The organism is Pantoea sp. SIMBA_079, from assembly GCF_046940275.1.
Taxonomy (GTDB): Bacteria; Pseudomonadota; Gammaproteobacteria; order Enterobacterales; family Enterobacteriaceae; genus Pantoea; species Pantoea borealis.
Genome location: NZ_JAWRYR010000015.1, coordinates 1 through 57,671, shown reverse-complemented (window position 1 = coordinate 57,671; position 57,671 = coordinate 1). Strand labels below are relative to the sequence as shown.

The window sequence follows — 57,671 nt, the reverse complement described above, 5'->3', positions numbered from 1 at the left end:
AGCTGATGGCACACAGAGCATGCCTCGATGCGACGCCCCGCCTCTTTTGCATTAACGATCCGTTCTTGAACTGATTCATGGCGAAATTTTGCTGCGGCGTAAAATTCATTGCTTCGCAACATTCTGGTTTCATCACTCGCCAGTTTGCCGCGCAGCTGACTGCCAAAAAGAGAGGACCAGTCATCGCGCATGAGGCGATTAAGTGCAAACCAGGCATTGGCCTGTTCGGTTAGCACTTGCTGCTGATCTCCGGCGCTAAGCTCGTTATGATAGAAATGAACGACCCGATTGCGATGGTTCTTCACTTTATTGAAGAGTAAGGTAACATTTTTATCTAAAGGTTTATCGAGGACGTCTCCGAGGCGTGCGCAGGCCTCATCATAAGTGACCGATTGAAAATCTCCTGCGAGGTACTTTTTTCGCTCCATCCTTTTTCCGGAACAGGCCAGAGTCCAGTGTTCGTGAACAAGCGGCACCTTCATCAGGATTTCAACGGCCGTCCAGAAGCTGACGACGGAAAATTTGGCGTGTCCCGCCTGGAGCTCTTCGCGCGCCTTATTTAGAAAATCCAGCCCATTAGCAATCAAAGACTCCGTTTCCGAAGTCAGACGCTGCTCGTTATGCTCATATGATTCAAACATAGTTTTCCATTATTTGTTGTAACCGTAGGTGAGAAGCAACACCAAAGTATCACAGGCTCGGTGCGGCAAGTCTTAAAACCCGTCAAACAACTCTGAACTCAGTCCCGTTCAGCATCGATGTCCTGCTGCATGCCGTCGAGGATTTGCATGTCAATCGCCCGCGTAAACAGCTGGACCTGTTGGGCCAGTTCGGTTACATCATTGTGCCCAATGGCTAACAGCTTACCTTCTGTGTCCTTGCCGTTACGGTGCACGATGTCATGTCGGCGTTGAACAGCGGCGCCAAGGAAGGGCAGCGACGACTCCGGAAACTGTGTCAGCAGCGTGCTGCTGAATATATTCTTGGCCGTCTCAATTTTGTGCAGCGACAGGCCATCGAGGGCATCTTTGATTTCCGAATCGATGACTGACAGTTTCGAATAAAGCTCGGAAAGAGTAATTTTCTGCTTTCTGAAGGGCTCATAGCTGGCCACAAAAAGCTGTTTGACCGCAGGGCGTGAGAAAATTTCGCGCTTCAGGATATCTCCCAGATAGGCCTCCATAGCAGTAATGATGCTGGCATAGCACATCCGTTGCAGTGAGGGATTGTCTGGCTGTGAGTCCGACAGTTCCTGAATTTCTCGGACGGATGCACGATAGCCGCGGTGTGGCACGGTTTCCTCATCCTGAATCTCTTCCAAATCCAGGAAATCTTTATCTTTCCCGTCATCGTCCTCCATCATCTCAGCAACGTTGAGTTCGCAAATCGCATCATCAGGACAGGAGGCCAGAAAAGCCACAGTGAACTCATCCCAGTGCGGCCCGGGGAAATTAAATACGCCTGTTGACGGATAGTTGCGGTAGGTCGGAACGAAACTCAGCATCGCGTTAACCAGAGGATTCTCGCTGACGTCACACCACCAGGCACCGTTAAAGAAATCCCCCGTTACGGTATCGCGCCGAGTTACGACTTCCGGAAAGGCACAAATCCAGTCGCTTAATGACGTATCCCTGACAGCGCTGACAAAGCGCTGGTAAGCATCCAGATTACGAGCCCCACGGCTGAGACCTCCCTCGCTGAGCCTGTAACCATCCAGCACGTCATCCAGCATATCAATCTGCTTCTGCAGATAGCCAATCAGCTCGTTACGATGATGAGTAAAATAACGTTCGCATGCCGGCAGATCGAAGCCGGCCAGAGCCATTCTCCGGCGAATTGTGGCGGCGTTGGCACGAAAACCAATGAAGATCCCATGCGCGGGGGCATTCTCGTTGTAGGGCATGCACTCAATGACCCTGTCACTTTTCCGGAAGAACCAGCGATCGTAGTGGTCTGTAAATTCATGGACCTCAACACCGCCAATCACAATAGCTGCGTAAGCTGACATACTTTTCTTCCTTTATAAGTGCTGGGGCAGTCCGCGCAGCAGCTGCAGCGCGCCGGCGGTATCCATAGAGAACCGCACCTGATGACTGGCCGCCACATCAAGCGCGAACACTTTGGTATAGACCTCGGTTGATTCAAACTTTTCATGGCCGAGCAGCGACTGCAGCACCTTCGGCGGCACGTGGTGGTAGAGCATATGCATGGCGAAACTGTGGCGGAACGTATGGGGGGAGATCTCGATGCTGAACCGCACGCCGGCGCGCGCGGCCGCATCGATGGCGCGGTTTATCCAGTTCCGCACCGTACGGTCGGAAACGGTCCACACCGGCAGGGCGCGGCGCTCGCCGGTTTCCGGGTCAGACTCAAACTCCTCCCTGACGCTCGCAAACAGCCGGCGCATCTCGTCGACGTAGGCCGGATCGGAGAGCGGCACCACGCGGTTAGGGCTCGTGCCTTTTCTGGGGCGCCCGCTGCCGGCGCGCCGCTGCTTGGCGGTGCGGATGATCACGTGGGGTATGGCGTCGTTCAGGCGGAAGTCGCGCCGCCGCAGTGCCAGCACCTCGTTGAGCCGGCCGCCGGTATTCCATAACGTGTTGACCAGGGCGTGCTGCGTCCAGTCCGGAACGTGGTGGAGTAGACCGGTGACCTCCGGTGCCAGCAGGTAGCGGGGCAGCTCGGCGTAGGCCGCGGCCATGGTCCGCAGCGCCAGCGCGCGGCCGTAGTCGGGCTGCGCAGCCGGCAGCGCGATCGGGCCGTTCAGGATCGGTAGCGACATAAAACCTCATTTCTCAGTGACAGCGCTACGTAAAATCTAACAAGGTTTACCCCTGCCGCTTTCTCAGATTTCACGTAGCGACGCCTGCTCTTTCTCTGCTCATTTTCGCCCGTGCGGCGGCCGCAGGCCACCGGAATAATCCGCGGAGCGATCCCGCGCTATTTTCCGTTTTACAGATATATACCACAAAACGGAACAAAACAGCAGGCGGGTGACGGGGAGGGCGGATCCTGAAAGGATCCGGTTATGCCTGGATAGTGGGGCAGTCGCGGCCGGCAGACACAAGATGATGGGGTAAAGGCGGAAAACCGCCCCTCTGACGCCGCCTTTCCGGTTATAGCAGAAAGCGGAAAGCAGGTAATCAGAAGAACAAGCCGGCAAAGACTTTCAGACATTCTGCGTCGACAGTATTTAAAGTTATCGGGGTATCAATACCTGTAAGAGGTACCGGTTCAGTACAACGTAAAATAAGTTCTTAGCCTGTATGTACTGCGTAAAAAGTTTTATCTAAAACCGCGCACAATACTATTATCAGCGCAAGTTTATTTTACTAAAATAAGCAAAAAATAAGCCTTGACTATTGACAATTCCTTATTTTAGAGGTAAGATAACATTATATTCAAGAAAGGAGGCAAAGCTGCTTCCAGGACATCAGTCGGGTCCTCTGAGAATAAAGACAATAACAAAGTCAGAGATTCCGAATGGTGTGATCACGCCAGGCTCTGACGAATGTCAGAGCCTTTTCTTTGGCCTGAACAAAATACCAAGCGCAATGTATGGGTGCAACGCCCGGGGATAAGTGCGCTCATTTTAAGGATTGCAGATAAAGAGAGAGGTGAACCATGCATTAGAAATGATAGCGATTACAGAAACTTATATTTATTAAACCAACAAGGATTTCAGATGAAAACCATGTTTAGCAGTAGATTTATTTATTCCCGTTTAACCCATAACAGAGGAGAATCCCATGGGCCTATTTACATTCAACTACAACAAGATTTATTTGAACACTATTCCTGGACAGAGCGAACCCGCGCACCGCCCGCCAGAAAACAAAGGCAACAAGCAAACCTACATTGAGGTATTAATCGGGGTTGCCGTATCGTATTATGCCGATCCGTATCTGAATGGAGTAAAAGCAATGCTTGCGCAATCGCTTGAAGTATTGAGTGTTTCGCCGGGCTACGCTTCCACTGCTTCAGAGCTGTTGTGCTTTACAGTGATCTGCACGGCACCGGCGTTGATAATCAGAACATTAACTAAGCTATTGAAATAAGATAACTACAGTATCAGGGTGGCCGCCCTGATACTGTTAATAGTACCAAAGTACTGTGCAAATAACAACCATCGCCTTAAATCCCATTACAAGCAGGTTCAGTATATATTTGCCACTACTTATCTGCATAGAGGGAATTCTTTACGTTGTAGGCTGCTATTTCAGCGAGATCACCCTCAATCTTCGCTTTGATAAGCTGCATTAGATAGGGTGCATATCCTTCCGCGTTATTGTACGTTTCAAACTCCTTAACGATACCTTCAGTACGATGAAGAGTACACAACTGCTCCCTTATAACTGTTCCTGATACCTCGCTAATACTACCATCAACTGGCAACTTGAAAATATAATCATCATAAATACAAAATTCGGAGAATTTTCTCTCGTGCATTTCCGATATAATCTCTTCAGTCATTAATCTCCACGTTGAATTACTGGGCGATTTATATTGGCAGGAGGCTAACTTATCAACAATGCTCTTTGAGTGTTGAAAGCTTTTTACAACCTTCTCAATTTTTTCGAGCACCTGTCCGCTTACAGTCCATTTTTTACCAATGCTGTCGAAAGCCTCAAGAGCAGCCTTGCGCATTGGATTATCGAAGATGGTTATGACCATAATTAGCGGAGAAATCAGTCTTACTTTGGGAACTTTAAAGGTTCGTTTACGCATACTAGTCTGGTTATTAAGATGCATAGTGAACTTCGACTGAGTATTTAACACCAAGTCATGTATTTTATCCTCCCAGTCATCCCTTTGAAATAATTTATTCGGATCTGTAGGAAACATAAAAATGGCGTGCTCAAAGAAGCCAAAGTCGTGCAATAATTTCTGATAATAAGGATAAGAAGACTTCCTTGCCCTTTCATCACGTACGTTGAGCGCATTTACTGCGATTAGAAGCAGCACATCGTTTCTGATAGTGGAACGGAGCGGCGATGTATAATTTTTCTGGAAAGTAATAGGGTCAGAGCCATTGAAATCACCATTTTCGCGCACAAACTTTAGCAGGTGATACAAAACCCGCATATATCTGCTGATAATCTGATGGCCTGTCAAAAATGAAAAGCAACCTTCTAATTTTTCGTCATAAATGCTTTCATCAAAAAATGCATTTATTTCACGTTTTGCAACTTCGGAACGATAACTGCCTTCATCCCCCTTTTTAACAGGATGTCTGGAATCCAGGTAAGTGCATAACTGTTGATGGTAATTGTCATGCTGAGCCAGCAACATGGAGTAGCGGCTTTCAAAAGCCGTACGCTGGTTTGTAATTTGCGTTTCTTTTAGCGTAGCCTTACCCAGTACCTGCGTGGCTTCCATAGACTCTCGCGCTATCTCCGCGCTCTTTGCTGCTTCTTTTGCAGCCTGCCATGTTGCGTAGGCTGCCCAAAGCGTACCTGCCGCGCTGAGGAGTGCTAATGCCTGCCCCAGACACATGGCAATAATAAAAACAACACTTATCAGAATTATGGATATAAAGGGGTTGGATTTGATTGGATTAACTTTCTTAAAATTAATGTACATTGATGCTTCCTGTTTAAACCCTTGATTTTATTTCCGCTAAGAACATAGCCACTGTATCCCGCTGCCGGATGCACTACTAGTTTGCAGTGCAAAAATTAAATGCTTTATACCCTCCAAGTTGTTTGCGGAAAAAACGAGATAGCCTGCAAAACCAGAACAGACTGGAAAGGGAGGCGTAAGGGAAGGGCGACGACGGCCGGCGCGCACCCTATATCTTGTACCGTAAGCAGCTGACGGAGACACAAGATATAGCATTATCCACAGATTTTGGGGATAAGTTGGCCGATTGATGAGAATGCCGGTAAACCGCAGTGAGAGAGAAAGAGGCCAGCCGGCGCTGGATTGAGTTCATGAGAGGATAATTACGAGCATTCCGGCCTGGACGAAAATAATGCGCGCCGGTGCGTCACTGTTTTGTATGGATACCCAGCAGGCAGGCCTGGCGGAAGATCGGGCGCGTCAGCCAATGACGTTCATGGAAGGCGTCGGCCTCGCGCTGGATCTGCCGGCTGATGTGCTTTCCCCATACCGGATCGTGGCGTCCTTCTTCAATTTCCCGGCGTACGACCCCGTCACGGACTTTCATAATGAGCGCAAAGGCGGCCAGGGTGAGGGCCAGTTACATTAGCAGCCCGGCTGTGACGCCGAAACCGGAGAAGTTGGCGCCCGTGACCACGCAGAAGCCGGCCAGCTGCAGAGACACCAGGTAAACCCTGATAACCCGGCCGGAAGAGTAGTTAATGACGGTAAAGCCCGGGACTTCTCTTTCAGTCAGTGACGTGCGGTAGCCCATAATTTTCTCTCTGTTGACTTATTCCGACAGCTTATGTCGCCGCAGCGTTTTCCGGCATTCCAGAAAATAATCTAGGCATACGACTCTTTAATGCTCAGCGTCATACCAAGCCTCATTACGCTGCTAAAGCCAGTAAACAGTAAAGCAGGTTTGAAAACTTCCGATCTCCTAACCAGCAAAATTGGCAAGCTTTGCCGAACCGCAAGGGGATGCTTTTCGGACCTAGAGTGTAGAATCTGATGGCAAACAACATGAGTGGGCTTTATGTCTTCATCTTTCTCAGCCTTATGGGCGAATTTCTAAAAGGAAAAACACTGGCACTTAGGCTGTAAGTTCCTGCAGGATTGCCCCCTAGGATTATCATTACAGGTTCCGGACACTGATAATTTAGATTTGCTGCAATGCTCTTCATGGACTCGAAATCATCGCTACTTGGTTCCGGCAATCCTCTAGGGTGAAAATGCCATTCGCCAATGTAATATTTCCCGGTTTTCCAGCGCTTTTGAAGTAAAGATCTAAGCCCTTTGGTACCTCGCTGGAAAGTCGTCCGGTCGGCGAGCGAATCAGCAGGTCTAGCTGTGGCCTCAAAGACTATGGCCGTCGAACCGTCCTCGCTATAGTGACCTATCAGAATACCCCCAGTTTCATTCAAACCTGCGTTAATGCATTCTGCGACGATTTGCTGAAGAGATGACGAACAAAGCGTGACCGTGTACGGTGCAGCCGCGTTTGAAAAGGTCACATCTTTAATAATCATGCGTTTTCCGCTCAACAGTTCCATCAGGCATCTGCTTAAAATATTCATAGATTCTCCCAGGCGTACTAACTACCCTGCAAATGAATTTTGTGGCCACAGCTGCCCAAAGTTGAACATCATCTGCTCGGGCTGGAAAAACTGGATGCCAGCAACCGATCCCTTCTATTCTTGCCTCCCCCAAATCGATTTCAGGCGAAGCAGACTCCTCGAAGCGGCTTAAAGCATCTATTGCCGGGAACGCCGTTTCACTTGCTGCATATGCAAATAAGCCTTCTGCCCGCCAAGTCATGGCCAGGCTTATGAATATCTTTTCGCTTTGCCAGTCAAATACCGATAAAGCTTTAAGTACGCTATCATCTCCGGTGCAATCAATTATGACGTCATACTGACGCAGGGAGGATTTCGTTAACTCGCTATCTGGAGGAAAAGCACAGCTGTATGAACATGAATCTGCGTCAGGTAAAATTCGATTCAGATGCTCGACTAAGGCGGCTGCTTTGTTATGTCCTACAGATGTCATGGTCAGGGCGTGACGGCTAAGGTTTCCGGTCTGTAATAAGTCTGAGTCAAGGATCCCCAGCCTGATAACACCTATGCGCATAAGGTTTTCAGCAATAAGGCTGCCTAGTGAACCAGCACCAATTATTAACACCTTTCTACTACGTATTTCGTCAGCCGCTTCACCACGTGTTCTAAGCTGGTCAGTAGCCCAGTTTTGCGTTCGTACCCATGAGATGGGATCCTGAGATGTCGCCTGTTCACAATCCCAGATACGATGGTTACGTTCCAAAGCGCGGAATCCGGGACGGGTCGTTATTTTTTTACAGAGGCCCTTTAATTGCAACGCCAGCCAGTGGATCCGCGTTGGAGCGTTTCCAATCCTGTCTTCCAGCGGGAATCCTAGCAAAAGTAAGTTGGGATGCCGTCGCTTATAGCGGCCTCTGACCGAACGGCCAATATCCGCAAAGAAGTTAGGCAGCGATAGGCCACAGTGTTCATACCAATTACTCAACTCTTCCCAAGTCCGCGGCGCCTGCCAGGGAGCCAAAACGGGCAGGGATGGTAAAATAGTCCAGATAGCGTTTATTACTTTGGTACTTTTACGCATGAAAGGAGACCATTTCATTGTCCGGATAAGCTTTTCCTTTCTATCGAAAAACTCCCGCAAAAAAAGCGTTCCTCTCGCGCCGGGCAATCCACTGCTGCTTGCAAATCCCCATTCGCCGGTCTGCGATTTCCAAAACGGCAGGTCATCAATACGCTCGTTAAAACCGATAACAGTAAACGGTGACTGACCCGGGAAGGCAGGTAACTCAAGCGCATCTCCAGGCTTGGCTAGTCCGTCCTGCGAGGCAGCGTCAACCCATAACAGTAGCCTGCTAAGCCGCCAACGGACTCTGGCAAGTAACCCATCCGGCTCAAACCCCCATTGATTACGGCCAAATACAGCAGGTGTGTTCTCAAGACAAGGATTGCCGGTGGTCCATTCGTTTGGAGATTTTCCTGTGAAATTGTAGCTTTGATGCGGAAAAGTCGCCGATATACCTTCAAATTTATCAGGGTAAAACTCAATTCTTATGTGGCCTCCTTCATGCCAGAGCACCAGATGCCAGACACTATTGTCTGGCATGAAAAGGGATGGTTGCACGGACAGCTTTATGGTGAGCTTAAGCGACCATTTTTGGTCCTCAGAAAGTATCCAGCCACTACCTATCTGAATCCTTGGCTCATGATTCATCAGGATGAAGACATCCTTGAGTTCAGCAGGCACTTGTTGAACAACTCTACTCAAGCGAAACGTCCGGTTTTCTGAGGGTCTGCTGGTTTACTTGGCGGAGTAAACCCACCATTGCGATCGCCACCCTGCGGACCGGGTAATGGAAACTTCGAGCCGAACAGCTTGCGCCATAGCTCGGCACTCTCCTTTGCATCCTCCGAAGCCAGTGCGCTGCGAGCAATTTCAGCCGCAACCTCTAGGCCTTCATAAAAATCACAGAAGTCGCGAGCGGATAATCGCGCCAATACGTCATGTTCTTCTACACCATGGTCAGAAAGCCACGGCTTACTTTTATGATTATAAATGTCTTTCCAGCGTACTAGAAAAGTATCCATCAACTGAACCAAGCCTGTTGCCATCGAATTGGTGCCATCATCCAGAGCATTGCCTATCAGATGTTCCAGCGGATATCCTTTAGGATATTTGGGCAAGTTTTCACTATTTTGCTGACGCCACCATTTTACCGCCCTAACAATATTTATGTAATGGCCGTTGCATAAGCGGTTTTTCTCAGCGGTCCATCTTATCTGAGCAAGGGGGTGAGTCCGGCCCCATTCATTCTTTTCCCTATCAGGGAGCACTAACGGGTGCGCTTTCCATTCTGATGCAGGAGCGTCTTGAACCGGGGACGAATTATTTTGGAACCAGCTGCTTGTAACCGGTGACCAGCTTTTGTTCAGGCGCCAATCAGATTGCTCTTCCAGCGAGTTTACCGTCAGAACCGATTCTGAGCGGTAGAGTTGCTCAAGCCGGTTTTTTTCTTCACCAGATGCCGGAATTGCAGTAATAACCAGATCCAGTTCGACATAAGCGAGGGTAATACCAAAAGATCGTCCCTGAGTTACCCACTTGCCCGGATAATGTTTTTCTAGAAAGGGAACAAACAAATCCATTGCCTCTTTTGGAGCTGTCTTCATATGGTCAAGATTGGTCACTACAACAATATCGACATCCGGGCGTTTATCACCTAACGGACGTATGGCGGTTGAACGCCGAATACTGCCCTGCAGAAATGTTGACACAACGATATCCTGGAGCGGCTCGTAATTCTTAAGGCGATCACGCAACGTCTTTGCACCACTTTTCCAGTCTTCCTTCTGCGTAGCAGTTGGCCTAATATGCGTTAAAAATTCATTAAACTGTGAATTAAGTTCCATCGTGATTAAACCTTAAATGAAGGAAGGTATGAGCCATCTCGCTGGCGTTGGAAGTCAAATTCGTAAAATACACAGGCTCCCATGTAGTCAGTTTGCTGACCGATAAAGAAATTAACGGCATTGGGCGCTGCGCTAAAAATATGCACTTTTGCACCAAACTTGACCCGGGCTTCACCAAATTCGCGAGCAATAAATTCAGCTATGGCTGACGCATGTGTGCCGCTAGTGACCGCCTGAAAACCACATCCTGACTCTGGAGTGAAATGTAAAATACGACCAGTTTCAGGCAGGTTAGTATCGATATATTCACGAGCATCATGCAGGGCATTTCTTGTGAGGCTGATAACTATAGCGATGTCACAGCCTTCACCAAGCTGTTCTACATTCAAAATTGTAGGTCTGATTTCACCACCGTCATTAACATTCCACACAGACGACCCTGCCTTCCCTTTTTGTACCAACTCGACTTTGATGTTCGATTTAGTACCGAAGCATTTGCCAGCAAGCATCGCAATCGATGTATGCGCATCAAGGAAAAGTCGGATTCTGTTTCCGCTTTCGGCTTGCCTGATTTTCATGAGAAACGCAGTAACAACAGGCTGTATTGATGAGCCCCACTCCTCACCTAGAGCAGGAAATCGGCCTTCGAAATATCGAAGTAATGAGAGGGTATATTTAGGAGAGGCATCTAACGCTTCGAATGGACCATCTCTGAACGAGCGGAGCGCCACAGCTCTGTACTCATCTGGAGGTGTTGACAGTAATAATTGTTCTGCTGCGCACATATCTTCAAACTGGGCACGATTGAACTGATATTTGCCCTGTCCTTTTAGCGTTCTTATGAGTCCGTCGTAGCGAAAATCGGAGTTTGTTTCACAGGGTACCATTCCGACAAATTTGAATTGCAGATTAGCGACTTCACGTAGACGCTCAAGTGAGAAAGAAGGTGCTTCGATTCTAAATCCATTCAGAACTTCATAAAGCTGCTCATCGCAAGTCAGCCCCAAATGTTCACGCCACAGTTTGCGAACTTTTCCCATCTCACTGTTATCGGTTTTACCTACACCAAGTTTGTTGAGATCAAGAGATCCGTCGGTATTCCTGTGAATCTTACTCAGCTCATCGCCATCTCTTATAGTGTCGGTTGTAACAAGGATAAAGGCCGAATTTGGGGCGGCTACTTCTTTGGCATCTCTAAGACGCTGAAGCAAGGATGTGGATTTAGCATTGATAAATTCCGGATCGATGAGATCTCTGAATCCAAACCTTCCAGCTGACACCACATGGAATTTGATCTGAAAATATTCAGCAGCAATCCGTTCTGAGCCATATCCCGGCTTTGGAGGGTCATATTTTGTGACTACATCATCAAATGCCTTTGGCGCATCTGCTTCATATGAAACTTCGATAACATCTGAGCGGGTTCTGTCTTTTAAAAAAGAAGCATGATACCAGAATAAGCGAGCCTGATAATCGTGCCCTTGCCAGCCTGCCACAACTGCTTGCGCCATGAGATTCGTCCTAAAATATGTAGTAATTTGAAACTATCATTTTGGACGATATTGATCAAGCAGACAGAGAGCAGGTGGGAATATGCAGAATTTCTTATTATGATAATCAACACTAACTTTATGAATTTAAATGTTTATTCTCCGTTTCTAGCATTTGGTAACGGCTGAATGTCTTGGCTAAGAATCAAAAGCGTAGCCGACGCAAAGGTTTAGCTTTGCTTGTTCTAATAAAGATCCCTAGAGTTACCATAGAAGTCTTCAAATTAAGAAGGTTACAGTCGCTTTCAGAATGTTGTGACACCACGCCCAGCGTTTATTTGGCTATGACATTAGTCAAATAATATAGGAATATAAAATATGTTAATGTCCGCTTCTGGCACAAAGCGGACATTGACTCAAAACTGAATAGCCAGCTTACAGCTGTTTTACCGGCTTACTCTTCCTCTGAAAACTTTGGCTCCCTGAGCAGCTCGCTGAGCTCGTCAAGCAGTTGTCGCAGGGCAACTTTACCGTCAGGCTTGCCCAGCGTTTTTACATCATATGAAAGCTGCGCTGCACGGGCTGCAATCTCATATAGACGTTTGTCCTGCCATGCATTGCCCATCATCATTACGTTCAGGCTTATCTGAACGCTTGCCATAGAGTCATACTCATCTCCATCAGTGAACAGGCTTTCCAGTTCGCTGCGCGCGTCATCGTTCATACGACTGAAATCCTGCTCCCGGTACCAGACTACGGACTGCTTTACTACGATGGCCATCATCCGGTTAAATTCTGCTTCTTCGTTCTCAGTCATACATTCTCAGAGGTCTTAATCAAAAAGCCTGCAGGCAGCAGAGCTGCTGAGCATGGGCTTAAAGGGGTATTGTAGTTCAGCCAGTCCGTCCAGGATACCGGATCAGGTACTGAGGCAGGCGAGCAGTGCGCAGCCTGCCCCTGAATGCCGCTTACGCGGCATGGAGGCGCCAGAAACGGTTAAGGACGGCTCTTTATGTTAGCTGGCGCCGTTCGCCCGGCGTAGCCGGTTACAGGCCTTATGGTGGCAAAAGTCCAACCCCTCCCTGTCTGACGCCGTTTAAGCAGCGGCCTGTCAGGTGCGCATTAGTATGATGGTCGTAGACGAAAGATAGAGACCGCGGGCCTCAGACTTATAGCCACTCCTGATTTTAAGTACAACATCCATTTTTAAAGCGACTCTGTTCCGGCCCTTTGGGCCGGGGCGGCGGCGCTTTTCAGGGTGGATTTCGCTTGATGCCAATGTGCGTTTGGATTTTGGTATTTCACTCTCCTGTCTCGGACTCTTTGGTTCTTTTTGCCCGCTGAAGGCGGGAGCTGCTTCAGATGCGAAGCATCCGCTGTACCGGCGCGGACTGTGTCCGCTGCAAGGTCAGGCATTATCAGCCTGTCCACAGGACGGGCGCTGAATAGGTTTTATGTTTAAAGGTAAGTAATAACAGTCTTTTAAAAGAATAAAGATCAGGTTTTTAAAAGATACATCGTGGTTTACAAAAATCCCGGATAGCGGTTAATCGTGGTACCGGTCAGTAGTTAAGAAATACACCCTCTCGTAGTTAATGTGGATAACTGAAAATCCGCTATTCAGCCGGCATTGGTTTCGCAAAAACGTGATCGAATAGTGGTTTCAGACAGGCCTGAAATGGTTACAGCCGTGAGTAACCGGGCAAAAGATAATCAGAGGGGAGTATTACAGGCGTGCGGGAGCCTCCGGCGGCGGCCGGATACCTAAAAGTTGGTGAGAATAATGTTTTAAGCCGCCTCGCGGGCAGCAGTTATCCGGCGCAGCTGCGCCGGCAGGTAAATATTCAGCCTGGTAAGGTCAGGCTGCAGCGGTAAAGTCGTCATCCAGTCGTGAGTAGCGTCCTCGGGACAGCTTCATGCGTTCTGTTACCCGATGTTCTATCTCTGCCCTCACTGCGTCCAGAGTCCCGCAGAAACGCCCGCTGGCGATTTCTTTTGTGATCTGGGTCCGGACCAGAAGCTCAATATCTTTACGCGTACGAGGCGCGTCTTTACGCGCACGATGACGCTTCATGCCATGCTCGCGACGTGTTTTCTGATAAGAGCGGAAGCGTTCGCGAACGAATGACCAGGCAGCATTGATCAGCTCATCTTCATCAGCCCGCGCCTCGCCTTTTTTCTCACGCCGGGTATTTTCCCACTCAACCCGGCTGCGTCTTGCAGCGGCTACAGCCTCTTCAGACACGTCCAGTACCTGCCACATCAGTGGCGTAAAGGTGATATCAGTAGGGATATTGCAGCCAATTTCTTTGTCGTACTCGGTGTTATAGGTAATGAGCTTCAGCTGTTCAAGGGTCTGGCATGCGCCTGTAAAGCGGGTGATCGAGAGTCGCTTTTTCTCTGTGGCCAGCCCGCTGCGGATGCTCATTGTGGTAAGCGATGCGCCTACCCTGTTGGCCAGCGGATTGAAGTAGTGGCACAGCGCCTGGAGAGTGGCCTCAAGAGCACGCAGACGAAGCATCGGCGGACGGCGCTTGCGCTCGCCGCGGGCAATAGCCATGGCAATGAGCGTCTGAAATTCTGTGCGCTGAGTGAAACCGGCCGCCTTCTCGCGGATTTTTTCGCAGAATGGCAGGGTCTTTTTACCTTTTTCAGGGGTAAATTCCGGATTTGGATTTTTTACCTGACGGTAAATGGATGTATTTTGAGGATTCTGACTAAACACACCTTCCTGCGCTTATGTTGCACAGAAGGAGTACGCACAGAATGTATTGCAGTTTTCCGGGCATAAAACTATACTCCCCGCATAGAGCAACAGCTTCTATGCAGTTTCTAGAGCCCCGTTAGTCTTCTCCGTGTCGCCAAACTCAGGAAGATTATCGGGGTTTTCTTTTTTCTGGCTCTTGGTAGTTCACCGGAACCAGTTCCCTGCCACCTTACGGCGTGGCTCACCAGAATTCTTACGCTTGCAATCTATCACTTCAGCAGGCTTCCGACAAGAAAGTAATGTACTTACTCTTTATCGGTATGACTGAACGCTTTCTGCAGCAGCCGTTCAATGTACTCTGCCTGCGTTATACCTTCTTTCTCACACTCGACCAGAAGCCTGTCCTTAATCGGATTACGCACAAAAACTTTGAGTTCCTTATGCGTCAGTTTCTTTCTGGCCACCGCGGCTTGCTGCTTTTCAGCATCGCTAAGAGGGTTACCTTTACGGTAAGGGCGTTTAGCCCCTGCTGAGGAAGTGACTGCGTTGACGGACTGCGACATCTCTGCCTCCTCGTTCAAATTCAGTACGAATTTTGCTGAGGATACTACAGAAACAGGCAATCGGCGACTTAACTTTATGCAGAGGTGTGAGCTGCGTTGGCGCGCAGTTCACACGGTCGTAACGGGGTGTTGCGGCTAGTAGGATGACGTCCAGTCTGTTCCTTCATCCCATCGGGACTGCCAGTGCGTCAGGTAAACCTGCGCCAGCGATGGCACATCCCGTATAACGAGCACGTTTTCCGAGTTGGACTCTGCCGCGCTGCGTGAAAAGTTAAATGAGCCTGTTTCTGTATTTCTGCCGTCAGTGATAATCACTTTATCGTGCATTATTTTGTATTTGCCGTTCACGCGAAGAGGAATGCCCGCGTTCACAATCACGTTCATGGCCGCAATGCTGGCCTTATTGCGGTTACCGTTCTGATCTATCACTATTCTGACGTCCACACCCCGGCGCCTGGCATTAACCAGAGACTTAACCACTTCCGGCGACGTGAAGCTGTAGCCCATGAGGCGAATACTTTCGTGCGCGCTATCCAGCGTACGCAGTACCAGCTGCTGTGCGCTGCCTTCCGGTGAAAAGCCGGCGTCAATAGATGCGGCGGCCATGGTCGCGCCTGCAGAAAAAATTGATGCCGCGAATAAACCGGCTGTAAGTAATGTTTTTTTCATGTTGTTTCCGTTCGGGAAAAGGTATTAAGCGGGGCGGTTTCAGGACATCGGGCTCTCAGAACGCCGGGCGCGCTCAGTTTCAAGAGCCCACTGCCAGCCCGCAGAATTGCTCTGCAGGGCCAGATTATGAATGCTTGCAGCGGCGGCCTGGCAGACAGGACTCAGATCAGCTCTGCTGTCATAGTGCCAGCCGGCAAAACGGAAGCCTGCCATGGCAGTAACAGCGCATACAGTCTCGGGATCCTGACCTCTTATCCGATTCAGCGCAGCGCTGGCCAGCAGCTCTCCTTCAATAGAGGCAAGCCGGTACAGATGCAGGTAACTGTGCCTGAACAGGTTATTCATGGTTAACTCCGGAAATATGGCGAGGCGGAAGGCGTCCGGATAAAAGCAGCAATACCGGCTTAACCGCGGTGACTCTGTTCTTCAGACTTGTCGCGGGTAATTTCAACGTGGCTGAGCATGGCCAGATCAATTGCTTCTCGTGACGCCTCCAGAGAACGGGGAGTCTGCATCCGGACAGTGTAACCTTTGCCTCTTGCCGGCAGGCACTCCAGCACCATGCGCCACAGAATCGCAGAGCGCACTGCTGCTGAAGGCGGGCGACGCCAGATACAGGCGCATTCCATATCGAATTCACCCACGGTTGCCAGCGCTGAGTCTGTCAGGATCAGTCCGCTGGTATCGTGCGGGCCGGGTTCTGCATCGAGCACGCGCAGGATTTGCTGAACACGATCGGCGCGCACAAAGCTACGACGTTGATGAAAAGGCATGGTTGCGAGAAGAGCGCGCTCTGAAGGCGCAGACACCTCCATAAAACGGTTAATACGCACGTCCGCTAGCGAGAACTTATCGGCATCGTCAATGTACAGTGAGCTGTTACGAAGCACTTTGCCCTGAAAAAGCGTTATCTGCTCACCTTCCTGCAGCGCCTGTACTTCCTCGACTTCAACTTTTTTCTTCTCGCTGACCTGCAACCGGGTATCGTCATTCCAGCCACCCATCATGCCGCTGTTTGCCACCACAGAGCCCAGGTGAGCACGGTATTCTGTGCCGGCCATCAGCTGCAGCATCTCCAGCGTGTCCTTCGGATCCATGATTTTGCCGGTGATACGAATGCCCATATTTGCAATAAGCGTCCAGACGGCATCTCCTGCCGCTGTTTTAAGGCGTTGTACCTCCTGCCCTGCCAGTAACAGACAAAATCCCAGAGAACGGATCTGCGTGGCCAGCTCGCCGATTTTTTCACTGTAGCCGGCTCCCACTTCGTCAATAATCCACAGGAACGGGAAGCGGTCCTTAAACTTCCGGACTTTCATATTCTCCTGCGGGCGCCCTTCCAGCTTTTCTCCAAGGTCCTGACTCAGGATCATGGCCGTCTGCGACTGATAAAGGCGTCCGAGCGTGGAACCTTCTGACGCGGAAAGCTCCAGCGCCGGCACGAGAACTATCATGATGCGGTCGTTATGAACCACGTCACGTAAATCAATATCGCCGGCGTCGCGCGGAAAAACGTGGCCATAGGTATCGTTAAAGAGCGTCAGCATGCGCGTGAACTGCTGCATCAGGTATCCATGCTGCCGGTTTGCTTCCGGATCCCATTCAGACGGCGTGGTCACTTTCTCCATATCAAAGCCGGAAAGCGTGCTCAGATAGTTTTCCAGGGCAAAACGTATTTCTTCATGCCACTGCTCCTCGACTGCCTGAACATACAGGCCGGCAATTTTACGCAGCGGCAGATGAGTCTGGATGGTGCGCTGAGACATTACTGTTCCCTCGCGCCGGCACTTATAAACCAGTGCGAATACCAGCGCCTGGTTCATAGCCTTCGCTTTTTCCTGCCAGTCTCCTCCGCTGCTGCCAGCTTTAGGCAGCATTGAGTCCATCAGGTTGATAATGTAGGTTTCCTGCGCCAGTCCGAAGATACTGGTTGTATTGGTCTGCGGCCGGACCTTCACATTGTCCAGCAGCTCCTGTGCGCGGGATCGCCCGCCGGTGATAAAGTTTATGATGCGCAGATCGTCTTCCCGGCCAAAGCGGCGGGCCATCGACATAATGGCCAGCGCCACGTCATTCTGTGCCTTATGGTCAGAAAAAATGACGCCTTTACCCCAGCACAGCGCGTTCAGTACCCAGCCCAGCAGTGTCTCTGTTTTACCTGCACCGGTGGTACCGAACATCAGCACGTGCCGCGTCAGGTCATCCATGGATAGCCACAGCTCCCGGCCCGCGTCTTTACCGCGCAGGTAACCGGCATAAAGGATCCCTGCAGCGCGACTGGTGTGAATACGCATAGTCGTGACCGGCAGAAAGCCCAGCACTTTAGCCGGCACTTTTCTCTCGGTAGACGGATCGTCCCGGTTCATATCAGTGGGCATGCGCATAGGCATTTTCCAGCGGCTGGCTGGCGCCACAATCAGAGACCAGAAAAACAGTACCGGTACGCTCAGCAGCAGCGTAACCGGCCACAATACGCCCGCACCGGCAAAGGCCGCCATCGCTACTACAAGCGTACTGCCTTCGCTGAGCGTATCAGTAAGCCATGAGCGTCCGACGTGACGGCTGACGCGGTCATTGTCTATGGCCGGTTTATTGTCCATCGGCATTTCCCTCGCTCAGAAAGGCTTCAAGTGCCGCCGGCGAACTCAGTACGGCCTGAGACACATAGCGCCCGTCATCCGAAATGGTCCACGGCGTACCGGGCAGCATATAGCGCCTGAATGCCACCTCATTGACGCCAATCGCCCCCCGGGCCAGCTCGGCTTTTTCAGCATCTGCTGCCGGCAGCTCAGGCTGATGACTGCCTGGTACCGACATACCGGCATCAGCGGAAAAAAGCTGCTTCCAGGCTGCAGCACGCTCTGCTTCCGGCATCATCATTACAGGAGTGAGCGCCTGCAGAGACTGGCTTTTACCTTCTATAGTCACGGGAAAAATCACAACGTTTACTTTGCCCGCTGCCGTTTCAAAATGGCGTTCCATCCGGCGGCAGTTTGCGCAGGAAGGATCGGCAAAAACATACAGCGTCCGGGCATGACCTTCTGACAGCGGTACTGTGAAAATGCTGCGTGATGCCGCTGCCCTCAGATTGCCAGGCAGAACAGTGCGCACGGCAGCGGGCAGGCTCCAGCCGTCAGCCGGCTCAGGAGCGGCTTTAACCGGGGCTGCAGGCAATATTTCAGCTGCGGCTGCTTGTGCGGGAGCGCGATGAACAACCTGCTGCTTATCGAGTGAAAAAGTGGGTTCACTGTAATCAGAGGTTGTATGTTCGATCGCGGCTACAGAGCTGATGGCCAGCTGATATCCGCATACTGCTGCAGAACCGATTATGAGAAGAACACCTGCGCATGTCAGGCCCAGACGCCTGATACGCTTTTGGGAAGCGCTTTTACGTAATACGTTTGTAATGCATTCCAGCAGGTGCGGGGCATCTTCTCCCTGGTACAGTGGAGCAGCCCCGTTCTGTGCATACAGACCATTATTTTGTACGGCAAACCACGGCAGATAAGCCACAGGAAAAGTAAACAGCGCTTCTGAAGCGCATCCGGTATAGCTTTCTCCGCCTCTGCCCCAGCCCTCCTCTGCAATAAAACGACGTGCAGACAGCAGGCCCTGGCTGACTTCAGCCACGAAGGTGCCTTTGGTGTAAGAAATGCTCATCGTTATGTCCTTATATCAGCGCGCCGGCGCTGTCAGAAAGTTCGTCGTCGCCCTGTCCGGGCATATAAAGGGAGTCAGGAAACACTGATTCCCGTTCGCGCTTTTGCCGGGGCTGTCGCTGAGAGCGGGGATACACGAGATCCAGCGCTTCAAGTTCCAGCTGCAGGCCGTTTATAGCCTCGTCCGTCATCAGCGGCGGGCGCGGCAGCTTCATTCTTGCCGCTTTCACTTCAGCGCGCGCCTGCGCGATTACGCCCGCGCCTTCAACAAATACTTTGGCAGTGTCTGCCGTGTGCAGCCCGTACCAGAGCGTGCGATCGCAGCCCTTCAGCCAGCGAAATCTTGCCGGCGGCAGGTGCAGGTCACGGCCATACAAGCCTGTCAGGGCCGACCGGACAGTACCGTGAGTGGCCATCCACTCATTGACGCCCGGGCTCGTCAGAACACGTTCAACATGACGCTCTGCTATGCGCCAGTCTGGGGTGCTGCGAAAAACAGGGCCCCTTAACACACGCTTTGTCATGCAGGACTGATTCAGTGCATCAAGCAGTGCGGAAGCTGCTTTGCGATCGCCGGCAAATACCTGCAGCCCGAAAACCGTCAGCAAGGCGCGTTCATGCGGCTGCCAGTGAGCCGGGGAAGTGATAGCCGGGCCGGTCTGTGCATCAAACAACGCTCGTGCTGCCTCACGATCGAGAACACGGCGCCTAATTAAACCGTGTTTTTCAGCAAACTCTTCCGGTGCCTCCGCCCATGCCTGCTGCGGCGTACTGTCATTCAGTAATCCGTCTTTTTTGCCGGCGGCCATAGCCGGAATGACTGATGGCGCAAACGTCATCATGATGCGAGGCAGAGAATGAATATTGACGGTTCTGCGACTGCGAAGCCCCAGCCCGGGATGACGGGCCAGCAACCAGCCTGTAACAGTAAGAAGGGGAAGAAGCGGCACAAAGAGGATGCCGGCGGTGTGGTTCATCACATCCCGCCATTCACCGGGTTCAATGAATTCCGCGTTGTTTCCGGTAGCGGCCAGCAGATTGATGCGTTCTGCAGCGTAACGGTGAATCGAGGGAAAATCAGAGAGGCGCCAGAGCCAGTAAAGTACCCAGCAACTCCAGCGAACAAAATCGCTGAAAAAGAGCCAGCACAGCACTGCAGCCATCAAAAAGGTAACGGCTATCGCCGCCTGCTCGTGACTGCCGGCAGCGTTAGGATTCTGAGAGTACATGAAGGCATTTCCGGATTGAGTAGGCGAAAGCTCCGCCTGACTGCAGAAAAGAAAACACCGGCTCGGGGCCGGTGTCAGGGGAACAGCATCAGAGTGTCGGGAAGGGATCAGGCAACGGCCTGCGGCACCATGACTTTATGCTCAAACTCGATGAACTTGCTCTGCCGGGCAACATGAAGAGGCCACGGTTCATCAGGACAGGGTTCACTGTAAGCCTTATGGCTCATTGCACCCAGAGTATTATAGAGGTTACTAACGACTGCAGGCGGTGCTGTAATGCTCAGCATTGGCAAGTCAGGGTCCAGGATATAAATGCGGAGCGCGCTTCCCTCAAGCTCTACGTTAGTCCATGCGCCCATGTTCAGGCCGACTACGTCAATGACGCCTTTTTTAAGCATATGAACATACAGAATAGTTCCGCGCTTTGTATCTATACCAAGATACTTCCCTTTAGACGCACTGAATATTTCATGATTCGCCTGTGGACTGAACCGTGAATCGCTTTTAAGCAGGCTGGATATTTTATGCAGCTTCTTATCCCTTGCTTTAATGCTGATATAACGGAAACTCAAAGGCAATATGATAAACATCCAGAGCATAGCCAGCAGAAAATAGTCTGACGTATATAAATAGCTTTCAGCAGAAGTGCTAAAAACGACAAATAAAGTAATTGCCGCAAAAAAAATCGCACATGGCAGAAAAACCCGATAGTAAGCTGACCGGATTAATAACCAGATCAGGCTAACATCGTTTCCACATCTAACATTCTTATTCATGGCATCCTCCTGCCAGATTTACCCTGATTAAATTATACCCCTAAATATATAAGAATCCAGGTATAATTATTTAATTCCGTCTTCAGATATCGGAGCCTGACGATTAGGCATGCTCTTTAATCCAGGGGTCTGACGTGATCCGCTGCCTGCTGCAGCAAACATTCCTTTGACGTCATCTACCATACCGCCCATGACGCCCGCCATACCTGCGCCGCCTAAGAAAGTGATGACGTAATCTGCAAGTGTTGCCTGTAGCCCGAATACACGGGAGACGCCAAAAGTAGCAATGCGCGCATACATCATGAGCCATCCTACTAATTTAACAATTCCCATAATGGAATCAGCATTAGCATTAGCAATCGCCGTACCGAACAATAAATTCAGTAATGTCCCGCCAGCCATTACTGCTATTGACGCAAAAAAGAAGCCTAACACCATAAGAGAAGGCCTGAGCATCATATCAATCAGGAAAATATAGCCGTAAGCGCTGCGACTCCCTTTATCTTCTTCCGCACCAAGATGCGTGGCGGACCACATCGGGCCCGCAGCACACCCGACCATAACACTGACAATCCAGTTAAACGCTCCGACCATCCAGTAAAGAAATGGAATTGCCGGCAAAAAGACGGCCAGCGAAAAGCCGATTGCAAATAACAGCAACATTAAAAAATAGAATGGAGGTGACAGCATGCCAAGAATATCTTTTGCTGTTCCTGCAGGATTCTGCGTTAGCTCACCGAGCTTCCCAAGCAAAGAATGATCCGCAGCAGCAGCAATCCCATAAGCGCTGATATATGCGGTAAGTGCTATTTCAGTTGCGCCTAATGTGTAATCGCCGACAGTTTGCATTTTTATTAGTGGATTTACCTGATTAGAGAAATCAGAGTTATTACCTTTTGCACTTGTCGCCAAAAAGTTTGTCAGCCTTTGTACCGGGCTTTGCAGGAAGCCTACAAAAATAGCTTTTGGATCTGTTTTACTGGCCGCTGAACTGTCATCTTTTGCACTTTGCGTACCTAATGGAGGTGTGTAAGGGCTGTTCTGCGTCTGCGAGTGATAAGCGGTGATGACCTGCTGATACAAATCCCCCGTACCCGTTTCACCGTGCAAACTGGCTCCTGAGGTCACTGGCGCTGCATTCGCGACTGAATTAGTTTTACTGTTTGCCGTGGCGAAAGTGTTGTACCACGCACCCAGGGATATCCAGCCGTAAGTCTTAAGCTGAGAGGTAAGCTGTCCCTGAAGCGCATCTTTGTAGTTGAGCTTATTCAGCGCGTTGTTGACCGTGGTTTCATACGCCGCTGCGGCTCGCTGAATAGTGGTTTCTGCATCAGCCATACTACCCGTGTCACGATCACGCCGGCTGAGGTATGCATCCACGTAGGCCTGTGCCGCTGCGTCCAGGGTAGACTGCATTGTGTCCAGCGCAGTTCGTTCGGCGTCTGTCACGCTATCAGTATTCACTGAGGAGCCAAACATGCTTTCCATCACGCCTTTAGCCGGTTCAGGAATACGGGCTGTACCACAAATTGCGCTGCCATTGCCGGTAGAATAATTACCGTTGCTTCCCGTCGTCTGCATCAGAGCCGTTCTGGCCTGTCCGTCCTGATAAAGCCCGGTAAGTTCACGGTTTGTAGCGTATTTGCACAGGTTCATTTCAAACACAGCACGGGCAGCCGAGCGGGTTGGCGGCGCGGCAGGCTGCACGACCAGCGACATTCCGCTGCTTATCATATCTGCTGCCTTATCCGTCAGCAGGTTTGCGCCTCCGATGCCCATCGTGGAGGCGGCCCACAGCATTGTAAGCTGCGAAAGCGACCAGCCAGATGCGGTGGGGATCAGCGTGATAAAACCTGCGAAACTCATAACCGGATGTAGCATTGAGCGCCCTGCGCTGAATACTTTGCCGTCCTGCCCGCCCTTGAAAAGGGTTTTAAGCGTAACGATCAAAAACCACGCCAGCGCCACAGAGCACAGTACGCCGTTCAGCAGCGCAAACAGCGAGCCGATAAGCGTTGGCTGGCCGGGCTGGAAAGGAGTCAGCACGACGTCACCAAATATCATCACGAGCGCCTGCCGGGAGAGATCGCCCGATTTCTGCGCCGCGTCGCTAATGGTCTGATAGTCCACGCCGGCGGCAAGCGTCGGGCAGGAAGCAGCGCACAGCAATGCTGCCGCCTGAATTTTTTTCAGTAGCTTCATGATTTACCTGTAGGTCAGGGATACTGACCGATTCAGAAGGGTATCGATGCCGGCAGGGCGGCGGAGATGCGTCTTGTCAGAGTGATTATGTTACGTAGCGCCATACGTGCTTTGGCACGCGGTCAAAAAGTTTGCCGCTGACCAGCTCAGCCTTACGATGATCATACGCCTGCGTCATCGCATCACATTCTTTAGGGTCACCGTTATAGCTCAGGTGATCAAATATCTTTTCCAGCGTGTCAGGTGAGCTGCAGCGGCGAAATTTCATCAGCCATTCAGTACGGGTCATTATTTCATCCTTGGTTAATGTGCGGTGGCGGGTGATTAGCAGATTACTGCAGCCTCAGAACAGTCCGGCGCTCAGCACCTGGCGGCACCAGCGCGACTCACTCAGATAGTCTTTAAAACTGCCCTTTTCTGACGCTGAAACCCGCTTTTCAGCAAGCTGCCAGAGCCGGTAGCTTGCTGCCAGCGCCTGAACAAAGCTGGTTGCTGACATCATGAAAAGTACCAGAAATACGCAGCCAATACGAAGCCACCCTGTACCGCTAATCCCGCCGCTGGCCGCAACCAGCAGACACATGGCCAGCATGCCAACTGCAGGCAGACAGGTCAGCCACATCAGGGACCACCATAACCAGCGGTTAATACGAAAATTACGCGCCAGCATTTCAGCGGAAAGCCCGCAATCTGCTACAGCCTGTGACCAGTCTGCCGGGCGATAATCGCCTGCCTTGTGCCCTGACGTCACTACCCGCAGACGCTCCCAGAGACGGGAAGCGCTGTTGCCGGTATATCTTGCCATATTTTTAATTTCTGCCGCCGGCGTAAAGAAATTCAGGGCAATCCAGCCGGCACGCTTCGTTGTAAAGCGCGCTTTTTTAACCTCCGGGGTTGGCGCTGTCTGTTTCTGATCGGTCATATCATCTTTCCTTACCGGTATTGAAACCTGACTTCAGGAAACGCGATGCAGCACCCCGGATTATCCGTGCGCTGCCATCATCTCTGTCAGGACTATTTGGTGGTTACGCCCGCGCTGAGCTGAGCTGACTGCGCCTGCAGCTGCGGTGCATACTGTTCTTTTGCCGCCAGTGCGAGCTGCTGGCCACTGATGATATTGGCCTGCCGCAACTCATTCTTGATCCCCATGGCCAGCCAGTTTGCGAGACTTTGCTGACGCGCCATCTCACGCAGCAGGTTATCGCCATCCATACCCTGCAGATCCTTAACCCACTCGGTATTGGCATAGCGGCGCCCTACCTCAAAGGCTTCAAACTCACGTTCACTCATGGCGCCGGTTTGCTTCGCCTGGTCAGAGGCGGTCTGCTGAAAATAAGCATCTGCTGACGGCGCCTGTCTCGCCTCAGTCAGCGCTTCTCGCGTTGCATCCTGCGGCTGGCTCGCCGCCACCATGTCGAGCTGTGGCTGCATCGCTGCGCTCTGCATCGCGTTGTACTGCGTCAGCAGGCCCTGATATTCCTGCCCGGTTGCAGTCTGAATTTCGCCTTTACCCGGCGCGCGGCCTGCATCAAGCTTCGCTGAATTATTCACGTAAGCCATTGCCGCATCAGTCTGCGCCTGCGTAAACGTCAGTTCCGGATCTTTACCCCGCTCTCCGGCTCCGTCGTACAGCGAGCGTACTTCAGTATCGCCTCCCGGAAGCGAAGAAACTCCGGGGCACAGGCTTGTGCCGCCGTATAGCGCGGCTTCCTCTTTGGTGCAGTAGTTCGCATGTACCAGCGCGCTGCGGTAGCCTCCCTGCCGGGGAGCAACGGGAAGACTTGCCAGCGTATCCCGCACCACCCGATTTGAAACGCCACTCCCGCCCGCAAGTTTCGATGCTGCTGAGCGGGTTGCCTGGCTGACCTGCGCTGCTGAGCCTGATGCCGATTCCGTACAGATACTGTCGGGTACGGTATAAGCGGTACGGGCTTTTTCCAGCCGGTCTGCCTGACGGTTAAAATTATCTGCCTCACGTTGCGTGCGTGCAGCTTCGGTAATGGCCGTCGTGATTTTGTCGCCTGACTGCACTACAGCCGTACCGGTTTCCGTTTCAGCAGACAGGATCTCATCGAGCGTGGCCTGCATCGTTTTCAGCTGAGGTGCGATAATCTGCTCTACCGGCACGCTCGACATTACTTCAGCCGGATAGGCCATTGCTTTCGGTGCCATGGCCGTCAGCACGCATGCAGCAAGCAACGTGCGACCTGCCGGCCACCGTTTGTGTGTCTTCATCAAGTCTCTCCTGACTCAGAGGTTGTAACCCTGCTTACTGATAAGTTCATCTGCCAGCGTACGAATCACGCTCTCGCCCTGCGCCTCACCCGCTACGCGACGACGATGCTCAATTACCTTTGCAGCTGAACCGGTCGGGAAGGAGCCGCCAAGAATGCGACGTGCCGTTTCGGCACCAACGTCTTTTTCAATCATCCTACGTAATGACATATCCTCCGGTGTGGTGCTGTGTCCCCACAGCTCCTGCGGACCGATTGTATTTTTCATAATGTGCGCGATGGTGCTGCCGCCTTTGATACGAAAAACACCGAGGAACGGCACGCCGCTCCCATCAGCAGAGGGGCCACTCCCCATCCGGATGAACCGGTCCAGTGTGACGTCCGGGATCTGAAAACGCGCTTTCAGCGCTACGCGATCCTCGGGGTCCACCGCCACCATGTACACCGAGTTAGCTGACTGGCGCAGCGCTTCGGGCATATCACGGAAATACTGCGAAGACAGAACGGTACGCACGCCAAACTTACGCTGTTCACGATCGGCGGTTTCCAGCATCGGGAAAATAAACGGCGCGTCTTTCGCGTTATGCAGCTCGTCGTACTGCCGGGTTTTGACTTCCTGATCCAGCTGCTCCACGCGGGCGCGGTGCAATGAATGCCAACGTCGATGTAATGCACTGAACAGCTCATCCTGGTACTGCGGCAACACAAAATCGCCGCCGCCAATATGGCCGGCAAACAGATACATGATGCCGGTCTGCAGATGCCCCGATTTTGACTTACCGCCCGCTACGTACTGCAAATCCACCGTGATTACGCGCGCGCGCGGACTGATCATGAAGCGGGTCCGCCCGGCAAACATCCGGTACTGCCCGCAGGCATCAGCAAAGCACCGGGCCATGTAATTAATCAGCAGCTCATCGCTTCCGTCACGACGGACTGTGCCAAAGTTACTTTTGAAATCGTTGCTGCCCAGCAGCGGAGCCATATCAGAGAGTTCAGGAACAGCCTGAAACTGCGCGCGCTGCGCAGCTTCAGTCTTACCGGCCTCCTGCAAAAGATCGCGGACTTCATACCAGGTACATTCCTGCTCATATTCCGGATGTTTCTGCCATATCTCTGCCGCCTCAAGCGCAGCATCAACTTCGGCAACCAGTCCGGGCTCATACCGCCGGGGCTGCTCGCGCGCTATATCAAATGCCTCTTTGATCAGGCGTCTGATGATGCCTGGCGTATCGCGGCTGTTCGGCGGCGTGCCGGTTGAGGGATCAATACAAAGCGCAGTCAGGATGTTTTCCATAAACTCGGCTTCGTAGCTCAGTGGTGCAGTCAGTCCCAGCTGAATATCTAACAGGTTGCGGCAATACTCCGGCTCGTTACGCAGGATAATGCTCAGCACCTCGTCCTGACGATCGGGCGCCAGTGCGGCCCTGAGCATAGAAATAGCGCCCAGCGAGCTGAAGCCTTTATCAATACCGACATAGAACGGAAGCTGCTGCTGAGCGCGCGCAGCCAGAATCAGTGTCATACGGTTGATGAGCACTGACTTTCCGCCGCCGGACTCACCGGCAACAATCGTGGTCATTTTTGTCTGCTTTGAAGAGGCGAGACCGACCGGCGTAATTTTTCCATCCGGCGTCTGATACAGCGCATCCCCGTCTTCATTCCAGGGCGAGGCCGGGCGCGTCAGCGGCATCAGGTTCAGCGCCTCAGAGAGAGGCGGATACATGAGGCAGGGACCGGGTGACGCCGACGAAGCCGTAAGTGTGGCCACCCAGGCTCTGACCGGATCGCCGAAAGTTTGCGTAACGCCGCACACTCCCCATGAATCCAGCGCCTGACCAAAAAGAGTCAGATTGCGCGTAACTTCTTCCGGCGTTTTCCCCCAGGTGCAGGCAGTGATCGTCATAACGCAGACAGGCTCAGTGTGTTCGCGCTCAGCAAGCTGGTTTACGGATTCGCTGATAGCTTTCAGCCCCGGCACCCATTCGGTAAAGCCCAGCACGGTCTGCTTACCTGCCAGACGACGCATACCACCGGGCATCAGATCCTGACGAATACGAAACGGCACGCTGCGCGGAATAAGTTCACGCAGATGCGCAAAGCTCTGCGGGTTCTGAGGTCCGAGATTAACGGCAATTGTTCCGTGCCAGACGCCATTGATTCTGAGCAGGTTATCGCGTATTTCCTGAACGCCTGCCCCCATAACCTGCATCTTCAGCCATGGCGCAAGCAATGGAGTGATGTCTTCACCCTGACGCACACCATGAGGTACAACGCGATCGTCCGGCAGCAGCGGCTGCCAGTGTTCGCCAGTGCCTTCAGGATCGGTCTGCGCACGCAGCACATGCCCGGCTTCATGAGCGTCCATACGTCTCAGCAGTACGCCTTTTCCTGCATCCCCAAACGCCCGCTCAGCCTGCGAAAGAAAGGCGTCATGACGAATTTTCTGACCGGCAAGATGCGCTGTTACCGGATTTTGTCCAAGCGCCGCAGGCGGGCTCTCATCCATCAGGATTTTCAGGCGGGCGTTTTCATCGCGTAGTTCATGCCCGGACAGTACGCCCCGGCCGGTATAGCAGACAAGCCAGGTGCGCTCCCGGTTAACCCACGGCGCCAGAGTATTTGCCTGCTCGTCCAGCAGATACGATAGGTTGAGGCCGGTTCGCTTAAGCGACCGATACTGAGGGGCGAGAAGCCGCCGGACTTCATCTTTGCCGCCGGCCGGATCGCATTCATGCACGATACTGATTTTTTGGCCGGGATGACGATACAGAGACGTCAGCGTCTCTGTCATGCGTTCAAGCCGCCCTTCCCATGAGTCAAGATGTTCAGCGGGCAGCGATTCATCGGACTCACGATAGCTGCCGGCAACTTCAAACACGGTAACGTAGTCGCCGCGATCGGTAACCATGATATAAGGCGCGCTGAGCTCCGGATGCCGGATGCGATCGTCATCCGTCAGCCTGATAACGGTCTCAAGGTCACAATAATCGGGCAAATCGCGTGACACGGCAAAGCGCGTCACGGCGGTGATCACTTCTTCAATCCAGCTGATGAAGCGGTTTGGCATACAGATCACTCCGGATATAAGTAGTCCATGCCGGGGTGCTGACCGCGTTTTCGGCGGTACGGCCCAGCGGGAGAAGCAGGGTAAGGTCGTCCAGCATGTCAGGCGGCAGGATCAGCACGCAGCCTTCCAGACGCTGCTGCATGACTGTCCGCCTGTCGGGAGGTAGCTGCCGCATCGCGGCGGCAAACTCGCCGGCGCGGGAGGTCTTCCACATTTTTTCAACTTCACGCGTGTGGCGAAAAAGCCAGTTCCAGACTCTTCGGGATTCTTTACGCAGGCTTTTACTCTCGCTTCGCAACCCGATAAGCGCGCGGCGCTCAAGATTGATAATGTCGGCGGCCGGCGCATCCGGCAGCCAGGCCAGATGCCCGTGCGCAGCAGTAGGACTGTCCAGATTCAGGGTCAGCCAGCAGAGCGTACACAGCACTGCATCTTCAGGACGCCCTTTCCACAACCGCTGCGGACGGGTTGTGCAGCCACAGCAGGTACGACCGGAAGCAACGCCAACAGGTAGCGGTGGGGTGTCCTCACCGCTGATGTCCGGCAATAGTTGAAGCAGCCCTGATGCCGGCGCGTGATGAGCAGTCATTGAGTACTCCTGAAAAGATGGCGGTCAAAAAACAGAACAGCAGTTGTACGGTCAGCCGGCTTTCGCTGGCTGACCCATGAACGGTTCGGCGCTTTAACCTACAGATACCGGCGTCATACCCATCTGCTTCTGACCACGGCTGATTATCTGGGGAACAGCGATTAACAGCAGGCTGCCCATGAAGCCGAGGGCAATCATCCACGGCTTCACCTGCGGGTTATTTTTCATCGACTTAAGCGCCGTAATGGTCCCAATAATGCCGATAACACCAATAAAGGTGGCTATGTTCAGCGCACTTTTCGTGCCGCTCGTAGCACCTTCAGAGATGCTGTTAGCTATGTCGGCTAAATCCCCGTCAGCCATGGCCATCGGTGAGATAAAGGCAAGCCAGGCGCTTAGCCCGCGAAAGGCATACCGGCGAAGATTTTCAGACAGCATCAGGCCGCGCGCGTACACCGCGCTGAAAAGACGGTTAATCATGATTTTTTTCCTTAAGAATATGGCCGAAAGGCCTTTGAATTCGTCCGTGAAGGACGCGAGAGTCAGGGCCTGCTTTTAATGCAGACCGATTGATTTCTGAATAGCATCGAGCAGATAGGGGCTGCAGACGAAACAGATCCCGATAGCAAACTTTATGGTGCCCGAGCTGACGTCATTTCCAGCTGTCAGGCCGGTATGACCATCCTTTTTTGAACGTCGCCATAGCATGATGCCAGCCATAACGAACCACACTCCGAACATACGCAGCAGCGTCAGTATGGCGTTAGCTGCCACTGCGCCCTGCCCGAACGTGCCGGTGTCCACGTAACGGATAGCATCAAATGATGCCTCCCAGCCGAGCTGCCTTGCGCCAGCCTTAATAATCTGCTCCAGACCGACCAGGCAGGCGGCAAGGAGGATCATACCGACGGCATTACCGCCGCTGGCTACCTGTCCGGGAGCCTTACGGGCAAGCCATGACTGCCGGGCAAGGTATCCTGCAATACCCGCAACCCCCAGAAAGACACTTAGCGTCAGCGCAAGCCGGATACCGGCACTCTGCAGCCCGGAGGCCAGGTTAGACAGCATCGTGATACCGTCTACTGAACCACCCATATATCTCCTTAGCGCAGTATGCCGGCGCTGGTTATCACGCTTCTTTCTGACGCGTTTATGTCACGGACAGTAACGCTGCCAAGCGTGTCGCCAGACTGAACGGCCCACGTCCGGCCCTGCCAGCTGACCCACGCCATGCCATCCTGCACGCTTTCAAGTTTCATGCCTGAAAGCGCTGAACGTTTAACGCCTTTACCTGCTGAGACGTGGCCGCCGGCAGACGATGCCTGACGGGAATTCAGCGCGGTCAGCTGATTCAACTGACGGCTGTTCTCTGACGCCATACTGTCAAGGCGCTGATTCAGGCTGGCAAGCGCAGCACTCTGCGCCCGCACAGTTTCCGACAGGCGGGTTATGGCCTCCCTGTTCGCTGCTTCAAAAGCCTGCCCGTCGCGGATGATTTTCACCACTTCGTCCGGCACCATGCTGGCGGTACCGCTGACGCTCTCTGCCGGCAGGCTGAGGCCTCCGGTTTGCGGCACAGCTGCAGGCGATATCGCTGCCGGCTGCACTTCGCTGATTGCCGGCGGTGCAGTTGCCGGCTGCATCTCACTGAAACCGGCATCGCTACCAAATGCGAGCTGGCCGGGGTCAGGTGCGGATGTGGCGGGCCAGAACAGGTACCAGGCTGTAATGCCCAGCACCAGTGCGCCGCCGGCAAGCCAGGGCAGAGATTGTCCGAAGAATAAGGGCCGCGTCAGCAGGCTTTCTTTTTTGAGCAACGGGGGCGTCTCCCTGGCGGCCGGGGTATCACTGGCCGGTACTGTCTGAAATTCACTCACGGATATCTCCTGTGTTTCTCTGCCGGGCGCTGCGGATGCGTGCCTGCGTTTCCTCGCGCAGTTCTGCTGCAGTCGGAGCCGGGTTACTGTGCCAGCCAGCCTGGGGTGCTGTATTTCTGTTTACGGATGCAGAAGGACTGCCAGGCAGCTCCTCAGCGTCGGTGCTGTAAACGCCGCTCATAAACTGAATGGCGACAATTGCACCGTGATTTACTGTAACTGTGCGATCCGGCATCCGGGCTGCATCACTGGTCAGCACGTTGGCAGCCTGTTCGGCTGTGCCACCCACGATGACGCCTGCGACTGCAGAACCATCTGGCGCAGAGGGTCGCGCGGTAACACTGTTAAATCCGTTGCTCAGCACCTGCGTATTTGACTGAGCATAAAGCTCACCGGTAGCGCCTATTCCCTTGAGAAGGGCAGGCAGTAAGATACGGCGTCCGTAATGATGATCGACGTCGGAGGCAATATTGGCCACGAGCGTTTTATCATCCAGACCGTAGGCATCAATTTTGTAAGCCTGTCCGCGTAGCGTCATCGTCGTAAAGTGAATGATGACGCCATCGCCTGAAAGCTTGCCGCCTTCGGGCGCCTTGAGCACTGCACCCGCATACGGCCCGGTTCTGATACATCCAAGCACTGGCGTCGCGCCGTTGTCTGAATTCACCCCGGTGCAGATTTCTCCCGGCCCGCGCCAGTAAGGGGCGACCACGACTGAAGGGGGCACAGCATTAAGCGTCTCCTGCCGGCTGCGCGCGGCGGCCAGCTGCATTTCACTGCCAGGCAATGAATCGCGCCAGGCGCTCCAGCCCCCGTCCTTACCTCCCAGCAGCTGTGCTGCAGGCAGATCAGCGTTTTCAGGCTTCTTCTGCATGGCACTCAGCAGCGTGGTGAGCCCTTTCTGCCGGGCTTCAGCAATCGCTTTCATCTGCTCCTGCGTCCGGCCGCCTCTGTTATTTTGAGGCGGCGGCGCCCCGGTAGTTTTATCTGTCGCCGGCGGCTTCTTCTCTTCTTCAGGTTTAATGACATCCTGTTCAAGCGGTACGCTGGCGATAAAGGTCTGATTGCTGCCAGAGGCCAGGTGCGCGCCCCGTGAGTTATTTTCACGGATCAGATCGCGATAGGCCTGCTGCTCCTCAGCATTCTTTTGCGTCGTTGAGCCGAGGTTGTTCATATTAATGCTGGATGGTGCCGGCGGCGGAGCCGCAAGCCACGTCCAGAGAAGGTAGCCACCGCCTATCAGCGCGAAGAGCCCGCCTGCCACCATCATCATCATCAGGCGGACGCTGCGTCCGCCGGTTTCACTCTGATCGCTCATGGTTACTCCAGGGCAATGCTGAGGGCTTCAGTGCGCCCGTCTACAGAAAACGCTACGCGTGGCGTCAGCGGCAGCTTCCAGAGATGAGTGCCATCAGCAGAGGACAGCGTGGTATCAAACTCATCGCGGATATCAGCACGCGAGCGGATATACAAATCATCGCCCTGCTGCCAGACCGCGGTATCCGGCACGCTGCCGCTGGTTTTAAGACGCTTTGCACCGGAAGGCGGCACGCCATCCAGAAACGCCTGCAGCACATCATCATGCAGTCCGATTCGTGAAGCTGTCGGTGCGTCAGCCACTGCGGCCGGACCACGACGGGGAATGCGCAAATCAAGTCGCGCATCTACCGTCCAGGTCTTTTTCACTGTGTCCGCTTCACCACTCATGACGCTTATCTGCAGCGGAACGGACAGCCCTTTCAGGCCCACGGTCACGAGCGTGCTTACGAAATCGCGTTTGGCCGTGATGATCATGAAAGGCGTACCGGGCTCCCACTTAACGACAATGTCGGGAGAGCCACTGTGTGGCTCACCAAGCAGCTCCCATGGAGCGCCAGTACTGTCAATAAAGCTCACCGTTGCAGGCCAGTTCACTGCAGTACGAACCAGCGGCAGGCTGGCGCCCGGCTGCAGACTGACGGTCTGCGCAGTAATGCGCGGGACCGCAGTAATACCGGGAGTTGCCAGCGCCCGGTCCTGTTCGGCCTGCTGTGCCCGCAGCCGCCGGACTTCGTCCGCCGTCAGTGGCGCAATTGCTGCCTCAGCCTGATCATATTCGACAGATGCAGGTGCCGGCAGCGCCTGACCGGGCAGCGGACCCGCCGCACCGGCGCCGGTTATGGCATCTGCCGGAGCTGCAATCGCGCTGCCGCATAGCGCCAGCCATAAGGCCAGCGTGCGAAAGTTACTCATAGGTTATTACCCTGCGTTGTTGGTGATAGTCTGAGTGACCTCAAGGCCTCGCGGCTTCAGGCGAACGTCCGTCTGCTGAATGCGCAGCGTGAAGATATAGCGCAGCGGCGGGCTGCTGCTGTTCTGCCCCTGCAGGCGCATCGTGACCGGATACTGAAACTCCCATGTATACCGTCCACCAATAACGCCACGGCGCGCTATTACGCCCGGCTCAACGGTATTTGTGAGATTCATTCGCTTATCTTTAACCAGCGCCAGAATGTTCGATCCCGTCGTCAGTGCCTGGTTGTAGCCGGCAAACCCCTCTTCAGAAAATCCCGGAGAGGACGCTGTCATCTGTTCCCTGTAATGCACAAAATCAAGCGTGAAAGCCTGACTGATGATGTCAGCCCCAAACTGACGCACGTCACTTTCTTTCCAGACTGGCTTTTCCGTCGGGTAAAAAGGCGTAATGCGTCCGTTTTCGGTGGCAACATACTCACGCGGCACGTTCATGTATGCCCAGATAAGCACGCAGGTTGCTGTTGCAAGGATCAGGTTGCCCAGCAGGCTAACTAACAGCGCTTTCAGGCAGCTGCGTGCAAACCCGGCGCCAAGCGTGCGCTCGTGCTGGGCATGCACTGAGTGTTCATAAGCTTCCGGGTTTTCCAGCGGCTGCACAGCGGCCTGCGCCAGCGCCGGATCAGGATGTTGCATGTGTTACTCCTTACATGCCGTAGGACTGCCACGGATCTATGTCGTCGGGCAGATAGCTGTTGATTTTGTCGGTCATGGCGCTGCAGACCTTTTCTGACGCTTTGTTCATGATGTCCTGCAGGCTGGGAAGATGCGGCATGCTGACCGACACGTCCCGTATACCTGAAAGACAGTTCTGCATCTGATCTGACATCTGGCTTTCACGCTCAGACCAGGCATCGCTTGCCTTTTTGGCTGCGTTATATCCTGCCTCACTGCCGGCCTTTGCCGCCCTGGCGGCCCGGCAGCCGGCTGCGTCAGCGGTGAAGGATGTCAGACAGAAAAAGACCGCCACCAGGGCGGTCTGTATGTTTTTCATGTGAGTACTCCGGTCAGATAGTTGCTTATGCCGGGCGGTTGATTGTTGCCGGCGTGGCCTGTAGTGCTGCTGCCGGCTGCTCCTTTGGGTAAACAGGTTCAGCCTTATAGCGCTCGTCATAGCCCAGCCGTGCATGCAGCGCCGGCGGAATGCTGGCTGGTTCCTGCAGCTTTGCAATCCGGACTTTTTCGTCACCTGTCACGCGGAAGGCAACGTGTTCGCGCGGTATCGGTTTACCGTCAGAACGATTAACGCCGTTGCCGCTGCCAACGGGTTTCGCACCCTCAGGCGTCAGGATGTTGATTACCATTTTTGGCGCGTCTTTACTGTCTGGCATGCTTGCCAGGACATGCTGATATGTGTCTCCCTGACGCAGAACGCCCTGCAGATACTGGCCATCCCCCTGTACCAGGTACAGATCCGGCTTCCCGTCAGCTCCCCATGCGCTCATCACTGCTTTGCCGGCGTGCTGATTATGGTCGGGGCGCAGGGCTGACAACGCATCACCTGCGCTGCTGCTGCCCTGACCGTCAGGCCTGAACCAGTAAAGGCCGTCCGCGGGTTTAGGCGGCGCACTGAGGGCAATGTTAAGCTGGCTGGCTACAGCATGCTGGATCTGCGTGTAACGATTTGCGCTGAACGCTGAAAGCTTCAGCATTTCATCGCCTCCGGTCTGAACGCGTGTACCACGCACTGAGGTAAGTGCCCACTGATTTCGATTGGTCTGTACAGGCTCATAATCACCGGTAAAATTGCCGTCCCTGTCTTTTGAAGGCTTGTTTACCGTAACGGGCTGCTGCCCCATCCATTGCAGTGTCACCATCTGTCCGTCGCGCAGGCGGGTGTCGCGTATTAATCCAGCAAGCTCTTTGCCCCAGAAAGTCTGCGATCCTTCGCGGGTACGTAATGTAATAAACACGCTTTCCTGATTACCCTGTTCAAACCGGAAAGGCGCCTGCCCGTGTGCTGTCACCTTACCAGTAACAGGTTCTCGCGCTTTTTCAGCCGGGGTGTGAATATCCGGCCGGATAGTGGACTGCGCCGGCGAGGATATCGTGGCATCTGATACCGGTGTAGCTGGCATGGTTTTACTGTTCACTGAAGAAACAGGAGCTGACACCGGCACAGCCGGCGTTTCCGGGCTGGCAGCTGTTACAGGTTGCGCTACCGGAGTCGCAGGCGGTACCGGGCTGGCAGCGGCGGTTACGGGTGCTGCGACCGGCTCCCCCCTGACCATATCCGGGACTGCTGCAGGCTGCCCGGCTAACCGCTTAGCCTCCTCAAGTGCAAGCTGCTGGCTTGGGTTTTTCATGCTGACCTGCAGCCCGTTATTTACAATGACGTTTATGGCAAACGCCTTGAATTCATCGCTGCCGGTGAGTTCAATTTTGCCATGGTAGAACTTTGCTGCATTTAACAGAGCGGCCAGAACCTTTTCTTCATCAGCACTGGCTCCTTCCGCCATGACCAGGCGGTTTCCGCGGTCAGTAAACGCAGGCGTATTGTCCAGACTGTAGATAACGCTCTTACCATCAGAGTGTCGTTCATGAGACAGCCGGCTCAGCAATTTATCCTGATCGATACGCGAAGCATTTTGTGCAGGCGCATCTTCAGGTTGTGGCGCCACACGTTGCGCCCCGACGAGGATAGCGTTTTCCTCACCGAAAGCAGCCGGGCCCGGCTGCGCTGGCTCAGCAAGAGGTACATTTTCAAGCGGAACTGTATCTGCTGATGCAGCCGGCTGTTCTTCTGCATTGACTATCAGTTCAGCGTCAGGCGTGACGTCAGCTTCAGCAACTGAGGTTTGTGTGATTTCTGACGCCTGTTCCTCAGCAGCAGAAGCATCTGAAAAGGTATCTGATGCTCCTGACATATCTGACTCAGGCGTTTCCAACGCACTCGCAGCTATGGGAGCCGAACTTACAGGTGAGGCGGGAGGTGCCGGAGAGTCAGTATCGGTATCAGACGCAGCAGAAGTATCTGATATTACGGCAACCGGCTCTGAATGAGATGTTTTATCTGGCACATCACTGACAGAGTTTTCCGGCAGTGCTGTTATTGCGGGGGCTGCATTAGCTGGCGCACGCTCAGGCATCACATCAGCTGTTGCTGAGCCTCTTTTCTGCAAAGCTTCAGATGCCGGTATGCTCTGAACCAGACCAGACGGTTCAGGTACAGTTGGCCCGGGCTGGGCTTCAGCCTGCTGCGCTTTCAGAATCCGATAAACGCTGGTCTGCCCGATGCCGAGTTCTTTGGCGATTTGCGACGCCTTTAACCCTTCTTCGCTTAACTTCAGAATCGCATCGGTGTGTTCTAAAGCCGCGCCCGGACGACGTGTTGCTGGTTTGGATTTTTCAGTGTTTTCTGGTGCTGGAGAGGCGTCGTCAGGTTTGGCCATGGCCGGGTCCTTGTAATTAAGGCTGATAAGAGCTTCATTGATTTGCGGAAGGAGACTGGCACGTAATGCGTCTATGCCACGGGATTGATGCAGGTCATTAAAATCTTTCAGGCCGGCGTCTATTTCATCAGCATGCAAGTCAGGAATGATAACGGCGCCACCTACTGCCACAGCGGACCGCTGAGCAGATAAAAGGCCTTTATTTTTTTCATTAGCGTGATCGAGATCAGCCATAAACAAATGCGGGCTGTCAGGGAAATGCGCCTTCAGGATCTCACCAACGGCTGCCATATTTCCTGCATCAACTGTCATAACTACAGGCCGTCCGGTAACCATATAAAGGCTGCGGGCAGTCGCATAACCCTCGGCGTAGAGCACTGGCTCACCATTAACCAGCGGGCCTCCTTCTACGCGAAAATGTCCGGACTTTGGGGCGTCAGCGAACAAATATTTTTTTCCGGCCGGCGGTATATATTGCAGCGTCCGGAATTCACCGTCTGCGTTATAAAGCGGAATGGCCAGCGCGCCATTATTGGTTAGCCTGAGATCCTCTGCTGCCGTAACACCTTTGCGAACCAGGTAAGCATGCCCGGGATCGGCTTCGGCCATTATTGAAATTAACCCGTACGCTTTTGCGGTCTGACGTGCATACACAGCAGCCTGCTCGCGTGCCGTATCGTCCTGACTTTGTCGCATCACTGCACGAATATGTATGCGCGCTAACGGGTCAACTTTTCCCGGGCTGCCGCTGGCTTTCCACTTTGTAATATCCTGATCGTTATCTGCGCGGTGATAATTGATAAACCAGCCACCGGGCTTGTAACCGGTCGTAAAACCCTTGTAGACACCATCAAGATTCCCTTTCTTACCTTCAACGACAGGCACCCGATGTTTCCTGCCGTCCATGACCGGCAAATCATCCAGTATCAGTCCGGCGCTGGTCAGTGCATCGAGAAACTCAGACTGCGGGTCGCCGCCACCACTGCTCCGGATGCTGCGATCGGGCAGCCATGCGTTCAGCCGGCTCAGGTCGGCACCGGGTCGCGCATACCAGAGCTGCGCCTCGTTATCCCATGCAATTGCGTTCCGGCCATCAGGATGTTTGCCAGCATCAGCTTTTGCTGCATCCCGCTGATCCGGCAGCACAGCCAGCCACACCGGATAATCTGCGGTTTTCATAGTGTCTCCTTACGTTTGTCGGAGTAGTGGTTACTCGCCGTCTGTAAAGCGGCGATACCACCACGGGCGCCCGCTCAGACTTTTACCGCGGGCAAGGCGGGTGAGACGTGTCAGCATTTCAGTCACGCCCCAGCCAAACATTTTCAGCAGGCGAAAGATCGCGATCACGCCGGTCACGACATACAGCGTTTCCATGCAGGGAAAGCGAAACCAGAAGAGATAAAGCAGAAAGAGCCAGGCAGGCACGCCGGCAAAACTCAGTGAAAGACCAGCCCGGCGCCAGAACCCGGGAGGATAGTCATTTTTATGACGCCGGCTCATCACGCGCCCTCAAATTCACGACGCTGCCGGGGCGACATCACCGTGTTAAGTTCCGCGGCATCAATGCGGCCTTCAGCGCAGAGACGCCAGGCCTGATCCACGATGCGGCGCTTTTCAGCCCGGATAATGTTGTTCACGTGGGCACCCCACTGTGACCAGGGCATTTCTCCGAGTACCTCGCGCAGCGCATGATCAATTACGATGTATTCCCGCACCGCAGTACGCTTCCCGTCAGTCGTACGCAGTAGTGTCTGAACCACGACATACTGCAGTACACCCAGCAGAGACCAGGCCATAGCGTCCCGGCTTTCATGCGGAAACTCCATCAGCAGGCGCGCAAACACCTCACCTGGCGAATCAATATGTGTGGTAGTCAGACAAAGATGGCCAAGCTGTCCGGCGCGGATGCCAGCATCAATGGTCTCGCGGTCACGCATCTCACCCACGCCCATGACCGACGGCGCACGCCGCAGGTCAGCACGAATGCCGGTAGCAAAGTCCGGAATATCCTCGCCAACCTGCGACTGTAGCGGCGGCAGGATGTCCCCCGGCCGGCCGAGGATGAATTCAATCGGATCCTCTTTTGTGGTGACTTTACGATGGGGATAGTTATCAAGGCAGTATCGATAGGTTGAGGCAAGCGCGGTGCTTTTACCCGAGCCGGTTATGCCGCCCCAGATGGCGAGCCCTTTTTCCGGCAGGATATTCTCCATCAGTTCCGACTCAAGATTCATTCCCGTAAGCGGAGGGATGTCGGTCGGGATCACCCGCATGGTCCAGCCAATTGTTTTCTGACGCCCCGCCGTTCCCTGCAGCAGATTAACGCGAAAGCGAATACGTTCACCGCGCTTAAGGCCCCAGCGATTATTTGAATCTCCGTCGAGCTGCAGTGCCCTGTCGTTTGACTCGCCGCCGCGAATCTTGGGGCGCAGTTCAGGTGAAAATATTTCATCCATAAGCTTAGCCATGGTGTCATCTGGCACCACAAACGGGCTGGCGCGAATCAGGCGCCCGAAGCGCCCGACCACAAAGTGATTGTCTCCCTGCAGGTGAATATCGCTTACATTATTTCGCGCGCACCAGACCATGAAACTGCGGAACGTATCGGCGTCAAGACCGGCGCCGAAATCAAAGGGAATAAGTTCTGATGCCATTAGCGTTTCTCCGTATTAATAACTGGCTTCCACTTAGCTTTGTCGGTCACAAAACCGGCTCGTGAGTCAAGACGTCGTTCACGGTCGCCGGTCGTAAGTTTGTTACGATCGCCTGTTACCGTCTGCTGACGCTCAGTAACAACCGGCGCTGTGACAAGGTTCTGCCGGCGCAGCAGCAGATAGGTAAGCATGCCGTTGTAATCGCGAGTAAGCCGGTTAACGTTAGCCTCAAGCGTTTCGTCAGCACTTTGCCGACCTTCTGCCCAGCCTTCGTTAACGGCAGCCTGCCAGATATCGCGCTGTACACCGTTTTCAGGCACGAGACCGCCAGCTGGTTCATCCGGGGGAACCGTGCTCAGGCCTGCCATAAGCCAGCCGCGCCAGGTTGGCGGGTTACTGACGAAACGTTCTGGCTGGATAATTTCGTAAACGCGGCTTGCCGTACGTATCTGGTCGGCCGTGACGTGTGCCACATCAGTTGCCTCGGTAATGACCGGCGGAAGCCAGCCGCGGCTACTGATAAGCGGCCGGAAGTCATAGGTTGCGTCAAGCTGCTTTGCCCGCGCGTCCAGATCGCGCCGCAGCTCCCATGCCCGCTGCGCCTTACCTCCACGAAAGCCGGTTGTGCGGCCGCCCTCAGTGAGCATCTGCCGGCGATTATCAGAGACATCTGCCGTGTCCCGCTTTTTGGGTGACAGGTAAGCCTCAGGCCCCGGCGGCGGTGTGCCGTCCGGGCCGGCTGTTACCGGTGGAGAGGAGTGCAGCCCGGCACAACCCGCAAGCAGCGCAGGGAGTAGCAGAGCGCTGAGTCGCAGTCTCATCTTTTTCCTCCGTGCGCAGGACGCACCTGCGGATCATTAATCGCCGGCATAAACTGCAGCAGCATCTGTCCCGGGTAGGACGTTAGTGAGGCGCGCCAGGCGGTCTGCATTTCAACTATGCGCAGCAGGTTGGCGTAGGTAATGTTCTGTACCTCTATATCCACCGGCAGCGGCAGGCGAACGCCGGCATAGCTGAATGCCTGCCCGCGTGCCTGGGCAAGGCTGCGCAGCAGCTCAACGGCATCGCCGTTCCAGCTGAGCGTCACGCGATCGCTGTCTGCACGGATAGTACTTACCGGCAGCGGCGTCTCTGCTTTCAGTGCGTCTTCTGCCCACAGCTGCTGCATCTGCAGGGCCGGTTTTGAAGGCTGAATCAGCGTTTGCGTATGTGTGGCAGATGTCTGCAGCTGAGCGCCTGGCTGACAGCCACACAGCAGCGCCGGCAGCGCGGTTAGGATGATTTTTTTCATGGATTCTCCGGGAAGTCCGGTATTCAGATAAGAGGAGGGAATATCGATACAGCTCAACGGGTAGCGAGCCAGACCGCCCAGACTTTGCGCGCATACACCATGCGCCGGGCCTGATTACTTTCAGCAAATCCGGCGTTATAGCTTCCCAGGCATTGCCATGTCAGGCCGCATACCTGCAGATGCTGCGCCAGTATCCAAGCGCCGGTCTGAACGTTCAGACAGGGTTGCGTCAGCAAATCGCGTTCGTCGCTGATAACTCTGAGCGCCCTGAGCTTTGCCAGATGCGTAGAGTTGATCTGCATCAGGCCAAAATCGCGGCTGGTAATGTGTCCCTGCCGGTCGCGGTTATATCCAACCGCGTGCGGGTCCATGCCGCTTTCTACCTGTGCAATCGCGCGCAGAAGTTGCGGTGAAACGTGATACCGCTCGCCGGCCTCGCGAAAACAGTAAGCCTGAGCGGAGGCACACAGAAACAGCGTGCCCGTCAGGACGTATAACGCGAGCCGGGCGGCAATGGCTGCCCGCTTAAACGCTGGCTTTCTCATCATTCAGTTTCCTGTGAGTTCGATATAGCGCGTGTAAACCTTACGTGCATATCGCATACGAAAGGCCTCATTTGCGTTTTTAAAACCTGCGTTATAAGCCCCGACAGAAGTCCAGTTGACGCCGTTCTGGGCAATGTTTTTTGCCAGTATCCAGGCACCGACGTGAATGTTCTGACAGGCATTGCTCAGTAAAACGTCACGAGTGATACCCATCGGGCGCAAAACCGGGAGCCATGAGGTATTAATCTGCATCATGCCAAGGTCCTCACTGAGGATCCGTCCGCCTTTCTTGTTGTATCCGATGGCGCCCGGATTAAGCCCGCTTTCTACTTCTGCGATGGCATGCAGCAGACGCCAGTCAACGCTGAAGCGCGCGCCGGCGTCATGAAAGCAGCGGGCAATATCAGGGGGAGCTTTTGCAGCGTGCGTCACCAGCGCAGTACTCAGTAAAAGCGCTCCAGTTACCAGTTTCTGCATAGCGTCACCATCATGAACACGGGATAAAGCACGGTTATGAACGGCACGCCGCGGATAAATCGCCCGACAATAGCCGTAAAGAACAGGCTGGCCAGAAACGAGAGGCCCGCCCACTCCGGGGTCAGCCATGCGCCCAGCGCTGGCAGAACATAAAGATCACCTGACGCCAGCGCCGGCGGCTGCGCTCGCAGCCATGTGATCACATTGAGAAGCACTGCCGGCAGCAACATAGCTGCAGCGCCAGCGAAAATTATCAGAGCGTCAGCCTCTCCCGGCAAAAGCGCCCCGAGGGCCGCCCAGGACAACATGAAGATAAGCGGATCGGGAACCCACTGCGTTATCCAGTCGATATAAGCGGCACAGGCCAGCAGCAGCACAAAGCCGCAGAATGCCGGCTCGCGCGTCAGCAGCCAGGCCGGTATCACGCCACCCAGCAGAAGCGTCGCTGCCAGAAAGGGACGCACACGGGCTATCTGCGGCGTTTCGGATGACTCAGCGGCAGCAAGCCTTGCGCTTTCATAAAGCACGGGAAGGCTGAAGGCGAGCATCAGAGAAATAAGAAGAACGGCGGGGATAATCAGAAGCATGCTACCTCACGTAGACCACGTAACCGGCCGGAATAAAACCAGGCCGTGTCAGCCTTCCGGAGGGAGTATTGATGCCCGCAGCATCCGATAACCCAAAGTGCGCGCTGTTCTCTGTTTTTTGCATCAGCTGAGAGTAAAAACCGGGCGAAGACGGCGCGAAAACGTAGCCGGTGCCACTGCTGATACGCAGCTGAATGCTGCTGTTACGGGTAAGCCAGGAAGGCAGAGACACTTTTGAGGCAGCGTCACCGTCCGCAGGTGCACTGACAGCCCAGAGGTTATTAAATGCGGCTACGTAATTTAGAAACTGGCCTGCCTGCTGCGCTTGGATAACTTGATTGATATTATCGTTATGTGATTTGTTAATAAATGACGATAAGATACCAGCAACAGTAGTTAATACTGCGGCAAAAAATATTGAAGCTTTCATTATTCACCTGCAGATAGAATTGATTTCAAAAAGACAGGGTTAGCCAATAGCCTCATGCTTTATAAAGCAGGAGGCGTATTATTTAGCGTTAAATTAAAACATACTGCGATGATTAGTTACATAAATCGATACGGGCTGCTTTTTTCCTTCGGGATAAGGATAGCGGCTTTTCGATGAATCGCCATGACAACCATGCCAAAATCAACGACATAAATATAGACATCAACATTCTAAAATACCCATCTTCAATACCAAGAGCTTCAAAACGCTTACCTATCCCATTATTCATTAATGTATGAATTAAATACAAAGAGAAAGAGATATCTCCAAGAGCAATAAGAAATTTTGGTACATATTTACCAATAAATTTCTCCGCCATCACTATAGTCAACAGTATTAAGGCATAAACCCAGCCAGACTTCAGCACCCCATGCCCAATAAACTTACCTTGGCTAAAGAGAGAAATAGCCAAGATCAGGCTAATGATGAACATAATTGTCATGAATTTCGGAGAGATATGTTGTAAATAAGGCAGCGCTAAGCCTATAAGCATACCTATTATAAACAACCATATCATTGGATTCGTAATCAAACCAAGCCAGGCTGAATTTAAAGCATACCCACTTGAGTTAAGCGTAACATCATAACCAAGTACTAAAGGAATAAATATAAGGGACATAAAAAACAAGATGGCAGCAAAAAACCAACGCTTACTGAACAATAGAGATACCGAAATAAACACATAGAACAATACTTCGTAGTTTAATGTCCATCTGATGCCGTACATACCGCTATCATCTACATAGAAAGGACCATGAGTAGGATATATAGGCATAAAAAGCAAAGCGCTAATTAAGTTTTCAGTTCTATCCGTGTAATGAAACGTGCTCATGGCCCCGCTAAGGAAAAAAGTAATAAGCAGGATTATATAATAAGCAGGCAGTATTCTCAGGGCTCGCCTTTTGATAAAAGAAATTGCACCATTAAGACCATTAGGAACCCTGGATGCGCTAAGTGTTATAACAAATCCACTTATTAGAAAGAATAGATCGACACCTGTCCCTCCCCACCGGAAAAGAGTATCACCTAGCCCTGGATTAACAACGTTGATGTTCCAGCGAAAGTGAAAAAGCACTACGCTTAGAGCGGCTATTCCTCGAAGTGCCTGAACACCTCTAAATCCTTGATTATTCATATTGGAAATTTTTATCACAGTCTGACATAAACAGAGGGCAGAATAGTACAGGTAATGTCATTGTCTTGAACAGACTGCAGTGGCAACAAAGCACGTACCATGACGCTGATTATTAGGAGTAATGATGATAAAACTGTTACTAGCGGGATCAGGGTATGCCTGGTCAGGTGAATTATGGTTACTGCCATCGCCATACTTTGTCAGGATGTATCCGCCAGATATAAGCTTCGATCCCGAGGGGCATATTGCCCTTTCAGCCGTGCTGTCCAAGCAAGTACCGCTGCTGCGTACAATCAAGGTATCAATTGGTGTACTCTGCAGCTTCCATATACCTCGCTGACATGATAAGACAGCACCTGAAGAATCGCGGCTGACTTCTCCCCAAGTATCGCATTTTGTCCCCACTGTATTAACCTGATTAAGCTTTATAACACCGCCTACCACAGCATCATGAGCTGCACGCAGCGTGCCATTAGCCAAAATGTCTTTACTTGAAGTTATGTTGCCGGTTGCGGTAATTGTTCCCCGTGAAGTCACTGACTGTGTAGCCGTGACGCGTGCGCTGTTCACGTCGGCTGAAGCATTCAGGGTCTGTCCGCTGACCGTTCTGGCATTCGTGACGTCGTTACTCCCCATATTGAGTGCTGTGCCCATCGTGTTGAGTTCCGGATGTCCGGCTACGCTGTGACGATAGAGATAGTCATTAACCAGGGCGCCGTTAGAGTAAAAGCCGGCAATCACAACGTGGGCGTCACCGGGATTAAACCCGCCAAATGCTGAAAGATTTTCCTGCCAGCTTCCAAGGGCTCCTTTAGCAATGCTGTTTTCAATGTAGCCACCTTCAGCACCGATGTGAGTGGCAAGCTTGCGCGCCTCACTCATAGAAAGCGTTGAGCCGCCAGTCAGAAAGGTCATCGTATGAAATTTACCTGCTGCCGGCTGGAATATCAGTGTCCGGTAGGCCGCCGTATATGCATTAACAGGCGAGTAGCCTGCGGGCAGATAACCGGCTGAGATAAGCATCGGAACAGTAAGCGTGTAGCCTGCCGTCGCGCTGCTCCCGGCCGCGATTGTGGATTGCTGATCGGCGATAAAGCGGTTTACCGCCTTCTGCACAGTGTTTGCCTGTCCGGCGGCCACATTCATCCGGTATTCCTCAGCAGCCCACGTCATGAGGGGCACCAGGATGGTCACGATAGCGAACGTGATAACTGCCCACGCTATAGTTGCATCGGTGATTTGCGCAATTCCCCGCTTCATCTTCTTCACGGTTAATCCTTAAAGTCGTAGGTAATGGAGGCAAGCTGTTCCTTCAGGTTGTACTGGCCGCCGGTAATACGGGCCCGGATGGTCGCTGCCTGAGAGGTGTTGCGCAGGTTGAAGCCGGTAATATCTATCTGACGCCTATTACCTGTCGGGTTAAACCGCATTGTCTGGTGAGCCAGCACGTAGAGCGTATTTGCGATGTTGGCTTTTGCTGATGGACTCACCTCTTCGCAGAACATGACATACCGCTCCAGCGCCTCAGTCACAGAGGCTGCATGAATGGTTGAGATAACAAACATGCTGAGAGAGGCTTTCAGTACTTCGTGCGCCGTTGCGCTGTCGCGAATTTCTCCCAGCAGAAACGCTGAAGCGCCCATGCGATATGCCTTACGGGTGGCGTTCGCATATCCCTCGCCCTCCTGCACCTCAAGCTGAATACAGCGTCCGTTACCATGACGTCCCTGCAGCAGCGTTTCTGCAGGATCTTCAATGGCCACGCCAAGACTGCCGGTCATGCTCAGCCGATGACTGAGCACCGTTGCGGCCGTGGTTGTTTTGCCTGCTCCCATCTCACCTGCTATCAAAAACAACCCTGTAGCGCCGGGAAGCTCAACGGATTTGCGAAGCGGCGTACTGAAAGGAATATCAACAAAGTTCGGAATGGCTCCGGGCGTCTGGCGCAGCACCATTCCGGTGTGGCCGAAAAGATCATGAGACAGCGTGGCCCGATATAAGCGGCCATCATAAAAGCAGGAAAATTCATTACGCCCCGTTTCCTGATACCTGTTTTCACACAGGGCTTGCAGCTTTCTGACATCCGCAACAAGGGCTTCAGAAACGGGAGTCAGAAAGCTGCTCCCGCCAACCAACCCTTTGATTTCGGCATAATCTTCACCAAGATAAAGGTCGATAAAATCAGCGTCTTTAAGCGCAGTAGGTTGCATAAACAGTCCGGGGAAGGCCGCCGGAAGCCGGCGGCGTAGCATTATGAGCGGGTGGTAAATGTCAGGGTGTTATCGCCATCCACGCACGCGGTTGCAGCGTTGGCAGCGGTCACTTCGGTCGTGAACGAGGTGTTGTTGATTTTGGTTGATGCCAGATCAGCAGTGCCAATGCTTCGGGCGACTTTAATGCAGTCGCGCTGCGGCAGGCCGCTGTCAGTGACGACGAATCCGACACCGTTGCCCTTAACAGTCAGCTGGCCCCCGGACTTGTTATAGATGAGTCCGTTTGTGATGGTGTAACTTTTTGAGATGCTGCCACCTTTGACCAGAGCGGGCACGTAATCATCGGTGCCGTAACCGCTTGACGCACGCAGGTTTCGCGTCTCATTCATAACGGTTGTGACCAGTGTGACCTCAGTAGTGCTGTTCAGATAGAAGTAGGCCAGTGCTGCAGCAGCAACCACAGAGCTGATAACCACAATCATGATGCCAAGCGAACTGATTGCGTCAGTGATGTTCGCGATACCCTTTTTTAACTTCTTCATTAAATCACCCTTCAGGAGATGTACGGACAGATGCCGTGCGGGCCGGGCCTGCACAGCTGTTTAGGAATAAAACGGATGAAGCGGGAAGAACTGCTTTAGCCAAAGAAAAAGGCTTTCTGAATGAGGCTGAACATGATCAGCATGAGTGAAGCGACTACAACGCCGCAGAGCAGCATGCTGGCAATACGCATACGCTCTCCGGTTTGCTCAACGCTTTTGACCGTGCTTTCAAGCCATGTATCGGCAAAACGTTTCAGCGAACCCTCACTGTTTTTAGTTTCAAACAGGCTTTGCAGTTTAATAATGGCGCGATCGCCAGGAAACTCGAAGCCGGTAGAATCCAGCGCCTGCCCGAGATTTTTTTCACCTGCCGCAATAGCCTGCTCCAGTGCATCCAGCCGCTCATACAGCCAGGCTGAGCGGGTAGACTGCTTCATGTTGGCCACAGCACGCTCCATGGGGATTTTTGCGGCTTCCATTGCGTTCACATTCATAATGAACGCGGCGCCATGAATGCGCTGATAAACCGACCAGGGCGGAAACCTGTCCAGAAAGAAGCGCAGCGGCCCTGTGAGCCGGGGAAGCGAGTAAACGACCAGGGAAACCACGCCTCCGGCAAACAGCAGGAGCATCAGCCACCAGTCTTTAAGCAGCAGATAGAAGTAGTACACTGCAGTCTGCATGCCATTCCACTGACTGAGCGGCACTGCCTGAAGAATGACGGGTACCAGCATCAGGCAGAACATCACGATAACGCTGACGGTCAGCAGCATCAGGTATCCGGTCTGACCGATTGTGGCTTTTACCGCCCCGGTAAGACGTCCCGTTCCCTGCGCAATGCTTATCGCATTAAGAAAGCCGTTCTCCGGACGCCCTGCCAGGTCGCAGGACTCAATAATGCTGAGTTCCTGATCCGGTATCCACTCACGCAGCGAGTCCCCCAGATTAAACCCGGCGCCCAGATTTTCGGCACATTCACTCAATATCTGTGCAATGGCATCCCCGGGGTTTTTTCCGCGGCGGCTGTAGTTATCAATAAGTTTCTGATAAGCCTCTGCAGCTGAGCGGCCGTCCAACAGGTACTGACGGAAATCGTCATAAATTTCCATTCGGTCTTTTGCGCTGAACGTTGCCTGATACAGCGCGCGGGCGAATCGGTTCATGACTCATGACCCTCCCTCAGTCTTGCATCGCGATCAAGATTGCAGATGCGCCTGTGAGCCCAGACAGGATCGACGTGGCCGGCATCAATCAGCCGCAGCAGGTTCTGACAAAGCGTTCTGCCACCCTGATTTATCCAGTCCAGATAGGCGGCCATTTTGCCTTCACGGCTGTAGAGGCGCATAAACCGGTTGTCCGTTTCGATAACCTCAAATACTCCGGTTCGGCCATTTATGCCCGTGTTTGCGCAGCAATTGCAGCCCGCTTTTCTGCGCAGGAAAACCTTTAACGTCTGTGCATGCGTTTCGACCATATCCCGCATCATCGGGCTGACATCATCCCGTCCCTCCTCCCAGGGAACTTTGCAGTTTCCGCAGAGCAGTGGAACCAGTCTCAGACCAATCAGCCCGGAAACAATGGTTGGATCAAATAACAAATCTTCATCCACACCGAAGCGACGCAGACGCTGAATAATGTCAGCGGGCGAATTGTTATGAATGGTTGTCATAACAGGCGCGCCGGTCATGATGGCCTCAATCACGCCGTTTGCGGCTCCGGCGTCACGTACCTCCCCGTTGTAGATACGATCCGGATCCATGCGCAACAGGTTACGCAGCGCCTCCGCATGAGTCTGCTGACCCAGCGGGGTCTGAAATACGCCATCGATAGGAGATTCAATCGGGTCCTCAAGCGAAATGATATTTTCGCCCGGATCCTCCTGAGCCATAAACTCAGCTGAAACCTGACATATCGTTGACTTACCGTGTCCGGTCGGACCGCTGAAAAATGTGCCGCCGGTGCTGCTCAGCACGCGCTGCAGCGCCTGCTCCTCTTCACTGTTCATGCCGAGGTCTTTAAATTTCAGGCTTTCCTTACGGCGGCTTACGAGGCGCAGCGCAACGGCCAGCCTGTTCTGACCGCCCGGACGACTGGCGAAGCGGATAGTACTCAGCCCGAAGTTATTAACGAACTCCTCACGCACGCGAGCGTCGCATGGTTCGGTCAGGCTCAGCGTTGTTTTACTGCGTTCTTCACACATGGAGTTATAAAGCGCGTTGGCAACCCGTAGCCCCCATTCCGGCGCTTCATTTCTTATCTGACGCAGGTTGCCGTCAATCCGGTAAAGTACGCGTGTGTACTGCCTTTCAATACGAATGTGAATATCAGACCCGCGCAGTTCGACCGCTTTTTCTATCAGGGCGAGAATCACGTTCTGGGCAGCACTGATTTTTTCCAGGCTTTCACCCGAATTGCTGAACTGCTGTGATATTTTTTCCAGCCTTTCTCTGTCGCACCACGTGACTTTTGAATCTTTAAGCTGCGTACGGATATGATCGCGCAGCTCAAACAGCTCTGTGTTTTGGTCCAGCTCACTAAGCGCAAAAAGCACGTGCGCCTGCGTATCATCATGCCGCAAAAGACGGATGCTTTTGAGTAGATCTGGCGAGAAATGCCTGCCTTCAGCATGCGGTATCGGCACCAGCGTATGCGTGGCTTCGGTAATAACCATTTTGACGTTCTGCCTTAGTTAAGGGTGAACTGGCGGCCATCCTGAGTGCGCTTCATAACAACGCCGCGCATAGAGACCGAAATCACAACAAAGCCGCCGCTGACGCTGTCACCCGGCTTTACCTGAGTAGTACTGCCATCAGGCAGCTGCAGCGTTGCCATCGTACCGGCTACTTTCTCCAGTGCCGGCAGTGAGCTGGCAGCTGAAGCCGCGGGCATTGCGTCGCCGGCGGCAGCAGAAGGTGCTGCTGACTGAGTAATAGTGTCTGACTGACCTGCTGCCATTTTGGATTTATTAAAGGCGGCCTGAGCGTCATAAAACACACGGCCACTCTGCAGGCGATCGAGATCGCCCACAGTCCTGACGATGTCTTCCGCATGCACAAGACCACAGCCCAGCATCAGAACCAGAGCTGCGTATTTAGCGTTTTCCATACAGGGATCCTGAAATTTTGTATCGAACAGAGCCGTCAGAAGTATTAACGGCCAGAGTTATCTCAGAGAGGCGAATGCCCGTGTAAGCAGCACCAGCGAAAATGTCTCGCGGAGGAACGTCAGTTTCCGCTGAAAACTGATACTCCTGCCACTGCTGCAGCGGCAGGGTCTCACCTTCGCTGTTTGTCTTGACGTCATTAATAGGCACGGCTGTCACAGCGAGATCGACATTCAGCGCCTGAAATCGAGAAATCAGCCCCATAAGCCTTTCATCTGCCGCGATCATCGGGTCATCGCCTTCCGGTCGAAGCGTATGCGGCAAAGAGAAAGTGGTCTGACTGCTGTCTGCAAAGCTGAATACCGGCGTGACGCCAAAGAGCTTCTTAACTGCGTCCACGTAACCGGACGTGGTGGCAGCTGAATTAGTCCGCCTTATCGACTGCACGCTGACATCCTGCCGCGTGCAGACGATGACCGTAGACATCCAGCCATTGATAGAGATAGGTACTCTGCTGATAACGTCCTGACACTGCTGGATAAACGTTGCAACTGACGCCTGCTCAGTCCATGGATGGCGGAAGCTGTCCAGCGCCGCTTTGTACCGGGCCTCTTTATTGAGTTTTTGCTGCCGCAGCATTTCACGCTGCAATGCTACGCGTTCAGCAGCCTGCCGCTCGTGTTCAACATGCTGCCACCAGGCCATGCCACACAGCGCCAGCGTAAATATCACGCCGGCCGCGATCAGCTGTTCCCGGGTCATTCCCATCGTCAGCGGCTTAAGACGAAATGCCTTGTTCAGATTTTTGGGTATCAGAACAGCCTGCAAATCAAGCGCGTCGGTAACGTCCGGAATACTCAGATCCCCGTATACCGGTACGTTCAGTTCGCCTTTGCTGCCTCGCAACTCCTCACGCAGATCAATAATGGTTTGCCGCAGCTCCTCCCGGGTGAAAACCTTATCTGACTTGACGTGTATACCGCCGCGTTCGGTCTTACCGACGAGGGTGTATTGCGGTACGCCAGTCGGGCTTTCACCCAGCGTTATCACTGCAATGCAGCACCCTTTCAGCAGTGAAGCCAGCGTGACCGTCAGCGAGTAAGAGCCGCGAAGACGTAGCCGCGTTTTAGGTGCAAAACCGGCCTGTATGCTATCGCTTCGGCGAACGGCAACCAGGTCCAGCCCTTTTGCCTTCCCGACGCGGCGGATCTCTTTCATATAATCGCGCTGCGTCTTAATGGTCTGCCAGGTCAGCCCTGTCACGAAGCGGCGCTGATTAATAGTGAGCACCCGGATATTTTCATCGGCATGCGCGGATGGGGGTTGCCTGCTTTTTTTCTTCATGACGTTTACCGGATATAAGGCGTGACGGTAATAACGAACGATTGCCGCGTTTTGTCACCTGACCGCTGACCGCCGGTAATCAGGTTATCCGGCGAGAACATACCTTGCTTGCTGCCGCTGGAGACGTTCTGTTCTAGGCCACTGATCACGACGGTCTGTCCGGGTTTAAGCCATACGCGCTGCGGCACTGAACGGGAGTCAACTTCCGGCGCCTCAAGCTTTTCAGTGTCTGAGGTGATCTCACGTAGCCGAATCAGGCTTGAGATATTCAGGAACATATTCAGCATCATGCGATCCCCGCCATCGAGGATTTTAGGGAAGATGGTAATGTTGGTACCGGTCGTCACGGAACCCGGGGTCAGCGTCTGGGAGGGCAGCGCGCTGTTTCCGGTCTGATAAACCGTTGTGGATACGCTTTTGAGATACGATATCTGTCGGCCAACTACCACTGACGCGCTGGCCATATTCGTAGTCATCAGCGGGATAGTACGGACATCCGCCACGTTCGCCTGCTTTGACAGGGCGTCAAAAAGAAATGATGAACCGGCAAACTGTCGCGCACTACCCGTAGCTGTATCCAGTACAGAGAAGCTGATGGCGCCCGCATCCGCCACAGTGCCCGCAGGGCCGGCCAGGTTAATGCCGTATTTCCCGGCGAGCGTCTTATAGACCACGTTCCAGTCAATCCCTACCGCATCGCTCGTATCTGTATTTACGGTGTAGATAACGACTTTAAGGTTTACCTGTTTACTCAGGGCCTTATTTTCAGAAGTCAGATACTCACCAATGCGTCGTACAACTTCCGGTACGTCAGTGATCACGACCGTTCCGGTTGTTTTGTTCATGTCCAGACGACCGACGCCAGGTGTCAGCATGCTTTCGGCTGTAGATTTCAGATCGTCATACAGGTTATTTCCCATAGATACGTCTGACTTAAGGCTTGTCCCGCTTTCACCTGAAACGCCGCCGGAGTTTCCGCCTGAACCTGAACCGCCTGAACCACCTCCGCCGTCAGAGCTGCTGCTGTTAGATACGCCGCTGACTACGGAGCCTGTCAGAGCATATTTAGCGTCAGAAGGCTCAATATCAAAACGCGCCGTCTGAAGGTAGAAGAACGTCACCATGCCGTCCTCATACTTCCAGGAGATCCCGAGCCGGGCTGTCACGATGTCGAGCAGACCGCCCAGATTTCCGTTGTAGGTGATGCCTGAAAAAGTGCGCGATACGCCGGCAGAAGGTGCAGCTGCTGCAGCGGTTCCGCCGCCAAAAGATTCCAGCGGCCGCATTTCATCTGAAGCCGACAGCGCCGGAGACGGAACGCTGGTCAGCCGCTGAGTAGGTGATCCGCTTTCCGGACCACGCCCGCCCAGCACTGCTGCAGCATCAGGTGTTACCCGCGTCCGGATATGGCACACCGTTGCGATATCCTGACTGAACTGCCAGATATCCTGAGGCGATTTTGCCCGATAAGGCATGTTGCAGTTTACGATCTCACGGGGAGCGTCATATTTGGCAACCGGTAACGGAACAGGATTCACAAACTGGCTGTTCTGAAACTGCACCACAGGCCGGTTGTCAGCCGCTTGCCTGATAAGGGATGACGCTTCGTCAGCGGTCTGACCTGCATTGCGATTGACGTCATTAATACGTTCAAGCGCACACCCCTGCAGCAGCGTGCTGCAGATGAGCACACTGAGTGTGGTTTTTTTTAGCATGATTAATCCTGTTGCGGATGCGGGGAAGATAAGCCCGGAGGAACATCGCTGACGACGATAAGGCACTGCGGCCGGTAGCCGCTGACGAACAGTGGCACCTGTGCTCTGTGCCAGAGGCTGAACAGTTGAGTTGTTGCGTCCTCAAAGCTTGAAGCATTGAAGGTCAGGGTAACGTCAATAGGATAGTCAGTGGCCGAATCCCATTTCACAGACCATCTTGGCCTGCCTGGCGGGCAAGCCTCCTGTGACGCCCACTGTTCAAACCCCTGTCTGAGTGAAGCGCCCCGCTCAATTTTCCATACCCGGATCACAGGCTTAGGCCGTGCCGTAATAACAGGGCTGGCTGCCACGGCAGCTGAATCTTTTGCCGGCATATTCCCTCTGAAGGGATTACGCCCGGAAGTGGGTACCGGCGTAGCTGTAACCGTACCCGGTGCTGCGATTTTGGTTGCTGCCGGTTTCTGCGAAGCTGCGGCAAGGGCTGAATGCACGGCCTGCGCTCGCTGAACCGGCTCAACCGTGAGGATGTTATCCCTGGTGTTTAGCGTGGCCTTCAGACTGCGGGAAGCCAGCATTTTGTCAGCGACATACTGCCAGCGATCGTTACCGGTCCAGCTCCATAGCTCAGGAGTGTCCGGCCGGACGGCAGGATCAAAGTTAATACGTGTTCCTGACGGTACAATCTTCTTTAACGCCGCACGCAGCGTCGGTTCGGCGCCGTTCTGTGCAATAAAGCCGCCAGCAGGCCCGGCGCCTGTTAATGCTGGAGAATTTTTAGCAACGCCTGTTTTCAGCAGCGGCTGAGAAGTTACGCTGCTTCCGGTAAGCGCCGATCCTGCAGGTCTGGATGCTGAAGAAGCCGGGCGCTGCGCAGAGGGGCTGCTCTGATGAATGCGATACTGCATTGCGCTGATATCGGCTGCGCTACGTAAAAGCATGCCGTCTACCACGCTGCCCGACGGCGGCCCCGTAATAACCGCATGCTGCGTGCAGCCGGTCAGAAGCAGGACCGGAAACAGCCCTGCCCGTTCATTAAGTGACATAGAGATGACTCCGGATAGCTCATGGCCGGCACTGTCAGCGCGGTGGCCTGAAGCTCTCCGGCATTGACTGTGCGAAGTAGCGGAAAACCGCCATACAGAAAGGGTGTTGCGACGCCGGGTGCCTCCCGGTGCTCTGGCCAGACTGAAAGACGCCAGAGCGGCGATATTTAGACTTACAGCATCGGTTAAAAATTACCTTCCCGACGTCAGTCTGACCGCGTGCGCTGGCCGCAGGTCCGCCGCAACGAAAAGCGTACGAGCCGGACAGGGCGGATACGCTTTGCAATGATGCGGGAGTAAGCGGCTGTCTTTTAAATTCAGTAGAGAGGATAGGTACTACCCATCGCACAGAGTGGATTCGGGAGCAGGCTGCCTGTAGCACTGTCCGTGTCGGCCTGAGGATGTTTTGAGAGATGCAAACGAACTGGATTCAGGATTACTGGCTGATCATGTGCGCTGGCATAACACCGGAGCGCATTGAGGAGTGGCATGCAGCCTGCTGACGCTCAAACCAGAAATGAACGGGAGCCGCTACCGGACAGACCAGCCCGAAGCGCAGCGCTGTGCGAAAGTTGATGCTGCTGCGCTGTGCCCGTTCAACCTGTTCCGCCAGAATAGAACGAAAAGCCTCAGGCGTTGCGCTTCCTTTTGCTTCACGGCAGTCAGTGCAGACTGCAGCAAGTCCGCCGCTTACATATTCTTCACCAATCGCTTCTGCATGCCAGCCACGATCGGGTAACTCATTGCCGCAATATGCGCAGCAGCCGTTAAACTGCTGCCGCAGCGCTTCGCGTTTGTTTTTAGATAGACGCATATCTGCTCCCTGTAACAGCCCGTCTTCGCGGGCACCCGCAGTAAAAGTAATTCCGGGCTGACCCACTCATCTGAGTGGGCCCGCACAGATTTCTCTATGTCACTTTGCGTTATGTGGATTAAAACCGTCAGGGCTGCCCGTTCGCGACTGCATGATGCAGTGTTAACCTTCTCCAGCGGCAAGTTGAGCCCGACGGAACGCCCCGGGGCCTGCATGGATACGTCGATTTTGTACGTAGGGGTATAACGGTAACGCACCACAATTCCGACTTTGCACTGTCCCGGACAGAAAAGTGAGTCAAACAGTCGCTCCTTTTACTGCCCCGCCTCCCGGCGGGTTCCCCTGATGTGTGGCAGGCCGTGACGGAGCCTCCGGACATCTTCCGCGCACCGGTAATGCATGCCGGCAAGAGAGGACCTTGAGATCAGGGTAATAACGGGCACGTTGTTAAAGAGCGGATGACTAAATTCGGGCAAACGAAAGCCCTGCGCAGAAGCGCATAAATCGTAAAATTTGAGCTGGAATAAGACTTAGAAAAATTACTCGGCTTTTTCGATGTTCTGAGCCGTAAAACGAATACCCGGTGTAGCCAGATCGCTATAAATATCCAGATGGTCAGTCAGGCGTAAAGTTGCCTCTTTTGTTTTGCTACGACCGGAACGTTTAGCAGCCTGAGTGAGTTTATCTGACAGCTCAGTATCGAGGTTCAAAAGGATTGAACGACCTTTTTTTTTAATGTCAGAAGTCATTAAGCATTCCAGAGATTTTTGTATGGATTGTGTAAGCAATACCGCTATTTAATAGGATTTATCCTACTCCTGTAAACTACCTGCCACAGGTAGTAGATTGTTTGAGGATTAAACATATACAAAAAATAAGTACTAAAAAACAATGAGTTGATAGCCGAAAATTAAATTTAACACCCCCGACAGGGGGTGTTAAAAACACTAAAATAAATAACTCAAAGACTAAGTTTTACTGGTTTTTTTTCTTATGACTTCCTAAAGTCAAATTTATGATTAGCCTCGCCAGAGTAACCTGACGCAGGGAGTGCTCTGTTTCTACTTTAAGCCTGGCCATGGCCATTTCTAACGCTTTAATAACTTCATCTGCACTTTTTCTCGTCAGGGCAGAGATTCTGGCCATGTCATACCCGGAACAATAAAACAGCACGATGCTTACCAGTTTCGCCGGCAGCTCGGGGAGTAAAGATTCAAAATGACGCGTGTCAGAGAGTAATAAATCAAAATCATCAGCGCGCACCTTATCAGAGCACTTAGGGTTCGAGATGGGTAATGAAAGGTCAATAAACAGGCGACTGAGAAATACAACTTTCAGCGACTGCAGGCCAGAAATAGACAGTCTCTTTTGAGCAGCTTCGAGCGATTTCTTGATTGTTTCCGACGAAACGCCACGCAGTTCGCCGATCTCACGATAGGTAGCCCCCGTGGAGTACAGGCATGCGTCAGTAACCTGCAGCAGGGTCAGGGTAGGAAATAACTTGTAAACAGATTCAAAATGAATAGGATCCAAGGCAGCCATGGCAGCCTCCTCTACAGGTTGTAATGGTTAGCTGGTTGTACAGGGGTCCAGCCTGTGCAATCAGCGACTAAGTACTTCAGTTTGAGTTATGTCTTCGCTATTACTCTCCTTACGGTCGTGGTAAATCTCTGTTATTCCGCACCGGCGCCTCTTCAGGTTCGTAACGGTCATAGCGCGGTACGGGATCCTGAGCAACGGAACCTTTACTGTACTGCTCACGGAACCAGGACTCGGTCACGGCAATACGCGCCTGCTGAGTGCTGTCACCCACTTCAAAACGATGAACGGCATTATTTGCATTCAGTACCGCGCCGCTGTCGAGTAAACGCATTACGGCGGCCTCGTCGCCTTTGATAACGGCATTCTCGCCCGATCGCTGCGCTGTGACTGCTGCGGCAAGCCACCAGGTTTCCTGATCGGCTTCGTTGCGGGGATACACTTCAACTCTGTCACCGCGATCGGCGACCTCAGTTATACCGTTGCGCTGATACTCAATGCTGCCGTCTTTATTCAGCCTGACGTCATGTACAGGACTTCTGACAATCGGTGCGTCATCGCCCGGACCCACATGAACAATTGCGTCCGGCGCAGGGTGATTCTGCTGTGCTTTACGTGCAGCACGTTTTTCACGATAGGCCCAACCCCGCATCTGACTGATTGCGGCGACGTCGCCGTTAAGCGCCTCCTGTTCAACCCACGACTTCCAGGTAAGAGGACGCGCCTGTCCGGTTTCTTTCAGCGCCTGCCGTTCTTCACGCAGCTGCAGTCTCAGCTCTGCTGCTGCCTTCATCTTCTCAAACTCAGCAACCCGATACATCAGCCTGCGCATCAGTGGATCCCGGACGGTCTGGCGCACGTTCGCCTTCGTAGCCACGCAGTGAGCGGATATCTGGCGGAAGCGTTCGCCCGCGCGCAGGTCGGGTCTTTCCCAGCCGGCGCGATAGGCATCATAGCGGGCGCGCAGGATGTCGCGGGCAACGGCTCTCGCCTCTCGACGTTCGCGGCGTGCCTCTTCGTCACGCACGTGCAGCTGCGGCAGATAAAATTTATCAACCATGAGCATACCGGCCTCATGATTTTCCGGATCGGATGCGGGCGGTGCGGGCAGGAAACTGCCGTGCTTTGCTTCCATCGCCTGCAGACTGATAGCCGGATGAATGTCTGACGCTTTCACGCTGATGCTGTCGGGATTGAGCAGATCGAAAACGGCGAGGCCGCCGTTCTGTTCCCGCACGCCAAGCCCGCGGGTATACATGACATTGTGAAGCAGCGGCCAGCTGAGGCTGCCCTCTTCGGACAGGTCGCTGATCATCTGACGCGTCTCGCGAACGGCGTAGCCGTGAAGGCTTTCCTTATCGGA

At 53.2% G+C, this 57,671-nt stretch carries 56 protein-coding genes and 1 pseudogene (1 of these 57 running past the window's edge); 2 read left to right on the top strand and 55 right to left on the bottom strand.

The genetic code is table 11. The features are described from left to right. The 3 genes from SB719_RS16625 to SB719_RS16615 form a co-directional block, all read right to left on the bottom strand. A protein-coding gene (locus SB719_RS16625) for a hsdR (protein ID WP_412159473.1) crosses the window boundary here: on the bottom strand, positions 1–641 show its 5' portion. 436 nt of this gene lie to the left of the window's left edge; 641 of the gene's 1,077 nt are visible here — the first part of the coding sequence; its start codon is at positions 639–641; its stop codon lies off the left edge, out of view. A 98-nt stretch (positions 642–739) separates the two neighbouring features. Beyond that, positions 740–2,008: a HEPN/Toprim-associated domain-containing protein gene (locus tag SB719_RS16620; protein WP_412159472.1), complete on the bottom strand. Its 1,269-nt coding sequence runs from the start codon at positions 2,006–2,008 to the stop codon at positions 740–742. Positions 2,009–2,020: 12 nt separating this feature from the next. Next, positions 2,021–2,782: a site-specific integrase gene (locus SB719_RS16615; protein WP_412159471.1), complete on the bottom strand. Its 762-nt coding sequence runs from the start codon at positions 2,780–2,782 to the stop codon at positions 2,021–2,023. 967 nt (positions 2,783–3,749) lie between these two features. Between SB719_RS16615 and SB719_RS16610 the strand changes: the two genes are divergently transcribed. Beyond that, positions 3,750–4,058, top strand: coding sequence for a hypothetical protein (locus SB719_RS16610; RefSeq protein ID WP_412159470.1), 309 nt, complete (start codon positions 3,750–3,752; stop codon positions 4,056–4,058). Between the two features lie 115 nt (positions 4,059–4,173). On the opposite strand, the gene SB719_RS16605 is transcribed toward SB719_RS16610, so the two are convergent. Continuing rightward, entirely contained in the window at positions 4,174–5,583 is a 1,410-nt protein-coding gene (locus SB719_RS16605) for a putative phage abortive infection protein (protein ID WP_412159469.1), read from the bottom strand. Between the two features lie 391 nt (positions 5,584–5,974). Here SB719_RS16605 and SB719_RS16600 point away from each other — a divergent pair, with 391 nt between their 5' ends. After that, entirely contained in the window at positions 5,975–6,211 is a 237-nt protein-coding gene (locus tag SB719_RS16600; protein ID WP_412159468.1) for a hypothetical protein, read from the top strand. Here SB719_RS16600 and SB719_RS16595 read toward each other — a convergent pair. The 51 genes and pseudogenes from SB719_RS16595 to SB719_RS16345 all read right to left on the bottom strand — a co-directional run. Beyond that, a complete protein-coding gene (locus SB719_RS16595) occupies positions 6,203–6,376 on the bottom strand; it encodes a hypothetical protein (protein WP_412159467.1) in 174 nt (57 codons plus the stop codon). The two genes, SB719_RS16600 and SB719_RS16595, sit on opposite strands and share 9 nt — an antisense overlap. A 262-nt stretch (positions 6,377–6,638) precedes the next feature. Beyond that, positions 6,639–7,133 (bottom strand): Mov34/MPN/PAD-1 family protein, encoded by a 495-nt coding sequence (locus SB719_RS16590; protein ID WP_412159466.1) that lies wholly within the window; start codon positions 7,131–7,133, stop codon positions 6,639–6,641. Continuing rightward, on the bottom strand, positions 7,123–8,925 hold the full coding sequence (locus SB719_RS16585; RefSeq protein ID WP_412159465.1) for a ThiF family adenylyltransferase: 1,803 nt from the start codon (positions 8,923–8,925) through the stop codon (positions 7,123–7,125). Before SB719_RS16585 ends, SB719_RS16590 begins: the two co-directional genes overlap by 11 nt. Further along, entirely contained in the window at positions 8,922–10,067 is a 1,146-nt protein-coding gene (locus SB719_RS16580; RefSeq protein WP_412159464.1) for an SMODS domain-containing nucleotidyltransferase, read from the bottom strand. Before SB719_RS16580 ends, SB719_RS16585 begins: the two co-directional genes overlap by 4 nt. A 5-nt stretch (positions 10,068–10,072) precedes the next feature. After that, positions 10,073–11,578, bottom strand: a complete 1,506-nt coding sequence (locus SB719_RS16575; protein ID WP_071997467.1) for an SAVED domain-containing protein — start codon at positions 11,576–11,578, stop codon at positions 10,073–10,075. Positions 11,579–12,011: 433 nt separating this feature from the next. Further along, positions 12,012–12,374 (bottom strand): hypothetical protein, encoded by a 363-nt coding sequence (locus SB719_RS16570; protein WP_412159463.1) that lies wholly within the window; start codon positions 12,372–12,374, stop codon positions 12,012–12,014. Positions 12,375–13,415: 1,041 nt separating this feature from the next. Continuing rightward, positions 13,416–14,282 carry a plasmid replication initiator RepA gene (repA, locus tag SB719_RS16565; RefSeq protein WP_412159462.1) on the bottom strand — a complete coding sequence of 289 codons (867 nt, stop codon included), beginning with the start codon at positions 14,280–14,282 and terminating at the stop codon, positions 13,416–13,418. Beyond that, positions 14,275–14,346 (bottom strand): RepA leader peptide Tap, encoded by a 72-nt coding sequence (tap, locus tag SB719_RS16560; RefSeq protein WP_187493811.1) that lies wholly within the window; start codon positions 14,344–14,346, stop codon positions 14,275–14,277. The genes repA and tap overlap by 8 nt, the downstream gene beginning before the upstream one ends. 223 nt (positions 14,347–14,569) lie before the next feature. Further along, the gene (locus tag SB719_RS16555; RefSeq protein WP_412159461.1) at positions 14,570–14,827 is read right to left on the bottom strand and encodes a replication regulatory protein RepA; all 258 of its coding nucleotides are present in this window, start codon (positions 14,825–14,827) and stop codon (positions 14,570–14,572) included. A 135-nt stretch (positions 14,828–14,962) separates the two neighbouring features. Further along, positions 14,963–15,433 carry a phospholipase D family protein gene (locus SB719_RS16550; RefSeq protein WP_412159460.1) on the bottom strand — a complete coding sequence of 157 codons (471 nt, stop codon included), beginning with the start codon at positions 15,431–15,433 and terminating at the stop codon, positions 14,963–14,965. Positions 15,434–15,535: 102 nt separating this feature from the next. Beyond that, complete coding sequence (locus SB719_RS16545) at positions 15,536–15,841, bottom strand: hypothetical protein (RefSeq protein ID WP_412159459.1); 306 nt, start codon at positions 15,839–15,841, stop codon at positions 15,536–15,538. A 59-nt stretch (positions 15,842–15,900) separates the two neighbouring features. Continuing rightward, positions 15,901–18,096: an F-type conjugative transfer protein TrbC gene (gene trbC, locus SB719_RS16540; RefSeq protein ID WP_412159458.1), complete on the bottom strand. Its 2,196-nt coding sequence runs from the start codon at positions 18,094–18,096 to the stop codon at positions 15,901–15,903. Next, positions 18,086–19,156 carry a conjugal transfer protein gene (locus SB719_RS16535; RefSeq protein WP_412159457.1) on the bottom strand — a complete coding sequence of 357 codons (1,071 nt, stop codon included), beginning with the start codon at positions 19,154–19,156 and terminating at the stop codon, positions 18,086–18,088. Before SB719_RS16535 ends, trbC begins: the two co-directional genes overlap by 11 nt. 10 nt (positions 19,157–19,166) lie before the next feature. Next, positions 19,167–20,384: a conjugal transfer protein gene (locus tag SB719_RS16530; RefSeq protein WP_412159456.1), complete on the bottom strand. Its 1,218-nt coding sequence runs from the start codon at positions 20,382–20,384 to the stop codon at positions 19,167–19,169. 107 nt (positions 20,385–20,491) lie between these two features. Next, positions 20,492–21,160: a plasmid IncI1-type surface exclusion protein ExcA gene (excA, locus tag SB719_RS16525; RefSeq protein ID WP_412159455.1), complete on the bottom strand. Its 669-nt coding sequence runs from the start codon at positions 21,158–21,160 to the stop codon at positions 20,492–20,494. A 66-nt stretch (positions 21,161–21,226) separates the two neighbouring features. After that, positions 21,227–23,362, bottom strand: coding sequence for a DotA/TraY family protein (locus SB719_RS16520; RefSeq protein ID WP_412159454.1), 2,136 nt, complete (start codon positions 23,360–23,362; stop codon positions 21,227–21,229). Positions 23,363–23,447: 85 nt separating this feature from the next. After that, positions 23,448–23,651, bottom strand: a complete 204-nt coding sequence (locus tag SB719_RS16515) for an Hha/YmoA family nucleoid-associated regulatory protein (RefSeq protein ID WP_412159453.1) — start codon at positions 23,649–23,651, stop codon at positions 23,448–23,450. 54 nt (positions 23,652–23,705) lie between these two features. Next, complete coding sequence (gene traX, locus SB719_RS16510) at positions 23,706–24,284, bottom strand: conjugal transfer protein TraX (RefSeq protein WP_412159452.1); 579 nt, start codon at positions 24,282–24,284, stop codon at positions 23,706–23,708. 92 nt (positions 24,285–24,376) lie between these two features. Then, positions 24,377–25,597, bottom strand: a complete 1,221-nt coding sequence (gene traW / locus SB719_RS16505; protein ID WP_412159451.1) for a conjugal transfer protein TraW — start codon at positions 25,595–25,597, stop codon at positions 24,377–24,379. Between the two features lie 15 nt (positions 25,598–25,612). Next, positions 25,613–28,666 (bottom strand): ATP-binding protein, encoded by a 3,054-nt coding sequence (locus SB719_RS16500; RefSeq protein WP_412159450.1) that lies wholly within the window; start codon positions 28,664–28,666, stop codon positions 25,613–25,615. Then, a complete protein-coding gene (locus tag SB719_RS16495; protein ID WP_412159449.1) occupies positions 28,638–29,255 on the bottom strand; it encodes a conjugal transfer protein in 618 nt (205 codons plus the stop codon). Before SB719_RS16495 ends, SB719_RS16500 begins: the two co-directional genes overlap by 29 nt. Positions 29,256–29,348: 93 nt before the next feature. Continuing rightward, on the bottom strand, positions 29,349–29,735 hold the full coding sequence (locus tag SB719_RS16490) for a DUF6750 family protein (RefSeq protein WP_412159448.1): 387 nt from the start codon (positions 29,733–29,735) through the stop codon (positions 29,349–29,351). 75 nt (positions 29,736–29,810) lie between these two features. After that, positions 29,811–30,350, bottom strand: a complete 540-nt coding sequence (gene traQ, locus SB719_RS16485; protein ID WP_412159447.1) for a conjugal transfer protein TraQ — start codon at positions 30,348–30,350, stop codon at positions 29,811–29,813. A gap of 8 nt (positions 30,351–30,358) precedes the next feature. Then, positions 30,359–31,132, bottom strand: coding sequence for a conjugal transfer protein TraP (gene traP, locus SB719_RS16480; RefSeq protein ID WP_412159446.1), 774 nt, complete (start codon positions 31,130–31,132; stop codon positions 30,359–30,361). Continuing rightward, entirely contained in the window at positions 31,125–32,450 is a 1,326-nt protein-coding gene (gene traO / locus SB719_RS16475; protein WP_412159445.1) for a conjugal transfer protein TraO, read from the bottom strand. The genes traP and traO overlap by 8 nt, the downstream gene beginning before the upstream one ends. A gap of 2 nt (positions 32,451–32,452) precedes the next feature. Then, on the bottom strand, positions 32,453–33,364 hold the full coding sequence (locus SB719_RS16470; protein ID WP_412159444.1) for a DotH/IcmK family type IV secretion protein: 912 nt from the start codon (positions 33,362–33,364) through the stop codon (positions 32,453–32,455). 6 nt (positions 33,365–33,370) lie between these two features. Next, the gene (locus tag SB719_RS16465) at positions 33,371–34,060 is read right to left on the bottom strand and encodes a DotI/IcmL/TraM family protein (protein ID WP_412159443.1); all 690 of its coding nucleotides are present in this window, start codon (positions 34,058–34,060) and stop codon (positions 33,371–33,373) included. Positions 34,061–34,070: 10 nt separating this feature from the next. Further along, complete coding sequence (locus SB719_RS16460; protein ID WP_412159442.1) at positions 34,071–34,418, bottom strand: conjugal transfer protein; 348 nt, start codon at positions 34,416–34,418, stop codon at positions 34,071–34,073. A gap of 25 nt (positions 34,419–34,443) precedes the next feature. Further along, positions 34,444–37,995 carry an LPD7 domain-containing protein gene (locus SB719_RS16455; protein ID WP_412159441.1) on the bottom strand — a complete coding sequence of 1,184 codons (3,552 nt, stop codon included), beginning with the start codon at positions 37,993–37,995 and terminating at the stop codon, positions 34,444–34,446. A 30-nt stretch (positions 37,996–38,025) separates the two neighbouring features. Further along, entirely contained in the window at positions 38,026–38,316 is a 291-nt protein-coding gene (locus SB719_RS16450) for a conjugal transfer protein (protein ID WP_412159440.1), read from the bottom strand. Beyond that, positions 38,316–39,470 (bottom strand): plasmid transfer ATPase TraJ, encoded by a 1,155-nt coding sequence (gene traJ, locus SB719_RS16445; protein ID WP_412159439.1) that lies wholly within the window; start codon positions 39,468–39,470, stop codon positions 38,316–38,318. Before traJ ends, SB719_RS16450 begins: the two co-directional genes overlap by 1 nt. Further along, complete coding sequence (locus SB719_RS16440) at positions 39,470–40,291, bottom strand: type IV secretory system conjugative DNA transfer family protein (RefSeq protein WP_412159438.1); 822 nt, start codon at positions 40,289–40,291, stop codon at positions 39,470–39,472. Before SB719_RS16440 ends, traJ begins: the two co-directional genes overlap by 1 nt. After that, positions 40,288–40,761 (bottom strand): DotD/TraH family lipoprotein, encoded by a 474-nt coding sequence (locus SB719_RS16435; RefSeq protein WP_412159437.1) that lies wholly within the window; start codon positions 40,759–40,761, stop codon positions 40,288–40,290. Before SB719_RS16435 ends, SB719_RS16440 begins: the two co-directional genes overlap by 4 nt. Positions 40,762–40,814: 53 nt before the next feature. Further along, positions 40,815–41,309, bottom strand: a complete 495-nt coding sequence (locus SB719_RS16430; protein ID WP_412159436.1) for a lytic transglycosylase domain-containing protein — start codon at positions 41,307–41,309, stop codon at positions 40,815–40,817. Continuing rightward, on the bottom strand, positions 41,310–41,783 hold the full coding sequence (locus SB719_RS16425) for a lytic transglycosylase domain-containing protein (RefSeq protein ID WP_412159435.1): 474 nt from the start codon (positions 41,781–41,783) through the stop codon (positions 41,310–41,312). After that, a complete protein-coding gene (locus SB719_RS16420; RefSeq protein ID WP_412159434.1) occupies positions 41,768–42,370 on the bottom strand; it encodes a prepilin peptidase in 603 nt (200 codons plus the stop codon). The genes SB719_RS16425 and SB719_RS16420 overlap by 16 nt, the downstream gene beginning before the upstream one ends. A 1-nt stretch (position 42,371) precedes the next feature. Further along, the gene (gene pilM, locus SB719_RS16415) at positions 42,372–42,800 is read right to left on the bottom strand and encodes a type IV pilus biogenesis protein PilM (RefSeq protein ID WP_412159433.1); all 429 of its coding nucleotides are present in this window, start codon (positions 42,798–42,800) and stop codon (positions 42,372–42,374) included. 112 nt (positions 42,801–42,912) lie between these two features. Further along, positions 42,913–43,995: an acyltransferase family protein gene (locus SB719_RS16410; protein WP_412159432.1), complete on the bottom strand. Its 1,083-nt coding sequence runs from the start codon at positions 43,993–43,995 to the stop codon at positions 42,913–42,915. A gap of 57 nt (positions 43,996–44,052) precedes the next feature. Then, positions 44,053–45,255, bottom strand: a complete 1,203-nt coding sequence (pilV, locus tag SB719_RS16405; RefSeq protein WP_412159497.1) for a shufflon system plasmid conjugative transfer pilus tip adhesin PilV — start codon at positions 45,253–45,255, stop codon at positions 44,053–44,055. Between the two features lie 11 nt (positions 45,256–45,266). Continuing rightward, positions 45,267–46,205, bottom strand: coding sequence for an ATPase, T2SS/T4P/T4SS family (locus tag SB719_RS16400; RefSeq protein WP_412159431.1), 939 nt, complete (start codon positions 46,203–46,205; stop codon positions 45,267–45,269). A gap of 41 nt (positions 46,206–46,246) precedes the next feature. Then, positions 46,247–46,750, bottom strand: a complete 504-nt coding sequence (locus SB719_RS16395) for a type 4 pilus major pilin (RefSeq protein WP_412159430.1) — start codon at positions 46,748–46,750, stop codon at positions 46,247–46,249. Between the two features lie 95 nt (positions 46,751–46,845). Next, positions 46,846–47,913, bottom strand: coding sequence for a conjugal transfer protein (locus SB719_RS16390; protein WP_412159429.1), 1,068 nt, complete (start codon positions 47,911–47,913; stop codon positions 46,846–46,848). Next, entirely contained in the window at positions 47,910–49,421 is a 1,512-nt protein-coding gene (locus SB719_RS16385) for a GspE/PulE family protein (protein ID WP_412159428.1), read from the bottom strand. The genes SB719_RS16390 and SB719_RS16385 overlap by 4 nt, the downstream gene beginning before the upstream one ends. A 14-nt stretch (positions 49,422–49,435) precedes the next feature. Further along, positions 49,436–49,855, bottom strand: a complete 420-nt coding sequence (pilP, locus tag SB719_RS16380; protein ID WP_412159427.1) for a type IV pilus biogenesis protein PilP — start codon at positions 49,853–49,855, stop codon at positions 49,436–49,438. Then, positions 49,842–51,197 carry a type 4b pilus protein PilO2 gene (pilO2, locus tag SB719_RS16375; protein WP_412159426.1) on the bottom strand — a complete coding sequence of 452 codons (1,356 nt, stop codon included), beginning with the start codon at positions 51,195–51,197 and terminating at the stop codon, positions 49,842–49,844. Before pilO2 ends, pilP begins: the two co-directional genes overlap by 14 nt. Before the next feature lie 5 nt (positions 51,198–51,202). Next, a complete protein-coding gene (locus tag SB719_RS16370; protein ID WP_412159425.1) occupies positions 51,203–52,912 on the bottom strand; it encodes a PilN family type IVB pilus formation outer membrane protein in 1,710 nt (569 codons plus the stop codon). A gap of 2 nt (positions 52,913–52,914) precedes the next feature. Further along, positions 52,915–53,955 carry a toxin co-regulated pilus biosynthesis Q family protein gene (locus SB719_RS16365; RefSeq protein WP_412159424.1) on the bottom strand — a complete coding sequence of 347 codons (1,041 nt, stop codon included), beginning with the start codon at positions 53,953–53,955 and terminating at the stop codon, positions 52,915–52,917. Between the two features lie 436 nt (positions 53,956–54,391). Further along, positions 54,392–54,769 (bottom strand): HNH endonuclease, encoded by a 378-nt coding sequence (locus SB719_RS16360; protein ID WP_412159423.1) that lies wholly within the window; start codon positions 54,767–54,769, stop codon positions 54,392–54,394. 539 nt (positions 54,770–55,308) lie between these two features. After that, positions 55,309–55,518 (bottom strand): TraY domain-containing protein, encoded by a 210-nt coding sequence (locus SB719_RS16355; protein ID WP_412159422.1) that lies wholly within the window; start codon positions 55,516–55,518, stop codon positions 55,309–55,311. 226 nt (positions 55,519–55,744) lie between these two features. Beyond that, positions 55,745–56,311, bottom strand: a complete 567-nt coding sequence (locus SB719_RS16350; protein ID WP_412159421.1) for a conjugal transfer protein — start codon at positions 56,309–56,311, stop codon at positions 55,745–55,747. A 109-nt stretch (positions 56,312–56,420) separates the two neighbouring features. After that, positions 56,421–57,671: pseudogene (locus SB719_RS16345) on the bottom strand (mobilization protein); the annotation flags it as partial.

Excerpts from the sequence above, each read along its gene's own strand:
- SB719_RS16365 (WP_412159424.1), bottom strand. The coding sequence starts at position 53,955 with ATGTCACTTAATGAACGGGCAGGGCTGTTTCCGGTCCTGCTTCTGACC.
- SB719_RS16615 (WP_412159471.1), bottom strand. The coding sequence starts at position 2,782 with ATGTCGCTACCGATCCTGAACGGCCCGATCGCGCTGCCGGCTGCGCAG.
- SB719_RS16430 (WP_412159436.1), bottom strand. The coding sequence starts at position 41,309 with ATGATGAGAAAGCCAGCGTTTAAGCGGGCAGCCATTGCCGCCCGGCTC.
- SB719_RS16395 (WP_412159430.1), bottom strand. The coding sequence starts at position 46,750 with ATGAAGAAGTTAAAAAAGGGTATCGCGAACATCACTGACGCAATCAGT.
- SB719_RS16610 (WP_412159470.1), top strand. The coding sequence starts at position 3,750 with ATGGGCCTATTTACATTCAACTACAACAAGATTTATTTGAACACTATT.
- SB719_RS16530 (WP_412159456.1), bottom strand. The coding sequence starts at position 20,384 with ATGTACTCTCAGAATCCTAACGCTGCCGGCAGTCACGAGCAGGCGGCG.
- SB719_RS16355 (WP_412159422.1), bottom strand. The coding sequence starts at position 55,518 with ATGACTTCTGACATTAAAAAAAAAGGTCGTTCAATCCTTTTGAACCTC.
- SB719_RS16450 (WP_412159440.1), bottom strand. The coding sequence starts at position 38,316 with ATGAGCCGGCGTCATAAAAATGACTATCCTCCCGGGTTCTGGCGCCGG.
- SB719_RS16465 (WP_412159443.1), bottom strand. The coding sequence starts at position 34,060 with ATGCAACATCCTGATCCGGCGCTGGCGCAGGCCGCTGTGCAGCCGCTG.
- SB719_RS16545 (WP_412159459.1), bottom strand. The coding sequence starts at position 15,841 with ATGAATAACCTGTTCAGGCACAGTTACCTGCATCTGTACCGGCTTGCC.
- SB719_RS16410 (WP_412159432.1), bottom strand. The coding sequence starts at position 43,995 with ATGAATAATCAAGGATTTAGAGGTGTTCAGGCACTTCGAGGAATAGCC.
- SB719_RS16495 (WP_412159449.1), bottom strand. The coding sequence starts at position 29,255 with ATGACTGCTCATCACGCGCCGGCATCAGGGCTGCTTCAACTATTGCCG.
- SB719_RS16605 (WP_412159469.1), bottom strand. The coding sequence starts at position 5,583 with ATGTACATTAATTTTAAGAAAGTTAATCCAATCAAATCCAACCCCTTT.
- traJ (WP_412159439.1), bottom strand. The coding sequence starts at position 39,470 with ATGGCATCAGAACTTATTCCCTTTGATTTCGGCGCCGGTCTTGACGCC.
- SB719_RS16590 (WP_412159466.1), bottom strand. The coding sequence starts at position 7,133 with ATGATTATTAAAGATGTGACCTTTTCAAACGCGGCTGCACCGTACACG.
- trbC (WP_412159458.1), bottom strand. The coding sequence starts at position 18,096 with ATGGACAATAAACCGGCCATAGACAATGACCGCGTCAGCCGTCACGTC.
- SB719_RS16460 (WP_412159442.1), bottom strand. The coding sequence starts at position 34,418 with ATGAAAAACATACAGACCGCCCTGGTGGCGGTCTTTTTCTGTCTGACA.
- pilV (WP_412159497.1), bottom strand. The coding sequence starts at position 45,255 with ATGAAGCGGGGAATTGCGCAAATCACCGATGCAACTATAGCGTGGGCA.
- SB719_RS16490 (WP_412159448.1), bottom strand. The coding sequence starts at position 29,735 with ATGATTAACCGTCTTTTCAGCGCGGTGTACGCGCGCGGCCTGATGCTG.
- SB719_RS16370 (WP_412159425.1), bottom strand. The coding sequence starts at position 52,912 with ATGCTAAAAAAAACCACACTCAGTGTGCTCATCTGCAGCACGCTGCTG.
- SB719_RS16550 (WP_412159460.1), bottom strand. The coding sequence starts at position 15,433 with ATGGCCGCCGCATCTATTGACGCCGGCTTTTCACCGGAAGGCAGCGCA.
- SB719_RS16535 (WP_412159457.1), bottom strand. The coding sequence starts at position 19,156 with ATGAGCATTTCTTACACCAAAGGCACCTTCGTGGCTGAAGTCAGCCAG.
- SB719_RS16570 (WP_412159463.1), bottom strand. The coding sequence starts at position 12,374 with ATGACTGAGAACGAAGAAGCAGAATTTAACCGGATGATGGCCATCGTA.
- SB719_RS16400 (WP_412159431.1), bottom strand. The coding sequence starts at position 46,205 with ATGCAACCTACTGCGCTTAAAGACGCTGATTTTATCGACCTTTATCTT.
- SB719_RS16555 (WP_412159461.1), bottom strand. The coding sequence starts at position 14,827 with ATGTCGCAGTCCGTCAACGCAGTCACTTCCTCAGCAGGGGCTAAACGC.
- SB719_RS16470 (WP_412159444.1), bottom strand. The coding sequence starts at position 33,364 with ATGAGTAACTTTCGCACGCTGGCCTTATGGCTGGCGCTATGCGGCAGC.
- excA (WP_412159455.1), bottom strand. The coding sequence starts at position 21,160 with ATGAATAAGAATGTTAGATGTGGAAACGATGTTAGCCTGATCTGGTTA.
- pilO2 (WP_412159426.1), bottom strand. The coding sequence starts at position 51,197 with ATGAAGAAAAAAAGCAGGCAACCCCCATCCGCGCATGCCGATGAAAAT.
- SB719_RS16500 (WP_412159450.1), bottom strand. The coding sequence starts at position 28,666 with ATGCCAAACCGCTTCATCAGCTGGATTGAAGAAGTGATCACCGCCGTG.
- SB719_RS16420 (WP_412159434.1), bottom strand. The coding sequence starts at position 42,370 with ATGCTTCTGATTATCCCCGCCGTTCTTCTTATTTCTCTGATGCTCGCC.
- traX (WP_412159452.1), bottom strand. The coding sequence starts at position 24,284 with ATGACCGATCAGAAACAGACAGCGCCAACCCCGGAGGTTAAAAAAGCG.
- SB719_RS16580 (WP_412159464.1), bottom strand. The coding sequence starts at position 10,067 with ATGGAACTTAATTCACAGTTTAATGAATTTTTAACGCATATTAGGCCA.
- traW (WP_412159451.1), bottom strand. The coding sequence starts at position 25,597 with ATGAAGACACACAAACGGTGGCCGGCAGGTCGCACGTTGCTTGCTGCA.
- pilM (WP_412159433.1), bottom strand. The coding sequence starts at position 42,800 with ATGAAAGCTTCAATATTTTTTGCCGCAGTATTAACTACTGTTGCTGGT.
- SB719_RS16600 (WP_412159468.1), top strand. The coding sequence starts at position 5,975 with ATGCGCGCCGGTGCGTCACTGTTTTGTATGGATACCCAGCAGGCAGGC.
- traQ (WP_412159447.1), bottom strand. The coding sequence starts at position 30,350 with ATGGGTGGTTCAGTAGACGGTATCACGATGCTGTCTAACCTGGCCTCC.
- SB719_RS16350 (WP_412159421.1), bottom strand. The coding sequence starts at position 56,311 with ATGGCTGCCTTGGATCCTATTCATTTTGAATCTGTTTACAAGTTATTT.
- SB719_RS16515 (WP_412159453.1), bottom strand. The coding sequence starts at position 23,651 with ATGACCCGTACTGAATGGCTGATGAAATTTCGCCGCTGCAGCTCACCT.
- SB719_RS16385 (WP_412159428.1), bottom strand. The coding sequence starts at position 49,421 with ATGGTTATTACCGAAGCCACGCATACGCTGGTGCCGATACCGCATGCT.
- SB719_RS16455 (WP_412159441.1), bottom strand. The coding sequence starts at position 37,995 with ATGAAAACCGCAGATTATCCGGTGTGGCTGGCTGTGCTGCCGGATCAG.
- SB719_RS16520 (WP_412159454.1), bottom strand. The coding sequence starts at position 23,362 with ATGAAGCTACTGAAAAAAATTCAGGCGGCAGCATTGCTGTGCGCTGCT.
- SB719_RS16360 (WP_412159423.1), bottom strand. The coding sequence starts at position 54,769 with ATGCGTCTATCTAAAAACAAACGCGAAGCGCTGCGGCAGCAGTTTAAC.
- pilP (WP_412159427.1), bottom strand. The coding sequence starts at position 49,855 with ATGGAAAACGCTAAATACGCAGCTCTGGTTCTGATGCTGGGCTGTGGT.
- traO (WP_412159445.1), bottom strand. The coding sequence starts at position 32,450 with ATGAGCGATCAGAGTGAAACCGGCGGACGCAGCGTCCGCCTGATGATG.
- SB719_RS16425 (WP_412159435.1), bottom strand. The coding sequence starts at position 41,783 with ATGCAGAAACTGGTAACTGGAGCGCTTTTACTGAGTACTGCGCTGGTG.
- SB719_RS16440 (WP_412159438.1), bottom strand. The coding sequence starts at position 40,291 with ATGAGACTGCGACTCAGCGCTCTGCTACTCCCTGCGCTGCTTGCGGGT.
- SB719_RS16575 (WP_071997467.1), bottom strand. The coding sequence starts at position 11,578 with ATGGCGCAAGCAGTTGTGGCAGGCTGGCAAGGGCACGATTATCAGGCT.
- SB719_RS16620 (WP_412159472.1), bottom strand. The coding sequence starts at position 2,008 with ATGTCAGCTTACGCAGCTATTGTGATTGGCGGTGTTGAGGTCCATGAA.
- SB719_RS16435 (WP_412159437.1), bottom strand. The coding sequence starts at position 40,761 with ATGAAAAAAATCATCCTAACCGCGCTGCCGGCGCTGCTGTGTGGCTGT.
- SB719_RS16390 (WP_412159429.1), bottom strand. The coding sequence starts at position 47,913 with ATGAACCGATTCGCCCGCGCGCTGTATCAGGCAACGTTCAGCGCAAAA.
- SB719_RS16595 (WP_412159467.1), bottom strand. The coding sequence starts at position 6,376 with ATGGGCTACCGCACGTCACTGACTGAAAGAGAAGTCCCGGGCTTTACC.